General features: G+C 60.2%; 44 protein-coding genes and 2 tRNA genes (2 of these 46 cut by a window edge). 22 read left to right on the top strand and 24 right to left on the bottom strand.

Going from position 1 to position 57,671, the window contains the following annotated elements; all coding sequences use genetic code 11:
- A protein-coding gene (locus tag BLS87_RS11495) for a hybrid sensor histidine kinase/response regulator (protein ID WP_074752614.1) crosses the window boundary here: on the bottom strand, positions 1 to 2,513 show its 5' portion. 961 nt of this gene lie to the left of the window's left edge; 2,513 of the gene's 3,474 nt are visible here — the first part of the coding sequence; the start codon lies at positions 2,511 to 2,513; its stop codon lies off the left edge, out of view.
- 380 nt (positions 2,514 to 2,893) lie between these two features.
- On the opposite strand from BLS87_RS11495, the gene BLS87_RS11490 reads away from it, so the two are divergent.
- The 4 genes from BLS87_RS11490 (at position 2,894) to BLS87_RS11475 (ending at position 7,215) form a co-directional block, all read left to right on the top strand.
- On the top strand, positions 2,894 to 4,039 hold the full coding sequence (locus tag BLS87_RS11490) for a TDT family transporter (RefSeq protein WP_074752613.1): 1,146 nt from the start codon (positions 2,894 to 2,896) through the stop codon (positions 4,037 to 4,039).
- A 225-nt stretch (positions 4,040 to 4,264) separates the two neighbouring features.
- Positions 4,265 to 6,139, top strand: a complete 1,875-nt coding sequence (locus BLS87_RS11485) for an MFS transporter (RefSeq protein WP_143024363.1) — start codon at positions 4,265 to 4,267, stop codon at positions 6,137 to 6,139.
- Between the two features lie 262 nt (positions 6,140 to 6,401).
- The gene (locus BLS87_RS11480) at positions 6,402 to 6,791 is read left to right on the top strand and encodes a polymorphic toxin type 44 domain-containing protein (RefSeq protein WP_074752611.1); all 390 of its coding nucleotides are present in this window, start codon (positions 6,402 to 6,404) and stop codon (positions 6,789 to 6,791) included.
- Entirely contained in the window at positions 6,769 to 7,215 is a 447-nt protein-coding gene (locus BLS87_RS11475) for a hypothetical protein (RefSeq protein WP_074752610.1), read from the top strand. Before BLS87_RS11480 ends, BLS87_RS11475 begins: the two co-directional genes overlap by 23 nt.
- A gap of 156 nt (positions 7,216 to 7,371) precedes the next feature.
- Here the strand turns inward: BLS87_RS11475 and BLS87_RS11470 are convergent, their stop codons facing one another.
- Both BLS87_RS11470 and rdgC read right to left on the bottom strand, forming a co-directional pair.
- Positions 7,372 to 8,337: a bile acid:sodium symporter family protein gene (locus BLS87_RS11470; RefSeq protein ID WP_074752609.1), complete on the bottom strand. Its 966-nt coding sequence runs from the start codon at positions 8,335 to 8,337 to the stop codon at positions 7,372 to 7,374.
- A 141-nt stretch (positions 8,338 to 8,478) separates the two neighbouring features.
- Positions 8,479 to 9,399 carry a recombination-associated protein RdgC gene (gene rdgC, locus BLS87_RS11465; RefSeq protein ID WP_074752608.1) on the bottom strand — a complete coding sequence of 307 codons (921 nt, stop codon included), beginning with the start codon at positions 9,397 to 9,399 and terminating at the stop codon, positions 8,479 to 8,481.
- Between the two features lie 159 nt (positions 9,400 to 9,558).
- Here rdgC and BLS87_RS11460 point away from each other — a divergent pair.
- Positions 9,559 to 9,634 (top strand) — tRNA-Val (locus BLS87_RS11460).
- A 19-nt stretch (positions 9,635 to 9,653) separates the two neighbouring features.
- Positions 9,654 to 9,730: transfer RNA gene (locus BLS87_RS11455), tRNA-Asp, on the top strand.
- 377 nt (positions 9,731 to 10,107) lie between these two features.
- On the opposite strand, the gene nirD is transcribed toward BLS87_RS11455, so the two are convergent.
- Positions 10,108 to 10,485: a nitrite reductase small subunit NirD gene (nirD, locus tag BLS87_RS11450; protein WP_074752607.1), complete on the bottom strand. Its 378-nt coding sequence runs from the start codon at positions 10,483 to 10,485 to the stop codon at positions 10,108 to 10,110.
- Positions 10,482 to 13,040 (bottom strand): nitrite reductase large subunit NirB, encoded by a 2,559-nt coding sequence (gene nirB / locus BLS87_RS11445; protein WP_074752606.1) that lies wholly within the window; start codon positions 13,038 to 13,040, stop codon positions 10,482 to 10,484. Before nirB ends, nirD begins: the two co-directional genes overlap by 4 nt.
- 683 nt (positions 13,041 to 13,723) lie before the next feature.
- Between nirB and BLS87_RS11440 the strand changes: the two genes are divergently transcribed.
- Positions 13,724 to 17,500 carry a bifunctional nitrate reductase/sulfite reductase flavoprotein subunit alpha gene (locus BLS87_RS11440; RefSeq protein WP_074752605.1) on the top strand — a complete coding sequence of 1,259 codons (3,777 nt, stop codon included), beginning with the start codon at positions 13,724 to 13,726 and terminating at the stop codon, positions 17,498 to 17,500.
- Between the two features lie 48 nt (positions 17,501 to 17,548).
- Here the strand turns inward: BLS87_RS11440 and BLS87_RS11435 are convergent, their stop codons facing one another.
- Together BLS87_RS11435 and BLS87_RS11430 are read right to left on the bottom strand one after the other, a co-directional pair.
- Positions 17,549 to 18,475: a 2-hydroxyacid dehydrogenase gene (locus tag BLS87_RS11435; protein ID WP_074752604.1), complete on the bottom strand. Its 927-nt coding sequence runs from the start codon at positions 18,473 to 18,475 to the stop codon at positions 17,549 to 17,551.
- A gap of 106 nt (positions 18,476 to 18,581) precedes the next feature.
- Positions 18,582 to 19,661, bottom strand: a complete 1,080-nt coding sequence (locus BLS87_RS11430; protein WP_074752603.1) for a tartrate dehydrogenase — start codon at positions 19,659 to 19,661, stop codon at positions 18,582 to 18,584.
- 109 nt (positions 19,662 to 19,770) lie between these two features.
- Here BLS87_RS11430 and BLS87_RS11425 point away from each other — a divergent pair, with 109 nt between their 5' ends.
- The 3 genes from BLS87_RS11425 (at position 19,771) to BLS87_RS11415 (ending at position 23,715) form a co-directional block, all read left to right on the top strand.
- Positions 19,771 to 20,682 carry a LysR substrate-binding domain-containing protein gene (locus tag BLS87_RS11425; RefSeq protein WP_074752602.1) on the top strand — a complete coding sequence of 304 codons (912 nt, stop codon included), beginning with the start codon at positions 19,771 to 19,773 and terminating at the stop codon, positions 20,680 to 20,682.
- A 219-nt stretch (positions 20,683 to 20,901) separates the two neighbouring features.
- On the top strand, positions 20,902 to 21,951 hold the full coding sequence (locus BLS87_RS11420; protein WP_074752601.1) for an ABC transporter substrate-binding protein: 1,050 nt from the start codon (positions 20,902 to 20,904) through the stop codon (positions 21,949 to 21,951).
- A gap of 15 nt (positions 21,952 to 21,966) precedes the next feature.
- A complete protein-coding gene (locus BLS87_RS11415; protein ID WP_074752600.1) occupies positions 21,967 to 23,715 on the top strand; it encodes a GMC family oxidoreductase in 1,749 nt (582 codons plus the stop codon).
- Between the two features lie 73 nt (positions 23,716 to 23,788).
- On the opposite strand, the gene BLS87_RS11410 is transcribed toward BLS87_RS11415, so the two are convergent.
- Positions 23,789 to 25,216 (bottom strand): aldehyde dehydrogenase family protein, encoded by a 1,428-nt coding sequence (locus BLS87_RS11410; RefSeq protein ID WP_074752864.1) that lies wholly within the window; start codon positions 25,214 to 25,216, stop codon positions 23,789 to 23,791.
- Between the two features lie 149 nt (positions 25,217 to 25,365).
- Here BLS87_RS11410 and BLS87_RS11405 point away from each other — a divergent pair, with 149 nt between their 5' ends.
- From BLS87_RS11405 to BLS87_RS11390, 4 genes are all read left to right on the top strand, one after another.
- Positions 25,366 to 26,313, top strand: coding sequence for a LysR family transcriptional regulator (locus BLS87_RS11405; RefSeq protein WP_074752599.1), 948 nt, complete (start codon positions 25,366 to 25,368; stop codon positions 26,311 to 26,313).
- 142 nt (positions 26,314 to 26,455) lie between these two features.
- Positions 26,456 to 27,160: an HAD-IA family hydrolase gene (locus BLS87_RS11400; RefSeq protein WP_074752598.1), complete on the top strand. Its 705-nt coding sequence runs from the start codon at positions 26,456 to 26,458 to the stop codon at positions 27,158 to 27,160.
- A gap of 70 nt (positions 27,161 to 27,230) precedes the next feature.
- Positions 27,231 to 28,514 carry an NAD(P)/FAD-dependent oxidoreductase gene (locus BLS87_RS11395; RefSeq protein WP_074752597.1) on the top strand — a complete coding sequence of 428 codons (1,284 nt, stop codon included), beginning with the start codon at positions 27,231 to 27,233 and terminating at the stop codon, positions 28,512 to 28,514.
- 15 nt (positions 28,515 to 28,529) lie between these two features.
- Complete coding sequence (locus tag BLS87_RS11390) at positions 28,530 to 29,240, top strand: cupin domain-containing protein (RefSeq protein ID WP_074752596.1); 711 nt, start codon at positions 28,530 to 28,532, stop codon at positions 29,238 to 29,240.
- Between the two features lie 488 nt (positions 29,241 to 29,728).
- Here BLS87_RS11390 and BLS87_RS11385 read toward each other — a convergent pair whose 3' ends face one another.
- The 8 genes from BLS87_RS11385 to BLS87_RS11350 form a co-directional block, all read right to left on the bottom strand.
- Entirely contained in the window at positions 29,729 to 30,220 is a 492-nt protein-coding gene (locus BLS87_RS11385; RefSeq protein WP_074752595.1) for an Lrp/AsnC family transcriptional regulator, read from the bottom strand.
- Between the two features lie 38 nt (positions 30,221 to 30,258).
- Positions 30,259 to 30,945: an HAD family hydrolase gene (locus BLS87_RS11380; protein ID WP_074752863.1), complete on the bottom strand. Its 687-nt coding sequence runs from the start codon at positions 30,943 to 30,945 to the stop codon at positions 30,259 to 30,261.
- Between the two features lie 89 nt (positions 30,946 to 31,034).
- On the bottom strand, positions 31,035 to 32,324 hold the full coding sequence (gene gabT, locus BLS87_RS11375) for a 4-aminobutyrate--2-oxoglutarate transaminase (protein WP_074752594.1): 1,290 nt from the start codon (positions 32,322 to 32,324) through the stop codon (positions 31,035 to 31,037).
- 216 nt (positions 32,325 to 32,540) lie between these two features.
- Positions 32,541 to 33,629 (bottom strand): ABC transporter ATP-binding protein, encoded by a 1,089-nt coding sequence (locus BLS87_RS11370; RefSeq protein ID WP_074752593.1) that lies wholly within the window; start codon positions 33,627 to 33,629, stop codon positions 32,541 to 32,543.
- 271 nt (positions 33,630 to 33,900) lie between these two features.
- Positions 33,901 to 35,361, bottom strand: a complete 1,461-nt coding sequence (locus BLS87_RS11365; protein WP_074752592.1) for an NAD-dependent succinate-semialdehyde dehydrogenase — start codon at positions 35,359 to 35,361, stop codon at positions 33,901 to 33,903.
- A gap of 251 nt (positions 35,362 to 35,612) precedes the next feature.
- On the bottom strand, positions 35,613 to 36,410 hold the full coding sequence (locus tag BLS87_RS11360; protein WP_074752591.1) for an ABC transporter permease: 798 nt from the start codon (positions 36,408 to 36,410) through the stop codon (positions 35,613 to 35,615).
- Positions 36,411 to 37,337, bottom strand: a complete 927-nt coding sequence (locus BLS87_RS11355) for an ABC transporter permease (RefSeq protein ID WP_074752590.1) — start codon at positions 37,335 to 37,337, stop codon at positions 36,411 to 36,413. It lies immediately after the preceding gene.
- A gap of 11 nt (positions 37,338 to 37,348) precedes the next feature.
- A complete protein-coding gene (locus BLS87_RS11350) occupies positions 37,349 to 38,401 on the bottom strand; it encodes an ABC transporter substrate-binding protein (protein WP_074752589.1) in 1,053 nt (350 codons plus the stop codon).
- Between the two features lie 393 nt (positions 38,402 to 38,794).
- Here BLS87_RS11350 and bamJ point away from each other — a divergent pair, with 393 nt between their 5' ends.
- The 5 genes from bamJ (at position 38,795) to BLS87_RS11325 (ending at position 42,038) form a co-directional block, all read left to right on the top strand.
- Positions 38,795 to 39,589 (top strand): BamJ family beta-barrel-assembly machinery protein, encoded by a 795-nt coding sequence (gene bamJ / locus BLS87_RS11345; RefSeq protein ID WP_074752588.1) that lies wholly within the window; start codon positions 38,795 to 38,797, stop codon positions 39,587 to 39,589.
- Positions 39,590 to 40,002: 413 nt separating this feature from the next.
- Positions 40,003 to 40,452: a YkvA family protein gene (locus BLS87_RS11340; RefSeq protein ID WP_074752587.1), complete on the top strand. Its 450-nt coding sequence runs from the start codon at positions 40,003 to 40,005 to the stop codon at positions 40,450 to 40,452.
- Between the two features lie 142 nt (positions 40,453 to 40,594).
- Positions 40,595 to 40,945: a helix-turn-helix domain-containing protein gene (locus tag BLS87_RS11335; protein WP_074752586.1), complete on the top strand. Its 351-nt coding sequence runs from the start codon at positions 40,595 to 40,597 to the stop codon at positions 40,943 to 40,945.
- A complete protein-coding gene (locus BLS87_RS11330) occupies positions 40,942 to 41,316 on the top strand; it encodes a hypothetical protein (protein ID WP_074752585.1) in 375 nt (124 codons plus the stop codon). Before BLS87_RS11335 ends, BLS87_RS11330 begins: the two co-directional genes overlap by 4 nt.
- 263 nt (positions 41,317 to 41,579) lie before the next feature.
- Positions 41,580 to 42,038, top strand: coding sequence for an REP-associated tyrosine transposase (locus BLS87_RS11325; protein WP_074752584.1), 459 nt, complete (start codon positions 41,580 to 41,582; stop codon positions 42,036 to 42,038).
- A 139-nt stretch (positions 42,039 to 42,177) separates the two neighbouring features.
- Here the strand turns inward: BLS87_RS11325 and BLS87_RS11320 are convergent, their stop codons facing one another.
- Entirely contained in the window at positions 42,178 to 43,971 is a 1,794-nt protein-coding gene (locus BLS87_RS11320; protein WP_074752583.1) for a bifunctional diguanylate cyclase/phosphodiesterase, read from the bottom strand.
- A 132-nt stretch (positions 43,972 to 44,103) separates the two neighbouring features.
- Positions 44,104 to 46,185, bottom strand: coding sequence for a carboxy terminal-processing peptidase (locus BLS87_RS11315; RefSeq protein ID WP_208605158.1), 2,082 nt, complete (start codon positions 46,183 to 46,185; stop codon positions 44,104 to 44,106).
- A 144-nt stretch (positions 46,186 to 46,329) separates the two neighbouring features.
- Here BLS87_RS11315 and BLS87_RS11310 point away from each other — a divergent pair, with 144 nt between their 5' ends.
- The 3 genes from BLS87_RS11310 to BLS87_RS11300 all read left to right on the top strand — a co-directional run bounded on the left by BLS87_RS11310 (position 46,330) and on the right by BLS87_RS11300 (position 52,209).
- Entirely contained in the window at positions 46,330 to 47,292 is a 963-nt protein-coding gene (locus BLS87_RS11310) for a zinc-binding dehydrogenase (protein WP_074752862.1), read from the top strand.
- Between the two features lie 306 nt (positions 47,293 to 47,598).
- Positions 47,599 to 49,596, top strand: a complete 1,998-nt coding sequence (locus tag BLS87_RS11305; RefSeq protein WP_074752581.1) for a hypothetical protein — start codon at positions 47,599 to 47,601, stop codon at positions 49,594 to 49,596.
- A gap of 276 nt (positions 49,597 to 49,872) precedes the next feature.
- A complete protein-coding gene (locus tag BLS87_RS11300) occupies positions 49,873 to 52,209 on the top strand; it encodes an autotransporter outer membrane beta-barrel domain-containing protein (RefSeq protein WP_083370663.1) in 2,337 nt (778 codons plus the stop codon).
- Positions 52,210 to 52,267: 58 nt separating this feature from the next.
- Here the strand turns inward: BLS87_RS11300 and BLS87_RS11295 are convergent, their stop codons facing one another.
- The 6 genes from BLS87_RS11295 to BLS87_RS11270 all read right to left on the bottom strand — a co-directional run.
- The gene (locus BLS87_RS11295; protein WP_074752579.1) at positions 52,268 to 52,921 is read right to left on the bottom strand and encodes an HAD family hydrolase; all 654 of its coding nucleotides are present in this window, start codon (positions 52,919 to 52,921) and stop codon (positions 52,268 to 52,270) included.
- Positions 52,922 to 53,059: 138 nt separating this feature from the next.
- Positions 53,060 to 54,049 carry an ABC transporter ATP-binding protein gene (locus tag BLS87_RS11290; protein WP_074752578.1) on the bottom strand — a complete coding sequence of 330 codons (990 nt, stop codon included), beginning with the start codon at positions 54,047 to 54,049 and terminating at the stop codon, positions 53,060 to 53,062.
- A gap of 1 nt (position 54,050) precedes the next feature.
- A complete protein-coding gene (locus BLS87_RS11285; protein WP_074752577.1) occupies positions 54,051 to 54,848 on the bottom strand; it encodes an ABC transporter permease in 798 nt (265 codons plus the stop codon).
- On the bottom strand, positions 54,835 to 55,677 hold the full coding sequence (locus BLS87_RS11280; protein WP_074752576.1) for an ABC transporter permease: 843 nt from the start codon (positions 55,675 to 55,677) through the stop codon (positions 54,835 to 54,837). Before BLS87_RS11280 ends, BLS87_RS11285 begins: the two co-directional genes overlap by 14 nt.
- Positions 55,674 to 56,480: an alkaline phosphatase family protein gene (locus tag BLS87_RS11275; protein WP_074752575.1), complete on the bottom strand. Its 807-nt coding sequence runs from the start codon at positions 56,478 to 56,480 to the stop codon at positions 55,674 to 55,676. The genes BLS87_RS11280 and BLS87_RS11275 overlap by 4 nt, the downstream gene beginning before the upstream one ends.
- A 164-nt stretch (positions 56,481 to 56,644) precedes the next feature.
- Positions 56,645 to 57,671 carry the 3' portion of an ABC transporter substrate-binding protein gene (locus tag BLS87_RS11270; protein ID WP_074752574.1) on the bottom strand. 38 nt of this gene lie beyond the right edge of the window, so only the last 1,027 of its 1,065 coding nucleotides appear in the window; its start codon lies beyond the right edge, outside the window — the gene reads right to left on this strand; its stop codon occupies positions 56,645 to 56,647.

Below are 57,671 nucleotides of genomic sequence, written 5' to 3'. Positions count from 1 at the left end.
TGGATCAGTGTCCTGGCTTCATCGGGCACGTTGTCGTCGGTGTGCAACAAGGCGGCGGAAAACAGGCGCGCGGCGTTCATGGGCTGCATCAAGTCATGACTGACCGCCGCCAGAAAGCGCGTTTTCGACTGGTTGGCGGCTTCGGCGTGGGCCTTGGCCTCGGTGAGTGCCAGGTTCAGTTGCGACAGTTCGCGGGTGCGTTCGGCCACCCGTTGTTCAAGGCTTTCGTTGACGCCTTTAAGCGCTTGCTCGGCTTCGCGGAAGGCCGTGATGTCGGTGAAGCTCATGACGAAACCGCCGCCGGGCATCGGGTTGCCGATCAGTTCGATCACCCGGCCATTGGGGAACAGCCGCTCGGAGGTGTGCGCGCGGCCCTGACGCATCCAGTGCAGGCGTCGTGCGATGTGCACCTCGGCTTCGCCGGGGCCAAGCAAGCCGCGTTCGGCGTTGTAGCGAATGATGTCCGCGATGGGCCTGCCGACGCTGATCAGCCCGTCCGGGTAGTTGAACAGCTCCAGGTAGCGGTCGTTCCAGGCCACCAGTTTCAGCGACTGGTCCACCACGCTGATGCCTTGGGTGATGTTCTCGATGGCGCCTTGCAGCAATGCGCGGTTGAACTGCAGGACCTCGGACGCTTCGTCGGCGATGCGCACCACGTCTTCCAGCTGCATGTCCCGGCCTTCAATGGCCGCCTTGACCACCGCGCGGGTGGACGACGTGCCGAGTACACCGGCCAGCAGCCGTTCGGTGTGGGCAATCCATTCGCCGTTGGCGTTCTGGTTCGGGTTGAAGCCTTTGCCCTGGCGATAGGCAAAGCGGATGAAGCTTTGTTGCGCGCGCTCTTCGCCGACAAAGCGCGCCGAGAGCTTGAGCAAGTCCTCGATCTGCACCGCCAGCAGCGAGCGATTGTTGGGCCGTGCCTGCAACTCCTGCCCGATGAATCGGCCCGCCTGCCAGTGCTCCGACACGCGCGTGCGCGACAGCAGCGAGACCCAGGCGAACAGGATGAAATTGCCGGCCATCGACAGCACCACGCCTTGGGTCAGCGGGCTGATCGGCAGGTTGAACGGGTTGCTGTGCAGCCAGGCCAGCAGCGGGAAACTGCTCAGCGACCAACCCATGCTGTGCGCGGTCAGGGGCAGCACGAGGGTGTAGAACCAGATAAAGACACCGGCCGCCAGGCCCGCGAACACGCCACGGCGGTTGGCCGGTTTCCAGTAAAGCGCGCCGATCATCGCGGGCGCCAGTTGAGTGATCGCGGCAAACGCGATCTGTCCGATGGTCGCCAGGCTGGCCGTCGAGCCCAGCAACCGATAGCTCACGTACGCCAGCAGCAGAATCACCACGATGCTGACCCGGCGTACCGAGAGCATCCAGTAACGGAACACTTCAAACGGACGCTCGGCGGTTTTACGACGCAGCAGCCATGGCAGCAACATGTCGTTGGACACCATGGTCGACAGGGCCACGCTGGCCACGATCACCATGCCGGTCGCGGCCGAGGCGCCGCCGATGAACGCCAGCATCGCCAAGGCCGGGTGCGCGTGAGCAAGGGGCACGCTGATCACGAAGGAGTCCGGGAGCACCGAGCCTGGCAGCAGCATTTGCCCGGCCAGTGCGATGGGCACCACGAACAGCGCGGCGAGCAACAGGTAAGCCGGGAACACCCACTTGGCCAAGCGCAAATCCTGCGGCTCGATGTTCTCCACCACCGTCACGTGGAACTGCCGTGGCAAGCAGACGATGGCCATCATCGCAACGCCGGTTTGCACCACCATCGAGGGCCAGTTGATGGTCTCCTTCCAGTATTGCTCGAGGCGCGGCGCGAGCATGGCCTGATTGAACAGATCGTCGACCCCGTCGTACAGGCCGAAGGTCACGAAGACGCCAACCGCCATAAAGGCGAACAGCTTGACCAGCGCCTCGAACGCGATAGCCAGCACCATGCCGCGGTGGTGTTCGGTGGCGTCGAGGTTGCGCGTGCCGAAGACGATGGTGAACAGGGCCAGCACCAGCGAAACGATCAGTGCGGTGTCCTGCGCCCGCGTACCCGTGGCATCCGCCCCCGCGCCGATCAGGATGTTCACGCCCAGCACGATGCCTTTGAGTTGCAGGGCGATGTAGGGCAGGACGCCGATCAGGCAGATCAAAGCGACAACGACCGCCAGCGACTGGGATTTGCCGTAGCGCGCGGCGATGAAGTCGGCAATGGACGTGATGTTTTCCTGTTTGCTGATCAGCACCATTTTCTGCAGCACCCAAGGCGCCAGCACCATCATCACGATGGGCCCAAGGTAGATCGGCAGGAACGACCATAGCTGCTCGGCCGCCTGACCGACCGCCCCGAAGAACGTCCAGCTGGTGCAATAGACTGCCAGGGACAGGCTGTACACCCACGCCCGCAATCGGGGCGGCAGGGCACCGCTGCGACGGTCGCCGTAGAAGGCGATGGCGAACATGATGGCCATATAGGCCAGGGCGACGGCAGCGATCAGCCCGCTGGACAGCGACATGGGAACTCCAGATTCAAACAGGTCACGATTCGACGGCGATCCTTCGCCGGTCAGACAGTCTCGCACGCTGCATCACGTTCGTCTGTTTCGACCAAGGTCTGAGCGGCGCGGTGTCGCAGGTGGCCGGGGCAAACCTCCGATTGGTCTCTCATATTGAACTGGATCGACCGCGCACATCCTGTAGGGGCGCGGTTGCCCGCGAATGTGGCGTGTCAAACAACACCCGTGTTTCTGACCGTCCGCCTTCGCGGGCAAGCGCGCTTCTACAGGGCATTGTGTATATCGGTTAAATCTATGAGGTATAGAGAAATTACCCGCTTAATAGATATCAGGTCGCGCCGTAACATGAGTACCACCTCACACGAGGACAGGAGCGACCCATGCAGTACACCCTTTTTATCCCGCGCAGACCTTTCAGCCAACTGAGCCATCCGCGCGAAGTCATTCGTCAATTCACCCCCAACTGGTTCGCCGCGACCATGGGCACCGGCATTTTGTCGGCTGTTCTGACGCAGCTTCCGGTTCACATTCCCGGCATGTTCCAGCTGGCCGAAGCCCTGTGGATGTTGAACATCGTCCTGTTCCTCAGCTTCAGCGTTCTCTACGCCGCGCGCTGGGTGATGTTCTTTGACGAAGCGCGGCGGATCTTCGGGCATTCAACGGTTTCGATGTTCTTCGGTACCATCCCCATGGGCATGGCGACGATCATCAACGGACTGCTCACATTCGGTATACCCCGGTGGGGTCAGGGCGTGTTGCCGCTGGCCGAAGCGCTGTGGTGGCTGGACGTGGCGATGTCGCTGGCGTGCGGCGTGGTAATCCCGTTCATGATGTTCACCCGTCAGGAACACCGCATCGATCAGATGACGGCGGTCTGGCTGCTGCCGGTGGTGGCGGCGGAAGTGGCGGCGGCCAGCGGAGGGTTGCTGGCGCCGCACCTGGCGGACAGCCACAGCCCGTTCAGTGTGCTGATCACCAGCTACGTGCTGTGGGCGATGTCGGTGCCGGTGGCGTTCAGCATGCTCACCATCCTGTTATTGCGCATGGCCCTGCACAAACTGCCGCACGAAAGCATGGCGGCCTCAAGCTGGCTGGCGCTGGGCCCGATCAGCACCGGGGCCTTTGGCATGATAATGCTGGGTGCGGACTCTCCTGCAATCTTTGCCGCCCATGGTTTGGGCAGTGTGGGTGAGATCGCCTCGGGCTTGGGCCTGATCGCCGGGATCATTCTGTGGGGCGTCGGTGTGTGGTGGCTGCTGATGGCGGTGCTGATCACCGTTCGCTATTTGCGCAACGGCATCCCGTTCAACCTCGGCTGGTGGGGCTTCACGTTTCCACTGGGGGTGTTTGCCTTGACCACGCTGAAGCTCGGGGCTGTCTTGCAGCTGGGGTTCTTCTCGGTACTGGGAAGCCTGCTGGTGGCAAGCCTGGCGATGCTATGGCTGGTGATCATGCGCCGGACCGTGGTGGGGGCTTATAAAGGAGAGCTGTTTGTTTCGCCGTGTATAGCCGGTTTGAAGAAATGAACGGTTTTCCTGCTCGCGCGATATGAAGCGGTGGGAGCGAATTCATTCGCGAAAAATGTTCCGGAGTATGGAGATGTATTGACTGTACCTGCCCTTCGCGAATGAATTCGCTCCCACAGGGTGTGCGCCTATCGACAGAAATGCCGGTTACGTCTTCAATGTGGCTCGGACTGGAATCCCGTCTTCCAATCCAAAAGCCGACCCCGGCGTCATTCAGGATGAAGTTTGATGAGTCAGTCGCAGTTCAATCTGTTGGGCAAACGGCGGTTCCTGCCGTTCTTCGTGACGCAGTCCCTCGGGGCGTTCAACGACAACATCTTCAAGCAATCGCTGATCCTCGCCATTCTCTACAAGTTGACCATCGACGGTGACCGTTCGATCTACGTGAACCTGTGCGCGCTGCTGTTCATTCTGCCGTTCTTCCTGTTCTCGGCGCTGGCCGGGCAGTTCGGTGAGAAGTACCCCAAGGACAAGCTGATCCGCATGATCAAGGTGCTGGAGATCGGGATCATGGTGGTCGGCGCCGTCGGGTTTCTCTTCGATCACCTGTCCTTGATGCTCGCCGCACTGTTCGCCATGGGCACGCACTCCGCGCTGTTCGGCCCGGTGAAATATTCGATCCTGCCGCAGCACCTGCATGAGAACGAACTGGTGGGCGGCAATGGCCTGGTAGAGATGGGCACCTTCCTGGCCATCCTTGCCGGGACGATTGGCGCAGGGATCATGATGTCGGCCGCTCATTACGCGCCGATCGTCTCCACCGCCATGGTGCTGGTCGCCTGTCTGGGCTATCTCGCCAGCCGAGGCATCCCGCCCGCGGCAGCCGCGAGCCCGGAAATGCGCCTGAACTGGAACATCTTCAGCGAGTCCTGGGCGACGCTGAAACTGGGCCTGGGCCAGACTAAAGCCGTCTCGCGCTCCATCGTCGGCAACTCCTGGTTCTGGTTCGTCGGCGCGATTTACCTGACGCAGATCCCGGCCTACGCGAAAGAATTCCTGTACGGCGATGAAACCGTCGTCACCCTGATCCTCACGGTGTTTTCCATCGGCATCGCGGCAGGCTCCATGCTGTGCGAACGACTGTCGGGGCGAAAAGTGGAGATCGGCCTCGTGCCGTTCGGCTCGATGGGCCTGACGGTGTTCGGCCTGTTGTTGTGGTGGCATTCGGGTGAATTTCCGCAGAACGTCCAGGCCAATAACTGGCTGGCGGTGCTGGGTTACGGGCAAGCGTGGTGGGTGCTGTTCGACATCCTTGGCATCGGTGTCTTCGGCGGCTTTTATATCGTGCCGCTGTATGCGCTGATCCAGTCGCGCACGCCCGAGAAAGAGCGCTCGCGGGTCATCGCCTCGAACAACATTCTCAACGCACTGTTCATGGTGGTGTCGGCGATTGTGTCGATCATCTTCCTGAGCGTGGTGAAACTCTCGATTCCACAGCTGTTCCTGGTGGTCTCGCTGATGAACATCGCGGTGAACACCTACATCTTCAAGATCGTCCCGGAATTCACCATGCGGTTCATGATCTGGCTGCTCAGCCACTCCATGTACCGCGTAGAGCATCGCGACCTGGAACAGATTCCTGACGAAGGCGCCGCGTTGCTGGTGTGCAATCACGTGTCATTCGTAGACGCCTTGTTGATCGCCGGCTCGGTGCGCAGACCGATCCGCTTCGTCATGTACTACAAGATCTTCAACCTGCCGGTGCTCAACTTCATCTTCCGCACCGCCGGCGCGATTCCCATCGCCGGACGCAGCGAGGACCTGATGATCTACGACCAGGCCTTCAAGCGGATCGCCGACTACCTGAAAGACGGGGAGCTGGTGTGCATCTTCCCGGAAGGCAAACTGACCACCACCGGCGAGATCGACGAATTCAAAGGCGGCATGACCCGCGTGCTGCAAGAAACCGACGTACCGGTGATCCCCTTGGCGTTGCAAGGCTTGTGGGGCAGCTTCTTCAGCCGCGATCCCGACAAGGGCGTGTTTCGCCGGTTGTGGTCACGGGTGACATTGGTGGCGGGGCCCGCGATGCCCGGTGATGAGTCCGAACCGGCCCTTGTGCGCGAGCGGGTGGCGGCGTTGCGCGGGAATGTTCGGTAGATGACCTGCTGATAACGGTAGGAGCCGGCTTGCTGGCGATCTGCAGGTGGTCAGTAACAGAAGTTGACTGGACCACCGCTACTGCCATCCAGCCGGGTTTATAAGGCGGTAACTGCCGCTGAGCTCGGAGATATCCGTGGGTCGTTTCTCATGAGTGATGTAGGACTCTTCTGATTTTTTTTGATGGCCTCCGTTAACCTTTATTTCGTTTTACTCGGCCAATAAATTCATCCGCTTCTCTATCGAGCCGGATGAATACCCTATGATCGTTCCACCTGCCCCAGAAGGGGTTTCGCTCCACGCAAACATGGGTGTCGCTCGCCATATGAGATGGGTTGCCACACTCCCTCAAGAAGCGCAGCTTTGGGTTTGGTTTTATACCAAAGTTAAAAATGGCGGTCCTTGGGATTTCAAAAAGAGGGGAAGGCAGTTTGAGAAATTCGGAAATTTTCATTATGGGGCAGTTGGGACCTGTGCGGGATTTTCAGAGTTTGTTCTCCACCGAGCAGCCGGGGCTGCCCAGTTCAGGGCAGGAACCATTGCCCCAGAAGTAACATGGATTAACTGGTTTGTTTACCCTTTCGGAGACGATAAAAATGATCAGGAAATGATTGCGGAGGGCATTAAATATGCAAACTCGCGCTCCTGGTAAATGGGTGTTCAGATTCTTGCTCTTGCTCTGTGTTTTACAGGGGGGATGGATTTTGCTCAGTTATAAGTTTACAGCTGATTTATCAGAAATCATTCGGCGTTACCCCGTCGGAGATAAGGCAATGGTTTATGTGGTAGTCAGCGATTCAGGAGGCGCAACGGTCCCATTCACCTATCATTATTTTGTGCATCGCGCTATAGAGGATGACAGTTTGGCGCTAGAGTCGCTTCGGGATAATGCGACGGCGTTTCTTATTACCCGCGATCATGATGCCCAAACGTCAGTCTTTGGCAATCAGATTAAGATAGCGGTTAAAAGGCAAGTGTTTCACTTCCACAATCCAGCGATGGTTAGACTCGACGACGACTATTTGGCGGTCGATGTCTGGCTGGATGCGCAAATTGACTACGAAAATGATGGCTAGATAGCTCATTCAAATAGGATCAGTTTCGTTGCATCTTCGAATTCATTACCAAAGCTACAGGCTAATTTTTCAACCTTACCGGGAAATGATGGTGGATCAGCAGGAGTCCTGAGCTTATCCCACCATCATCACAATGCACCTTGCCTTTCTATAGTGTTAATGCGCAGCGGGCTTCCTCTTCGTGCCACTTTCCCCATCCGGCGCCATCTTCCTGAAATACGTCGACAGCAACGCCCCCGAGATGTTGTGCCAGACGCTGAACAGCGCGCTGGGCACCGCCGCCAGTGGCGAGAAATGGGCGCTGGCCAGGGCGGCGCCGAGGCCGGAGTTCTGCATGCCGACTTCCAGCGACAGCGACTTGCGTTGGGCCAGTGGCAGTTTGAACACTTTCCCGGTGAAGTAACCCAGCAGGAAACCGAAGCTGTTGTGCAGCATGACAACGGCCATGATCAGCAGGCCGGACTCGGCGATTTTTGCCTGGCTGGCGGCCACGACGGCGCAGACGATCATGACGATGCTCACCACCGAGATCAGCGGCAGCACGTCGACCGCGAACTGCACACGGGCGCCGAGCAGGCGTTGAGCGATGACGCCCAGCACGATCGGCAGCATCACCAGTTGCAGGATCGACCAGAACATTTCCATGAAGGACACAGGCAACCATGCCGACGCCAGCAGCCAGATCAGGGCCGGGGTCAGCAACGGGGCGAGGAGGGTGGTGACGGCCGCGATGGCGACCGACAGCGCCAGATCGCCTTTCGCCAACCAGGTCATGACGTTGGACGACGTGCCGCTCGGGCAGCAACCGACCAGAATCACGCCGACGGCGATTTCCGGCGGCAGGTGAAACGCCTGGCACAGCAACCAGGCCACGCCCGGCATGATCACGAAATGCGCGACCACACCCAGGGCCACGCGCCAGGGATGACGCACGACCTCGGAAAAATCATCAAGCTTGAGGGTCAGGCCCATGCCGAACATGACCAGCCCCAACAGCGGCACGATCAATGTTTTCAGGCCGATGAACCAGGTGGGGAACAGGAACGCCAGCACGGCGAACAGCAGCACCCAGTACGCGAAGGTATTGCCGACAAAACGACTCAATGCAGCCAGGGCACGCATGGCTTGCTCCTTTTATTGTGGGGTGAATCAGGTACGCATAACTGTAGGAGCCGGCTTGCTGGCGAAAGCGGTGGGTCATTCAACATCAACGTGTCTGAAATGACGCTTTCGCCAGCAAGCCGGCTCCTACAGGACCGAGGGTTAGATCCCCTGCGGAATCTCTTCGCCACCCAGTGCGTCGAACAGCTGCGGCAGGAACTCGCCGAAGGTCAGCATCATCAGGGTGAAGCTGGCGTCCTGCTGGCCCAGTGCGTCGTCGCCACCGTCCTGCTCCGCCTGATCCTGCAGCAGGTCCTCGAACTTCAGGCGTTTGACGCCCAGTTTGTCGTCGAGCACGAAGGACAATTTGTCCTGCCAGGCCAGCGACAGTTGGGTCACGACTTTACCGGTGCTCAAGTGCAGCTGGATTTCGTCGCTGGTCAGGTCCTGACGCTTGCACTTCACAATGCCGCCGTCTTCGTGGGTGTCGCGCAGTTCGCATTCGTCGAGGACGAAGAAGCTTTCGGCGGTCTGACCGGTCTTGACCCATTCGGTCATCACGGCGGTCGGCGCGGTTTTCACGGTCACCGGACGGACCGGCAGCGAGCCGACCACTTCACGGAGCGTCGACAGCAGGTCTTCGGCGCGTTTCGGGCTGGACGCGTTGACCAGAATGACGCCTTGCTTGGGCGCGATGGCTGCAAACGTCATGGAGCGACGGATAAAGGCACGCGGCAGGAATGCCTGGATGATTTCATCCTTGAGCTGGTCGCGTTCCTTTTTATAGACCTTGCGCATCTGCTCGGTCTCGATTTCTTCGACTTTCTCTTTCAGTGCGTCGTTGACCACGCTGCCCGGCAGGATGCGTTCTTCCTTGCGCGCCGACACCAGCATGAAATCGCCGCTGACATGCACCAGCGGCGCGTCTTCACCTTTGCCGAACGGGGCGATGAAACCGTAAGTGGTCAACTCCTGGCTGGCACAAGCGCGTGCAGGCTTGGTCGCCAATGCGGTTTCCAGCGCCTCGGCATCAAATGGCAGGTCCTGGGTCAGGCGATAGACAAGCAGGTTTTTGAACCACATGGGGTACGTCTCTCCTTTATACAAAGGGGGGCATTATTCGCTGCCGCGACCCTGCGGCCAACCCTGACGTAAGCCTTTGGCGGGAATATAAAAATTATTTAAAAAAGTGCTTGCCAGAGGTGGGATCGCTCCGTAGAATGCGCGCCACACCGAAGCGAAGGGTGATTAGCTCAGCTGGGAGAGCGTCTGCCTTACAAGCAGAATGTCGGCGGTTCGATCCCGTCATCACCCACCATTCGTTTCAAGTGTTACGCGCAGCGGTAGTTCAGTCGGTTAGAATACCGGCCTGTCACGCCGGGGGTCGCGGGTTCGAGTCCCGTCCGCTGCGCCATATTGAGTTACGAGGCCCTTGAACTCCTCGTAACGACGAAAAGAGCGACCCTAGGGTCGCTTTTTTTGTGCCTGTGATTTGATGCGTGGGCGACGCAATCTGCTGTTGATTCTGGCCATAGGCCGTAGGAGCGTGGCTTGTCCCGCGATCGGTTGCGCAGCATCCGTGAAATCTGACGGCTTGTTTTTCACCTGACACACCGCATTCAACCGTCCTGCTGCCGCTTCGCGCCAGATCGCGGGACAAGCCACGCTCCTACCGTTCTCCGTCGTGCCGTGCGCAGATGTTGCGTCATACGGCCCCTACAGATCCGTGGGGCGACTAAGTGAATGCATGTGCTTCCGATCCCGGTTCTGCCGAAAAAAACTCTCCGCGCTTCAACCCACATCAATCTCCACCACATCGCCCGCCAACCGGGCGGGCCAAGTGCGCAATTTCAAGGCCGGATCCTCAAGGCAGGTCCCGTCCTCCAGCCGATAATGCTGCTTATACAGTGGCGAGGCGATCACCAGATCGCCCGCCAGGCTGCCGACCAAACCGCGACCGATCACGTTCACACCCGACACCGGATCGCGGTTCTCGACCGCGAACAGTTGCGGCGTACCGCTGATCGAGGCGACATGAAACAGAGCCACCTGCGTATTGCCCACCAGCGCCACAACGCCGGAGTTGAGGACCAGGTCCTGACGGGCGCACACCACGCGCCAGGCTTGGGTTTGAGGCATGTCCATCGTCAGCGCATTGGCCTGGCTCATCGTGCGATCTCCGCAACAGGAATAAGGTTGAGTTCATTAGCCCGCGCCGGGCGGCGTTGGCTGCGTTCCTTGACGAAATGAATGTCCGGGTCGGCGCCCTTGTCGTTGACGAAGGTGCGGAAGCGCTTGAGCTTTTCCGGGCTCTTCAGCGCGTTGGCCCATTCGCACTCATAACGGTCCACGACCAGTTGCATTTGGTCCTCCAGCTCGGCGGCCAGCCCGAGGCTGTCATCAATGACTACGGCCTTGAGGTAGTCCAGGCCGCCTTCCAGCGATTCGCGCCAGACCGACGTACGCTGCAGCTTGTCGGCGGTGCGGATGTAGAACATCAGCACGCGGTCGATGTAGCGAATCAGCGTCTCGTCATCCAGGTCGGTGGCGAACAGCTCCGCATGGCGCGGGCGCATGCCGCCGTTGCCGCAGACGTACAGGTTCCAGCCGTTCTCCGTGGCGATGACGCCGATGTCCTTGCTTTGCGCTTCGGCGCATTCGCGGGTGCAGCCGGACACCGCGAATTTCAGCTTGTGCGGCGAACGCAGCCCCTTGTAACGGTCCTCGATGGTCAGCGCCATTTGCACGCTGTCCTGCACGCCATAACGGCACCAGGTGCTGCCGACGCAGGATTTCACCGTTCGCGTCGACTTGCCGTATGCATGCCCGGTCTCGAAACCGGCCGCGATCAGCTCGGCCCAGATGTCCGGCAATTCATGCAATTGCGCGCCGAACAGGTCGATGCGCTGGCCGCCCGTGATCTTGGTGTACAGGTCGTATTTCTTCGCCACCGCGCCGATGGCGATCAGGCCGTCCGGAGTGATTTCTCCGGCAGGAATCCGTGGCACTACCGAATACGTACCGTTCTTCTGCATGTTCGCCATGAAGGTGTCGTTGGTGTCCTGCAAAGGCACCAGCGAAGGGTCCATGATCGGCTTGTTCCAGCAGGATGCAAGGATAGAGCCGACAGTGGGTTTGCAGATGTCGCAACCGACGTGGCCTTTGCCGTGGCGGGCAATCATCTGCTCGAAACTCTCGATATTTTCCACGCGGGCGAGGGCATACAGCTCCTGACGCGTAAAGGCAAAGTGCTCGCACAGGCCCTTGTCGACGGCGACCCCGCGGGCGGTCAGCTCGTGTTCGAACACGCTTTTGAGCAGGGCCGAGCAGCCGCCGCAACCCGTTGCCGCTTTGGTGCAGGCCTTGATTCCGGCAAGATCGGTACAACCGCTGTCGATGGCCGAGCAGATCGCCCCTTTGCTGACGTTGTGGCAGGAGCAGACGGTGGCTGTCGCCGGCAATGCGTCGACGCCCAGTGTCGGCGCGCCTTCGCTGTGGGGCAGGATCAGGCTGGACGGATCGGCTGGGAGCTTGATGCCGTTCTGCGCGTATTGCAGCAGCGTGTCGTAATAGCTGTTGTCTCCGACCAGCACCGCGCCCAGCACTTGCTTGCCGTCGGCGGACACCACCAGACGCCGATAGGTGGCAGTGGCCTCATCAATGAAGCGATAGCTGCGCGCGCCGGTCAGTGCGCCATGGGCATCGCCGATGGAACCGACGTCGACGCCGAGCAGCTTCAGCTTGGTCGACATGTCCGCGCCGAAGAACGGCTCGGCATCCTGATCACACAATTGTGCCGCGACGTTACGCGCCATCTGATAACCCGGAGCGACCAGACCGAAGACGCTGCCGTTCCAGGCCGCGCACTCGCCGATGGCAAAGATGTCGGCGTCGCTGGTGCGGCAGTGTTCGTCAATGGCGATACCGCCGCGAGGACCGAGCGCCAGCTCGCACTGGCGGGCGAGGGCGTCCTGTGGCCGAATCCCGGCCGAGAACACGATCAGGTCGGTCTCAAGGCATTCGTCGCCCGCGAAATTCATGCGATAGCGGTATTCCTCACCTGCGCTGATCGACTGGGTGGCGCGAGAGAGATGCACGCCGACACCCAAAGCCTCGATGCGGGCCTTGAGGGCCGCGCCGCCAAAATCGTCCAGCTGCACGGGCATCAGGCGCGGGGCGAATTCCACCACGTGCGCTTCCAGGCCAAGTGACTTCAATGCATTGGCCGCTTCCAGTCCGAGCAAACCGCCACCGACCACGACACCGCGTCTGGCCTGATGGGCAGCGGCGCGAATGGTGTCCAGATCGTCCAGCGTGCGGTACACCAGCCGAGAATGGCCTTCGGCGCCTTCTATGGGCGGCACGAACGGGTAAGAGCCGGTCGCCAGCACCAGTTTGTCGTAGGCAAAACAGCCTTTGGACGTGATGACTTCGCGGCGGTTGCGGTCGATTTCCAGCACCGGTACGCCCAGGTGCAGCGTCAGGCCGGGGTGTTCATATAAAGAAGCATCGCTGAGGGCCAGTGACTCGGCATCGCGACCGCCGAAGTACTCGGACAGGTGGACACGGTCGTAGGCGCGCTGGCCTTCTTCACCGAACACATGGATGCGATAGCGTTCGAGGGCACCGGCGGCGATCAGTTGTTCGACGCAGTGGTGACCGACCATCCCGTTGCCAACGACGATCAGTGTTTGCACATCATGAAGTGCGGCTGTGGTGTTCATATCGAGTCCCGGCCAAGGCCAATCAGGTTTTTTGAAAGCAAAAAAAAAGGCGCCCGGAACCTTTCGGTTCCAGGCGCCTTTGCCTGTTCTTTTAAGGGTTGTCACTCGACCACAGTGTCGGCACAACCTGTAGCCCATCGCCGTGTGAGGCGGACGATCATCGTTGACCGACCAGGGCTGCCCACCGCGCATTCGGGTTGGGTTTGAAAGGGATGAAGCAACGGGTGTGCCAATAGCGGACGCACCGCGATGAGTGTAGGAGCGTGGCTTGTCCCGCGATCTGCCGCGAAGCGGCAGTCAATCTGATGAATAGGGTGCATCGGGCTGACCGCATCCACAGGTTTTACGACGGGTTCCCCGCCGATCGCGGGACAAGCCACGCTCCTACAAGGGATAGCGCATGGCACGCAAACGGTGCGATTTCGTCCGCTTTGCCCCATTGCGAGGCTCAAATGCGAGCGTCCGTGGCCGCTTTGCGCTTCAGCCGCAGCGGGTATGAACGCGCCACCGCCAGCCAGTCGCGTCGCCTACAGGCATCCCCATCAGGCTGGCCTGTCCTTTGCAATCATCCTTCTATAGGCAGTCAACGCCGATTGCCCTCTTCACGACAAAGGCGCCGTGTGCTCCCCGTTTTTCGACGGAGGAGAACAGGGCGTCTTTTTTTTGGGTTCGGGAAACGGGTTATGGCGAGCAACAGCGTACGAAGCGTGTGTCCTTATTGCGGTGTCGGTTGTGGCATCGTCATGCAGGTCGACAATAACCGTGTGATCAAGGTCAGCGGCGACAAGGCGCATCCAACCAATGCCGGGCGTCTGTGTACCAAAGGCACCACCTGTGGCCAGGCGATCGCCGACGCTGGCCGCATGACGTCCGCCTACCTGCGGCATCAGCGCAGTCAGGACCCGGTGCGCACTGATATCGACGCGGCGATCTCGGAAACGGCCCGCCGCCTGCGCGGCATTCTTGATCGTGACGGGCCCGATGCACTGGCGTTTTACGTCTCGGGCCAGATGTCCCTGGAAGCGCAGTACCTGGCCAACAAACTCGCTAAAGGGTTCGTGCGCACGAACAACATCGAATCCAACTCCCGGCTGTGCATGGCGAGCGCGGGCAGCGGCTATAAATTGTCGCTGGGTTCGGACGGCCCGCCGGGTTCCTATGACGATTTCGACAAGGCCGACCTGTTCTTTGTGATCGGCGCCAACATGGCCGACTGTCATCCGATCCTGTTCCTGCGCATGATGGATCGGGTCAAGGCGGGCGCGAAGCTGATCGTTGTCGACCCTCGGCGCAGCGCCACCGCGGACAAGGCCAGCCTGTTCCTGCCCATCAAACCCGGCACCGATCTGGCGTTGCTCAACGGCCTGCTGCATCTGCTGCTGGAAAACGGCGATGTCGACACCGACTTCATCGACGCCTTTACGCAAGGCTGGGAGGCGATGCCTGAATTTCTGGCCGATTACACGCCCGCTTACGTCGCGCAGATCACCGGTCTGGCTGAGGCAGATATTCGTCAGGCTGCCCGGATGATTGGCCAGGCGCCGCAGTGGATGAGTTGCTGGACCATGGGGCTGAACCAGAGCACCCACGGCACCTGGAACACCAACGCATTGTGCAACTTGCACCTGGCCACAGGCGCGATTTGCCGCCCGGGCAGCGGGCCGTTTTCACTGACCGGGCAACCCAACGCCATGGGCGGCCGGGAAATGGGCTATATGGGCCCTGGCCTTCCCGGCCAGCGATCGGTGTTGGTCGAGGACGACCGTCGCTTTATAGAAGACCTCTGGTCGATTCCCCGCGGCAGTCTGGGTCAGACACTCGGCGGCGGCACCGTCGACCTGTTCGAGCAGATGCGTGACGGTCATATCAAGGCCTGCTGGATCATCTGCACCAACCCGGTGGCAAGCGTCGCCAACCGCTCGACGGTGATCCAGGCCCTGCAAAATGCCGAGCTGGTGATCACTCAGGACGCGTTTCTCGACACCGAAACCAATCGCTACGCCGACATTCTCTTGCCCGGTGCGCTTTGGGCAGAAGCGGAAGGGGTGATGATCAACTCCGAGCGAAACCTGACCCTGACGCAAAAAGCCGTCGATGCGCCTGGTGAGGCGTTACCCGATTGGCAGATCATTGCCCGGGTCGCCTGCGAAATGGGCTTTGCCGAAGGCTTCAGCTACGGATCGGCCGAGGCCGTGTTCGAAGAAATCAAACAGGCCTGGAACCCGAAAACCGGTTACGACATTCGCGGTGCCAGCTATGCGCGTCTGCGTGACCAGTCGCTGCAATGGCCGTGCGCGCCTGACGACACCGGCACGCGTCACCCGATTCGCTACCTCGATAAAAGTGGGGAGCCGTCGGAAGGTCCGGCCCTGCTTTTCGCGACCGAACACGGCAAGGCGGTTTTTCTGCCGCGTCCGCACATGCCGCCGGCCGAGATGCCAAACGACACGTTCCCGATGGTGCTCAATACCGGTCGACTGCAACACCAGTGGCACACGCTGACCAAGACCGGAAAAATCCCGACCCTGAACGCGCTCAATCCCGGTCCCTTCATCGAAATCCACCCGACCGATGCGACGGCGCTGGGCATTCGCGACAAGGACGCCGTGGAAGTCCGTTCGGTGCGCGGTCATGCGGTCCTGCCCGCTGTGGTGACCGACCGGGTGAGACCGGGCAACTGTTTTGCGCCGTTTCACTGGAACGATGCCTACGGCGAACACTTGGCGATCAACGCCGTGACCAGTGACGCCGTCGACCCGGTGTCGAAGCAGCCCGAATTCAAGTTCTGCGCGGTTGCGCTGCGCAAGGTCGAGCTGATCGGTCATCGTTTTCTTGATGTGCCACAGCCCGATGCGCACACGCTGGAAGTCTCCGAAGGTGAGCCGCTGCTCACCTTGCTCTGGGCCTCGCAAACCGGCAACGCAGAGGCGCTCGCCAAACGCTTCGGCACGCACCTGCGCTCAGCTGGCATCCCCGTGCAGGTCGCTGCGATGGACCGATTTCCGGTGGCACGTCTGAGCGATGTCAGCCATGTCGCGTTGATCAGCAGCACCTTCGGTGACGGCGATTCGCCCGACAACGGTCAGGGGTTCTGGCAGTCGCTGAGCGAACGCCAGGAGCGGCTGGAGTCGCTGCGTTACGCGGTGCTCGCTCTGGGGGATCCGAGTTACGACCGCTTCTGCCAGCACGGCAAAAATCTGGATCAGCGCTTACTGACATTGGGGGCGTCGCCGTTGATGCCCCGGGTCGATTGCGACGGCGACTTTCAGGACCACGCCGACGGCTGGTTCAAGGCGCTGCGACAGGTGCTGGATATTCCCCCCATCGAAATGGCCCCGGAAACGTCGAGCAACCAACCGTCCCGTGCGCACCCGCATCACGCCAGGCTGTCGATCAATCGCCGTCTGAACGGCGAGGGCGCGAGCAAGGACACACGCCAGTTTGCGTTGACGCTGGGCGACTCGGGTCTGGCCTATGAGGCAGGCGATGCGCTGGGCGTGTGGCCGCGCAATTGTCCGGCGTTGATCGATGAAGTGCTGACGTTGACGGGCCTGCAGGGCGACCAGCCTGTGAGTGTCGGCAAGGCGGGTGAGATGCCGTTGTCACAGGCACTGACCTCGCAATTCGAAATCGCAAGACCCACGGCAGAAGCGCTGGGTTTCATTGCCGAGCGCAGCGGCAGCAGCGAGCTTAAAACGTTGCTGACCGAGCCGTTCAACAGCGAGTTGAAGGACTGGTTATGGGGGCGACAGCTGGCGGATGTGCTTCGGGAGTTTCCGCTGAGCTGTTCAGCGCAGGAGTTGCTGGACCACCTCAAGCCGCTTCAGCCGCGGTTGTACTCCATCGCGTCCAGTGCAAAGGCGCATCCCGATGAGGTTCATCTGACGGTCTCTGCCGTGCGGTACGGCAAGCGCAAGGGCGTGTCCTCGACCTTTCTCGCCGACCGTGCGGGTGATGGCCAGGTGCCGATTTTCCTGCAACCGACCCAGCACTTTCGCGTACCGGTCGAGGGTGACGTGCCGATGATCATGATCGGTCCCGGCACTGGCGTGGCGCCGTTCAGGGCGTTTCTGCAGGAACGGCAAATGCGCGCTGATCGCGGGCGAAACTGGCTGTTCTTTGGTGAGCAGCATGCGGCCACGGATTTCTACTACCGCGATGAACTCGAAAGCCTGCACAAAGACGGGTTGCTCACGCGCCTGAGCCTGGCGTTTTCCCGCGATCAGGCCGAGAAGGTCTACGTCCAGCATCGCATCCGCGAACAGGGCGCTGAACTGTGGCGGTGGTTGCAGGACGGCGCGCGCATTTACGTCTGCGGGGATGCGACGCACATGGCCAAGGACGTCGATCAGGCACTGCGCGAGGTCATCGTTGCCCAGGGCGGGATGAGCGCAGAGCGCGCCGCCGAGCATCTGCGGGATCTGGCGGGGGAAAGGCGTTATCTGCGAGACGTCTATTAAGGACGGTCATCGGCCGGCCCGATACGCGAAAGCGGGTCGGTCGGGCGTTCAGTAGCCTTGATGCCGGGCGATCACGCCATGCATCGCTTCCCCTCGCTGATGGCGACGAAGGTTGCCGAGCAACACCTCGAATGCGGTATCGGGAGAGGTGTTTGCACCGATGTGGGGTGTGAGCCAGAGGTTGGGATGGCTCCAGAACGGATGATCGGGCGAAGGCGGTTCGTCCTCAAGCACGTCGACGACGGCATCGCTCAGTTGCCCACTGTCCAGTGCATCCAGCAGGTCGCGCTCGATCAGATGCCCACCCCGTCCCAAGTTGATCAACTGCGCGCCTTTGGGCATCGCGGCGAAGGTCTGTGCGTTCAACACGCCGCGGGTGTCGTCCGTCAGAGGGAGCAGGCAGATCAGAATGTCGCACTGGGCGAGAAAGGGCTTCAGTTGCACATCGCCGGCGAAGCATTGCACACCGTCGATGTGTTTGTGTGACCTTGCCCAACCCCGCAGTTCAAAGCCGAACGGTCGCAAGGCTTGCGTGACCGCCACCCCGAGATTGCCCAGGCCCATGACGCCGACACGACGCCGTCTGGCAGGCGTCAGTTCATGGTCTTGCCAGACCCTGGCCCGTTGCTGGCGCAGATAGAGAGGAACCTGCCGATGCAGGCTCAGCACGGCAAAACAGGCGTACTCGATGATGCCTTGGGCGATGCCGGGATCAAGCATCCGGACCACCTGGATATACCCTGGCAGTTCGCCGAGGTCGAATTGATCGACCCCGGCCGAGGTGGCGAAAATCACGTCGAGATTGGGAAAGCGGGTGTGCAAATCGTGTGGTGGCTGCCAGGCGGCGAAGTAACGCACTTGCGAGGGATCCCCTATGTCCGGCCAAAGTCGCACGTCGATGTCCGGTGCATGCTGTTCGAACAGTGATTTCCAGACACTGCCGCGTGAATCGTCAACTTTGAACAGCAGGGCCATGGGGGACTCGCACTCGCAGGGAAGGTGTTCATACGATGGCAGAGCCCGGCGCAACAATCTCCCGAATCCGGGCGAAAGAACGGGAGATTGCGCGCTATTGGCGGGATCAGACAGCAGCGGCGATGGCTTTGCCCAGCGCTTCGGTGTTCCCGGTGCCGCCGATGTCAGCCGTCAGCGGGGCGTCCGCTGGCCCCATCGCCAGCACGGTTTCGATGGCGGTCAGCACGGCTGCCCCTGCTTCCGGATGGCCCAGGTGTTCAAGCATCATCGCCCCGCACCAGATCTGTCCGATCGGGTTGGCGATGCCTTTGCCGGCGATGTCGGGCGCCGAACCGTGCACGGGCTCGAACAGGCTCGGGAAGTTGCGCTCCGGGTTGATGTTGGCAGACGGCGCGATGCCGATCGTGCCGGTGCAGGCCGGGCCCAGGTCAGACAGGATGTCGCCGAACAGGTTGCTCGCCACCACCACGTCGAACCAGTCAGGGTGCAGGACGAAGTTCGCGGTGAGGATATCGATGTGGTACTTGTCGACGTTCACCTGCGGGTATTTTTTGCCCATCTCGGCAACGCGTTCATCCCAGTACGGCATGGTGATCGCGATGCCGTTGGACTTCGTCGCTGACGTCAGGTGCTTCTTCGGCCGGCTCTGCGCCAGGTCATAAGCGAACTTCAGAATGCGGTCGACGCCAACGCGGGTCATGACCGTTTCCTGCAACACGATCTCGCGATCGGTGCCGGGGAACATCTTGCCGCCAACGCTGGAGTATTCGCCTTCGGTGTTTTCGCGCACCACCCAGAAGTCAATGTCGCCGGGCTTGCGATTGGCGAGCGGCGCCTTGACGCCTGGCATCAGGCGGCAGGGGCGCAGGTTGACGTACTGATCGAATTCGCGGCGGAACTGGAGCAACGAGTCCCACAGGGAAATATGGTCAGGCACCACGTCAGGCCAGCCGACGGCGCCGAAGTAGATGGCGTCGTACCCCTTGAGAAGGTCGAACCAGTCGTCGGGCATCATCTTGCCGTGGGCGAGGTAGTAATCGGCGCTGGCGAAGTCGAACCAGTCCCATTGCAGGTCCAGGTTGTGTCTGGCCGCCACCGCGTCCAGCACGCGAACGCCCTCGGGCATGACTTCCTTGCCGATGCCGTCGCCGGGGATCACTGCAATTTTGTACCGGGCTTTGCTCATGGGATTCGACTCCAGGGATTGTTGAGGAACGCTACGCAGTGTATGGAGTGTTGCTGGATTAATAATTAGTCTTGGTCGAAAGCCATTATTAGTTTCAAGGAAAGAATCCGTGAGCATGATCGATGACCTGAGTTTCTTTCAGCAGGTGGCAACGCGGGGCAGCCTGACGGAGGTCGCGCGTCACTTGGGTCTGTCTTTGCCTGCGGTCAGCAAGCGGCTGAGCCAACTGGAGGCGCGTCTCGGCGTGCAGTTGCTCCAGAGAACAACGCGCCGCCTGTCGCTGACCCCGGAAGGGACGTTGTACCTGGAAGGCGGGCGTCCGATCCTGCGCCAGCTGGAGGAGCTCGAAAGTGCGCTCGACAGCCGTCAACCCACGCTGAAGGGCCGATTACGGATCAACGGCACGCTGGGCTTCGGGCGGCAACATCTGGCGCCGGTGGTGTCCAGCTTCGCCCGCCTGCACCCTGAGCTTGAGATTTCCCTCGAGCTCACGAGCCAGCCGTTGAGCGTGCTGGATGACCAGTTCGACCTCGGGGTGTGCATGGGAGAGCCGCCTGACTCCCGGTTGATCGGTGTCCGCCTGCTGGAAAATCCACGCATCCTCTGCGCGTCTCCGCAATACCTTGAAGCTATGCCTGCGTTGACGCGTGTTGCCGATCTGGCGGCGCACAATTGCATCGTTCTGCGGCAGTTTGGCAGTGACTATGCCATCTGGCGGTTCAGCAAGGACGGTCAGGATTACGCCCACAAAGTCAGTGGGACGCTGTCGAGTAATGATGGTGAAGTCGCTCTGAGCCTTGCGTTGGATGGGCATGGTTTGATCCTGCGTTCGCGCTGGAACGTGCAGGCGTATCTTGAACACGGCCGTCTGCAGGCGGTATTGACCGATCATCGAGCGCCCTCGGCCGATATTTTTGCGGTGTACCAGCACCGTCGACACATACCGCAGAGGATCTCGGTGTTTGCCCGATACCTGGCGCAGGAGCTGGCCAGACGCTTGCCGTTCGCGGCCATTCAATGAGTGACAAGCCATCACCCGGAGCGACGCGACCTGGTATGACTCCAGGTTATGGTTGGCCTGACTATTGGTGCATTGCCCCCGGATGTCATGCTCTTGTAACGTCGAAATGTCCCGCTCGGTCGAATAACAAAATCAAACCTGAGCAAAGCACTGCGGTGCAGGGTGTTCAGTCGAGGTTTTTAACGCTGCCGAATTAATCTACGTCCAGGATGATTTGCCATGAAAACCTTGTCTGTCGCTGCAGCTGTCGGTTCCGTCATATCCCTGTTGAGTCTGGCCGTGGCGTGCGCTACGCCGGCCATGGCCGATGAAATCACCTTCGTCTCCCAAGGGGGCAGCTACCAGGAGGCCCAGACCAAAGCCATTCTGGACCCCGCTGCAAAGAACCTGAAAATGACCATCAAGCAGGACAGCGCCCCGGATGCCTGGCCTATGGTCAAGGCTCAGGGCGAAGCGAAGAAGCCCGTCTGGGACGTGATCGATACACCGCCTTCCAACTGTGTGCGCGGCGGTAACGAAGGGCTGATCGAGGCGCTCGACCTGAGCAAGATGCCCAACGTGCAGAGCATGCCTGCGGCCTACCGCACACCTTATTCGGTCGCGTATGAGTTCTATTCGTCAGTGATCGGGTACAACAAAAAGTCCCTGAAAAAAATTCCGCAGACCTGGGCTGAGTTCTGGGACGTGAAGAACTTCCCCGGCACCCGTGCCTTGCGCAACGATCCGATGAGCACGCTGGAAGCCGCCTTGCTGTCGGACGGTGTACCTCGCGACAAGCTGTACCCACTGGATGTCGATCGGGCCTACAAACGCCTGGAGCAGATCAAGCCCAATATCGCGGTGTGGTGGACCTCGGGTGGTCAGTCCGCGCAATTGCTTGCCGACGGCGAGGTGGACATGTTGATGATCTGGAACGGTCGCGCGAGCGCCGTGCAAAAGAGCAACCCGGACGTCGCCTTCACCTACAACGACGGCCTGCTGCAGAACACTCAGTTGTGCATCCTGAAGAACGCACCCAACTACGCGGCGGCCGTGAAGTTTGTCAACGAAGCGGTTTCGCCTGAGTTGCAGGCCAATCTGCCGCTGTACATCGATTACGGTCCGGGCAATCCAGCGGCGTTTGGCACGGGGAAAATTACCGCCGAGCGCGCCAAAGAGTTACCAAGCTCGCCGGATAACGCCGCCAAGCAGGCATTGATGTCAGAGGAATGGTGGGCCTCGGCGGCAGGCATTGCAGCCAAGGATCGCTGGCTAAAATTCGTTCAGTAACGCCAGGACGCCGACATGATCGACTACCTGATCCTGGGAGGCGGATCGGCAGGCTGCGTGCTTGCCGCCCGGCTCTCGGAGGACCCCGACAAGCAGGTGTACCTGATCGAGGCCGGCCGCGATATTTCTGCGCAGACCATGCCCTCCGCGATTCGCAGCCGCTACCCCGGCCGTGCGTATCTGGACGTCAGCAATATCTGGCAGCGGCTCACCGCGCTGATGGGCCATCGCGCCATTACACAACGGCGTTATGAGCAGGCTCGTATCCTCGGGGGAGGGTCGGCGATCAATGCGCTGATGACCAACCGTGGTGCGCCTGCCGACTATGACGAGTGGCAGGCGTTGGGCGCTGAGGGGTGGCGGTGGGATACCTGTCTGCCGTACTTTCGCAAGCTGGAAACCGACACGGACTTCAGTGGCCCGCAGGACGCTGTGTTGCATGGCCACGACGGTCCGATGAGGATTCGGCGCACGCCTGCCGCGCGACTGTCGCCTTTTGTCAAAAGCGTCATGAAGGTCTTGGGGGCAAGGGGGCTGTCGCACAAGCCCGATCAGAACGGGCCTTGGGAAGAAGGCGTGTTCGTCGGCGCGATTGGTGTCAGTGAGCAAGGCGAGCGTATCCCCACCTCGGTGGGTTACCTCACCGATGAGGTGCGACGACGCAGTAATTTGAAGATCCTGACCAACTGCCTGGTTGATCGCGTGTTGATCCATAACGGCGTGGCGATTGGCGCCCGGGTCTGGCGTGAAGGGGGCGACGTCGAGTCGCTGATGGCCGGGGATGTGATTGTGTCTGCCGGGGCCATTCACAGCCCGGCGGTGTTGATGCGCAGTGGAATCGGCCCGGCGGATGATCTGGTTTCGCTGGGGATCACGCCGGTCGTTGATCGGCCGGGTGTAGGCGCCAACCTGATGGAGCATCCGTCGATTGCGGTGTCTGCGTTGCTGACACGAAGGGGGCGGACAGCGTTTCCCGAGGAGCATCACGAGCAGGCTGTCGTGCGCTTTTCATCGGGACTGCCCGGCACGGCGCTCTGCGACATGCATGGCGCGATTCTGTCCCGTTCGGGCTGGCATTCGGTCGGGTATCGCTTGGGAACGATCTTTTTCTGGGTCAACAAATCGTATTCCAGAGGTCGCCTCCGTCTGGCGTCTGCCAACCCCCGTGATGAGCCTCAGGTGAGCTTCAACATGCTGTCCGATGAACGCGATCTCGAGCGCCTGAAACAAGCGCTGCGATTCGGCGCTCAGACGTTGTCGGCAGACGCGTTGGCAGGGGAACGGAGTGTGGTGTTTCCTTCCAGCTATTCGCCGCGGGTGGCCAAGGTCGCCATGCCTGGCGTGTTCAACGGCGTGCAGCGTGGGGTGTTGAGCCTGTTGCTGGACATTGCCGGGCCGTTGCGGGGATGGCTGGTTCATCGTCTGGTGACGCAAGGGTTGACCGTCAAAAAGCTCCTGGACGACGACACGGCGCTGACCGAGTTCGTGCAACGCAATGTCAGTGGTACCTGGCATCCTTCGGGCACCTGCCGCATGGGCCGCGCCGATGACCCATTGGCCGTGACCACGGGGGACGGTCGGGTCATCGGCGTTGAGCATTTGCGCGTGTGCGACGCATCGCTGATGCCCTCTATCCCGTGCGCCAATACCAACGTCCCGACCATCATGATCGCCGAGCGGATTGCGGACCTGATCAAGGGTGAGGCGGTTGATTCTGCCGAATCGGTAGAGGCCGGATGGCGCGTCACGCCGCCTTGCATTTGATCCTGGCCGAAGGCCGCAGGAGGCACGCACCGGTCATGCCGGTGCATGCCCAGAGTGACTCAGTCGGCGTTTCTCAAGCGCCCCATCCCACGACACCCTTGGTTTCCAGAAACGCCTCCAGGCCCCACTCGGCATATTCGCGGCCGTTGCCCGATTGCTTGTACCCGCCAAACGGCGCACCGGCATCCCAGTCCGGGTAGTTGATGTACACGCTGCCCACGCGCATTTGCAGCGCCACTTTTCGGGCTCGGTCCAGGTCTGCCGACTGTACGTAGGCGGCCAGGCCGAAGACGCTGTCGTTGGCCATGCTCACCGCATGGGCCGGGTCGTCGTAAGGCTGAATCACCAGCACCGGGCCGAAAATTTCTTCCCGCGAGATCGTCATTTCCTGAGTGACGTTGGCAAAGATCGTCGGCTGGACGTAATACCCTTTTGGCAAATGCGCCGGCCGACCGAGGCCGCCGCAGACCAGTTGCGCGCCTTCTTCGATGCCGATGCCGATCATTTTTTGAATGGCGTTGAACTGCCGTTCGCTGATGACCGGGCCCATGCGGGTGGACGCCTCTTCCGGCGCGCCGAGGGTATGGGCCAATGCCGCGAGGCGAGCGATTTCAACGGCTTGATCATGCAAGGCTGCCGGCACCAGCATGCGCGTGGGGGCATTACAGGACTGGCCGCTGTTGCCAAAGCAGCTGTCCACGCCGGATGTCACCGCTGACTCCAGGTCAACGTCGTCGAGGAGGATGTTTGCGGACTTGCCGCCCAGTTCCTGATGCACGCGCTTGACCGTCGGCGCGGCCAACCTTGCAATCTCGATACCTGCCCGAGTGGAACCTGTGAACGACACCATGTCCACCTGAGGATGAGCCGACAGGGCAGCGCCGACCAGGGGGCCGTCACCGTTGATCAGGTTGAACACCCCGGCCGGCACGCCAGCGTCGTGCATGACTTCGGCAAACAACAAGGCATTGATCGGTGCGATCTCGCTGGGCTTGAGCACCATGGTGCATCCGGCTGCCAGCGCAGGCGCGACTTTGCAGACGATCTGATTGATCGGCCAGTTCCAGGGTGTGATCAACGCGACGACACCCACCGGCTCCTGACGCACCAGGGTTGTGCCCCGGGTTTTCTCGAATTCGAAGGTCTCCAGGGTTCGCAGCAGTTGTTCCAGATGCCGCCTGCCGATGCCTGCCTGCCAATCGTGGGAAAGCGCCTTTGGCGCACCCACCTCTTGAAGGATGGCGTCGGCGATCTCATCGTAGCGGTCCATGAATGCGGCAAGAATACGTTGCAGCAGCTGTGTGCGCTGAGCCGGTGATGTCTCTGCGAAAGATGGGAACGCGCGACGAGCCGCGGTCACTGCGGCTTCCACGTCTTCCAGATTGCCCATCGCGATTTCGCCGAACGTCTGCTCGGTGGCAGGGTTGACTACCGGCAGGCGGGTATCGCTGCAGGGGTCTACCCAGCGGCCATCGATATAAAACTTCAGGGCGTTTCGGATCATCTGAGCAGTCTCGTGGGGGGAATGAGGAAGAGGACGCACAACGGCTGGCCGATGGGCGAAAGCTGCGGGCGGTCGCTCGCAAGAATAGCCCCGGTTTTTTTCACCGGACAATTTACTAATAGTTGTGGGAGGCATAAGCTCAGGTCATGTCTACTCTTCGTCGAAAGCTCCCCAGTTCCAGCTCCTTGTTCGTCTTTGAAGCCGCCGCCCGTTGTGGCAGCTTCACCCGGGCGGCGGATGAACTGTGCGTCAGCCAGCCAGCGGTCAGTCGCATGTTGTCGCGACTCGAAGAACACCTCGGCGTACAGCTTTTCGAGCGCGTTCGCGGCGGCGCGCGACTGACCGAGAGCGGCAGCATTTTGTACCGTCGGGTGCAGGAAGGGTTCAGCACCATCGAGTCGGCGATCAGTGAAATCGAAGCGAGAGCGACGGGCATCGAGACCGTCACGCTGTCGGTTTCAACCGCGTTCACCACCCACTGGCTGATGCCGCGCATGAGCCGGTTCAGTCAGCGATTCCCTACCGTCGACATGCGTTACCAGTTGATGTCTGGCCGGATCGGCGGCCCGTTGGTGGACGTTGATCTGGGCATGCGTTATCTCGATGTGGGCAGCCTGAAACCCACGGAAAGCCTGGTCATTCCTGAAATAACATTGCCCGTTTGCAACCCTCAATACCTGGCCGATGTGTTGCAGGGAAAGGGTAAGAAACGGACCCCGACCCTGATCAGCATGGACAACCAGGAACGCGAGTGGGCGTCCGCTTTTGAAACGGCGGGACGCACGGTCAACACCTTGGTGTTTTCCGATTACGCGGTGGTGGTTCAGGCTGCACTGCTTGGCCAGGGCATGGCGCTGGGGTGGCTGAACGTGATCTCGAACTCACTGTGCAAAGGCGAACTGGTGCCCGCAGTCGATGCGTGTCGGGTCACCTCCCGCCGATGCTGTCTGGTGGTGCCGGCCAACCGTCCGGTGCGGCCGATTGTGGAAAATGTGCGCGACTGGATCATCGAAGAAATGCGCGCAGACATGCTCGAAATCGACGCGCTTTACCCTCATCTGGGGTTGGCATCGATCCTGGAATCGCACCGTTGAGCACAGGTGCCGCACCCCAGGTAGAAAAACAGTAGGTTATGCCTCCAGGGCAGGGCAAAACAGAATATTGCGCGAGAGAGCGGGCAGATAATGAGTCCGTCCAGTCAGTTTCACCCACACGACTTTTCTTGCGGAGCGCCCTATGTCTTTCAAGCAGTTCAAAGCCCTGACGTTCGACGTCGTCGGTACCCTGATCGATTTCGAGGCCGGCATCCTCGCCCACGTGCGTGAAGTCGCGGGTGACGCGGGCAAAGCCTGCAGCGATGACGACATTCTCAAAGCCTACCGTGAGGCGCGTGCCTCGACCGACTCCGGCTGGTGGCCCGATGACCTGGAGCGTTGCTACCACGTGATCGCTTCCAAGCTCGGCCTGCCAGACAACGATGACTACGCCAAGGGCCTGGCCCAGTCGGTGAAAAACTTCCCGGCATTTCCTGACTCGGTCGAAGCGCTCAAACGCCTGCGCAAACACTTCAAGCTGGTGGCGACCACCAACTCGCAGATCTGGGCGCTGGATCACATGGCAGAAACCCTGGATCAACCGTTCGACGTGCGCGTGACCGTTGATGACGTGCGTTTCGAGAAGCCCGATCCGCAGTTCTTTGCCTACGCCCGTGGCATTCTGGCGACCCAGGGCATCCTCTTCGAAAACATCCTGCACGTTGCTCAGAGTCAATACCACGACATCGGCGTCGCCATGCGTCTCGGTTACCAGACCTGCTGGATCGAGCGCCGTTTCGCTCAGAAGGGGACAGGCGGCACGCTGGAGTCCGAGCGCACCGAACCGCATTACCACTTCACGTCGCTGGCGCAATTGGCCGACGCGGTCGAGAAAGAACTGGGTTGAACCCCTCGGCGCTCTGGGCCTGCTCACCCCTGGCCATGGGCGCCAGTCCTCCTTTAGCCGAGACGCTGGCATGACTGTTCAGAGCTTATGGGCGGCCACCGCCCAACCTGCACCTGCGCTGCAATCGCTGGAAGGCGAACGTCAGTGCGACGTGGTGATCATCGGCGCTGGTTACACCGGCCTCTCGGCGGCGCGTCATATTGCTGAAAGCGGTCGCGAGCCGTTGATTGTCGAAGCCAACACCCTGGCGTGGGGTGCAAGCGGGCGAAACGGCGGTGTGGTCTCACCGAAGTTTCGTGTCGGGTTTTCCACCCTCATGTCGCGCTTTGGCCGCGACACCGCCTTACAGATGTACCGCACCGGCTACGCGGCGGTGGACAGTCTGGTCGAAACGGTGGAAACCCTGAGACTGACCGGGGCGAACCTGCAGATGGGAGGGCATATCGCTGCGGCGCACAATGTCCATGCGCTCGGCGGCCTGGAGTCGACCGCTCAGTGGATCAAGCGCGAAACCGGCGGGGAGTCATCGGTGATGATTTCCGCCGACCAGGTCCGCGAGATGACCGGCGCCGCGATCTTTGCCGGTGGCCTGCTGACGCCTCGAGCGGGCGGTATCCATCCCCTGAACTACGCCCGCGGGATCGCACAGCATCTGGTTGACCGGGGCGTGAAACTGTTTATCAACAGCCCGGCGCAGCAGGTCCGTCGTGAAGGGGATCGCGTCATCGTGCAGACGCCACAGGGACGTATCAGCGCCAGGCACGTGATCTATGCCACCAACGGTTACTCGGATCAGACCCGTGTAACCGACACCTTGCACCGTCGCCTGATTCCGTTCCGCAGCGCGATCATCGCCACCGAAGCCCTGCCTGCGTCTGTCCTCGCCACGATCATGCCGGGCGGCCAGGTGTGCGGAGACACCAAGCGCATGCTGCGCTGGTTCAGGGTGATCGGGGACCGTTTGATTTTCGGGGGGCGAGGTGCGTTTGGCAAAGACGATTCACAGAGTGCCTTCGATGATCTGCAACGCAGCATGGGGGTGGTCTTTCCCGTCCTGCGTGACCAGAGAATCGCCTATCGCTGGTCAGGTCTGGTCGCCATGACCCTGGATTACCTGCCCCACGCGGGGCAGCTGGACGATCGCAGTTTCTACGCCATCGGTTACAACGGCGGCGGGGTGGCGATGTCGACCTGGATGGGCAAACAACTCTCTGCCATGACGGCGGGCGAGAAGGTCGAACTCGGTCTGCTGGCAGGCGATCACTTCAACCCGATTCCCCTGCATGCTTTCCGCGCACCAGGTGTTCGCCTGGCGGCGGGTTGGCAGCAATTTCTTGATGTCATCGGACGATGAGCGAGCGTTAAGCGTATGCCACCGATTTTGCATTACTCCCATCCTCATTCTGACCGGCAGCTGCCCTGCGCGGCGTTTGCATTGCCAGGCGACCCACTGGCGGCGGGGCGGGTGATCCACTTCCACGATCCGTTACAAGGGTATGCCGCGGGCAGCAGTGTCAGCGTGGGCGCCAACCTGTTGATCGAGCGGTTTCCATGGGTCGAGCTGGGGGTTGTCGAAGCGGGCGAGCTGCGGTTGCAGGGCGATGGTTTCGACCTGCAACTCAACGCCGGCGATTGCTTCGTGGTGCCGCGTGGCATTGACGTTCGCTGGCATCATCGGGGGCAGTTACGTCGACTGTTCATGGCCTTTCCGGGACTCGAAGCGTGCTCGGACATGCCCAAGGTGCCGATCAGGCTTGACCTGTCCCAACCGCTCAGCGAAGCCAGTCCACCGGCCGCCAGCGTGCTGCTGACCCCGACGCCAAACGCCTGGAGTGAAACGCTGTTCAGCGTTGCCAACCTGCGTATCGGCCTGTGGCAATGCGAGCCCTACGCACGCAAGCAGGTTGAACCGGCTTACTCCGAATTGATGTTCATCCTGGAAGGCGCGGTGACACTCGCCGCCGGGCAAGGCAAGACTCACGTGGTACGTGCGGGAGAAACCGTGGTGGTGCCCAAGGGCGCTACCAACGCCTGGACCAGCGAAGACACCGTGCGCAAGGTGTTTTGCATTCTTGGGTGATTGCAGGTGCGTGTGCCTGGCCTGACATTATCTCCGTTTCGGACGGTATCGGTATTCAAGACAGCTCGCGGCTTTTGATTCTGGCCGCAGACCGTAGGAGCGTGGCTAGTCCCGCGATCTGCCGCGGAGCGGCAGCAAAGTCAGGCGACCCGGTTGTATCAGGCACTCCGCATGCACCGGTTTTGCTGCCGGTTCCCGGCAGATCGCGGGACAAGCCACGCTCCTACGCCCTGCGGGCAGAAGCGGGACAAGCCACGCTCTTACGCCCTGCGGGAAGAAGCGGGACAAGCCACGCTCCTACGCTCTGCGGGCAGAAGCGGGGTCGCCAGAGACGCCGGATTGCGATCTGACGGTATGCCGCCTACGGTTGATTCTGGCCGTAGGCCGTGGGAGCAAGCTTGCTCTGGGCCGCACTCGGACGATCTGGCGCGAAGCGGCAGCAAAGTCAGGCGGCTCGGCAGTACCTGACCCTGCGCTTGCATCAGCCTTCAAACCGCCCTGACCAGACTCCTCAACGGCACGGTGCTCTTGACCACGGGCGACTTGATCACGATGTAGCTGAAGTATTTTTCGATGCCGATGTTCTTGTCCAGGATCGACTCCATCAGCTCCTGATAATGCTGAATGCTGCTGCACAGGAATCGCACCAGGTAGTCATAACCGCCGCTGATCAGATGGCACTCCAGCACCTCATCGATGTTACGGATGCTCGACTCGAACTTCACGAAGTCGGCGCGCTTGTGATCTGACAGGGTCATTTCAGTGAAAACCGTCACGGAGTTGGCAAACTTGGCCAGATTGACGTGGGCTTCGTAGCCACTGATATAGCCCGCAGATTCGAGACGTTTGACGCGCTGCAGGCAGGGACTGGGCGACAGGCCGACGGCCTCGGCGAGGCTGACGTTGGTCATGCGCCCGTCTTTCTGCAACTGCACCAGAATGTTGATATCGATACGATCGAGCTTGGTTGCAGCGTCCATTGATCAGTCCTCGCAATGTCAAATCCGGGCCGTCGGTCTCAGGCGTGCAATGCCATTTGATGGGCATGTGCAAGGTCAGCGAGGCTGGCGTATTCACAGCGCTTGCCATCCATTGCCTGAGGCGAATGGTTCCACGGCAGGTTATGGCCGCGGCGTAGCGTGCACACCGGAAAGTCCACCCGATCGGTCCACGGGTCGTCGGCTTCCGTACTGCGCACCGGTAACAACGCTGAACGCTCCAGGCCCAGGCGGTGCAGCTCGCTTTCAAGGCTGCGGTGCCAGTCGTCGTCGCAGGGTTCGATGATTGCATCGAATTCGACCGGCAGACGACGGCTGAGGGCTGTCACATCAATCCCGTGAGGTGGGGCGATCAGTATCAAACGGTAGAACTTGCTCAGGTACTGAAGGGCACCTGGAGCATCCTCGAAAATCGGCCACTGGGAGGAAGAGCTACTGAACGCCACACTTTCATCCCAGCCCGGGATGATTTGCAATTGTTGCGCCACCCGTTGGTAAAGCTGACCGTGAAAAGCCGTCGCGCTCACCGGCATCGCCCGTGCGCCAAGCTCCTCTGCCACCTGTCGATATGCGTTCAGCAATTGCGCGTCGCTGGTCACGGATTCACTTTGCACTGCCAGCGGTCGCAGGCCTTCGAGAATGCCCCGTTCACGATCAACCAGGGTGGCAAATGACAGGCCCAACGCCTTGTACTGCGTAACTCTCATGATCTGCTCCAGAGTAAGGCTTTCGCGCATCCATTAACCTTCAAGCCCAAGGCCCGACACTGCGTCACCAGATCGGGCCGACACCTCGCTCAGCAGGCGGCAGCCAATGCCTTCTCCAGCATCTGCAGCGCCTCGGTCACCTGCTCCGGCGTCGTCACCAGCGGTGCGAGGAAGCGCACGACGTTACGGTGCACACCGCACTTGATCACCAACAGACCGGCGTGGCGGGCTTCGTCGATGACCTTTTGCGCCAGCGCGGCATCAGGGGTCTGCGCCGCATCGTCAGCGACCATTTCGATGGCCTGCATGAAGCCCAGGCCACGGACATCGCCGATTCTCGGGTAGCGTTTTTGCAGGGCCTGCAAACCTTCTTTCAGTTGCGCCGCCAGTTTCTCGCCTTGTGCCAGCAGATCCTGCTCTTCGAACAGGTCGAGCACGGCCAGTGCCGCAGCACAAGCCACTGCGTTGCCGCCGTAGGTCCCGCCCAGACCGCCGGGCGTTGGAGCATCCATGATGTCTGCGCGACCGACCACGCCGGACAACGGCATACCGCCGGCCAGACTCTTGGCCACCGTGACCAGGTCAGGCTGGATGTCAGCATGCTGGAAGCCGAACATCGTGCCGGTACGCCCGAATCCTGCCTGGATTTCGTCGAGGATCAGCACGATGCCGTGTTGGGTGCAGCGTGCGCGCAGGGCTTGCAGGAAGGCCTTGGGAGCGGCCAGGAAACCGCCGTCGCCTTGAACAGGCTCGATGATGATGGCGGCCACACGGTCCGGTGCGACGTCCGTGGCGAACAGTTCATCGAGCTCGGCCAGGGCGTCGTCGCTGCTGATGCCGCGATAGGCATTCGGGTAAGTCGCGTGGTAGATCTCGGCGGGGAAGGGGCCGAAGTTCTGTTTGTAGGGTTGACTCATGCCGGTCAGCGTCACGCCGAGCAAGGTGCGTCCGTGGAAGCCTCCGCGAAAGGAAATCACCGCCGTCCGGTGGGTGTGGCCACGGGCGATTTTGACGGCATTTTCTACCGCCTCGGCCCCCGAGGTGAACAACACGCTTTTGTAGTGCGCGTCGCCGCCGATCATTTTGTTCAGCCGGGCGGCGACTTCAATGTAGTTCTCATAGGCAACCACCTGGAAACTGGCATGGGAGATCTCCCCGACCTGACGGCGCACCGCCTCAACGACTTTTGGATGATTATGACCAACGTTGAGTACGCCGATACCGCCGACGAAATCCAGATAGCGCTTGCCATCGACGTCCCACAACTCGGCGCCCTGCGCTTTTGCGGCAACGATCGGGTGAGCCGTGGCAATGCCGCGAGGCACGTGTTGCTCGCGCAGGGCCAGCAGGCGTTGGTTTTCAGTCAGTGCAGAATTCATCTCGATCTCCGTGATCGCCGAGGTTGGCGGTTGATGTGATCAGGATAAGGATTGGCCGGAACCACAAGCGCTGAACTTGGGGCGGGCAGCGCTGTGATCGACTGTTTTGAGGGGGCGTTACGAAATATTTCGCTGCGGTGACTGTTGCGGGTGAGGGGGGGGACGATCGCTCCCTCGCGCAGGGATGGAGCGATCAGCAAGACACGATGACCAGCGTCAAACCCCGGCGCGCGGCACCACGATGGTGTCTTCCGGGTGCAGTCGCATCATCATCGGGGAACCAATCGGTGGCAGCGACAGGTTGCCTTCGTGGTGGCTCGGCTGGCGCAGGCTGACGGTCGGTCCCCCTTCCAGATCCACGAACACTTTCAGGCTCTCACCCTGGAACACAATGTCCGAAACACGACCGCGCAAGCGATTCCACTCGGGGCCGCAGCTGTCGTTATCCAGCAGCAGCTTTTCTGATTGCAGCGCCAGGAAGACATCCCCTGACGGCGGTATCGGGCGAGTCGTGCGCAGCGCCGTAGCGCCCAACGTCAGACCGTTGTCGGCGCCACGTTGCAGTGGCACCAGCGTGCTTTCACCGATGAAGCTGGCCACGAAATCGTTGGCCGGATGATCGTGCAGACGACGGGGCGTATCGACCTGCACCAGCTCACCGCCGCGCATGATCGCGATGCGGTCGCTCATGGTCAGGGCTTCGCGTTGATCGTGGGTCACGTAGATCATGGTCGCGCCCAGCCGCTTGTGCAGGGCACGCAGTTCGATCTGCATGATCTCGCGCAATTGCTTGTCCAGTGCCGACAGAGGTTCATCCATCAGGATAAGTTTGGGCTCGAAGACGATCGCACGGGCCAGGGCCACGCGCTGGCGCTGGCCGCCCGAGAGCGCCGCGATATTGCGGTCTTCGTAGCCCGACAGCTCAACGGTCGCCAAGGCGCTCTTGACCCTGTCCCGGCTCTTGCTCGCGCTTTCGCCACGCGCGCGCAGCGGGAAGGCCACGTTTTCGCCGACGGTCATGTGCGGGAACAACGCGTAGTTCTGAAACACCACGCCGATTTCGCGCTTGTGCGGCGGCATCAAGGTGACGTCGCGTTCACCGAAGAAAATGCTCCCGGAGCTGACCCGGATAAACCCGCCGAGAATACTCAACAGCGTGGTCTTGCCGGACCCCGAAGGCCCCAGCAAGGACATGAATTCCCCGGCTTCCACCTTGAGATCCACATTGTTCAGCGCCTTGAGGTTGCCGTAGTGTTTGCACACCTTGTTCACGCTGACCGATTCAAAACCTTCAGTGAAATTCATTAAGCGTCCTCCTCTGCAGAGCCGGGGGTTACCCGTACCGTCTGCTAGTCATCTGAACACAGGCCCAAGCCTGGTTCGTGCCGTTTTGGGGCGTCGGACCGACAGGATCTGCTGTCCGACATAGCCGATATCTCACGCTTGTTCCAAGCGTGCTTGTCTGGGTTACATCGCGACGATGGCAGCGTGTCAGTGAATAAAATGTGCCTGAGACACCGCAATCGCGGGCAAGCGCGCTCCTACAGGTATGCGGTGCTTAAGAGAAGGGCATCCATTAACCCAACCCGCCGATGTGCCAGGCCTTCACTTCAAGGAACTCATCCAGCCCGTACTTGGAACCTTCGCGACCGGTGCCCGATTGCTTCATGCCACCGAAGGGCGCGACTTCCATTGAAATGATCCCGGTGTTCAACCCGACCATGCCGAATTCCAGGCGTTCGCCGACGCGCCAGGCGCGGCGCATGTCCTGGGTGAAGTAGTAAGCGCCGAGCCCGTAAGGCGTGGCGTTGGCCAGGGCCAGTGCCTCGTTTTCGTCCTTGAAGCGGAACAACGGCGCGACGGGGCCGAAGGTTTCTTCGGTGGCCAGCAGCATGTCGGCGTTGGCGTCGCGCAACACGGTGGGCTGCACGTAAAGCCCTTCGCCCTGAGGGACTCCGCCAATCGCGAGGGTGGCGCCTTTTTCCAGCGCATCGTTGACGTGCCGGGCCACTTTGTCGACGGCTGCCGCGTTGATCAGCGGGCCGATGGTGACGCCGCTTTCCAGGCCGTCACCCACTTTCAACTCGGCCACTGCAGCGCTCAGGCGCTCGGCGAAACGGTCGTAAATACCGTCCTGCACCAGAATCCGGTTGGCGCAGACGCAGGTCTGTCCGGCGTTGCGGAACTTGCTCTGCATGACACCGGCGATGGCCAGATCCAGGTCGGCATCGTCGAACACGATGAAAGGGGCATTGCCGCCCAGCTCAAGGCTCAGACGCTTGATGGTCGCCGCGCACTGGCTCATCAGCAGTTGACCGATGCGGGTAGAGCCAGTGAACGACAGCTTGCGCACGGCGGGGTTGGCGGTCATCTCGCCGCCGACACCTGCGGGCATGCCGGTCAGTACGTTGAACACGCCCGCTGGGATACCCGCGCGCTCGGCGAGGACGGCCAGCGCGAGGGCCGACAGCGGTGTCATGTCCGAGGGTTTGACCAGCACGGTGCAGCCTGCTGCCAGCGCCGGCGCGCATTTGCGGGTGATCATCGCGTTGGGGAAGTTCCACGGCGTGATCGCCGCGACCACACCGATCGGTTGCTTGAGCACCAGAATGCGTCGATCGGCAGCCGGCGCCGGAATGGTGTCGCCATAGATGCGTCTGGCCTCTTCGGCGAACCATTTGACGAAACTCGCGCCGTAGGCGATTTCACCGCGAGACTCGGCCAGCGGCTTTCCCTGTTCGGCGGTCATGATCAGTGCCAGGTCTTCCTGGTTTTCCATGATCAGGGCGAACCAGGTCTCCAGGTAACGCGCACGTTCTGCCGCCGGCACTTCACGCCATGACGCGAATCGCGCTTCGGCGGCTTCGATGGCGCGGCGGGTTTCGCTTGCCTGAAGCGCCGGAACGCGCGCGATGACACTGCCGTCGGCGGGGTTGGTCACGTCGAGGGTCGCGCCGTCATCGGCCTCGATCCAGGCGCCGTTGGCATAGGCGCGCTCGACAAGCAGGGAAGGGTCACGCAGTTGGCTTTTCAACATGATCGGGGGCCTTGAGGGTGCGAACGATGGCTTCATTGTAAAAACGCTCGCCCAGTGGCCGATGCCGAGATCAAGGGTTGGGCGGGTGATTGATGCTGAATTGCGAGAATTGACGGCAGGCTGTGCTGGGGCCGAAACACGACGGCCCTTGTAGGCGCGCGCGTGCCCGCGATTGCGGCGTGTCAGCGAGAAAAAAGATTGACTGACACACCGCGATCGCGGGCACGCGCGCTCCTACCGTTGCGAGGGTCTCAACCCTGCTTGTTGCGCCCGGCAATCACCACCAGGATCAACGACGCCAGGATCAGGATCGAACTGATGGCCGCGATGGTCGGGTCGATCTCGTCGCGCAGGGCCGTGAACATGCGCTTGGTCAGGGTCTGGTTGTCGCCGCCGGAGATGAACAGGGCCACCACGGTCTCATCCAGGGAGGTGATGAAGGCAAACAGCGTGGCCGAGACCACGCTCGGTTTGATCTGCGGCAGGGTCACGGCCAGGAACGCCCGAAAGCGGTTCATGCCCAGGCTGCGGGCAACCATTTCCTGAGACATGTCGAAGTTACGCAACCCCGCCAGCAGCGCAATGATCACGTAAGGCAGCGCCAGCATGATGTGCGCCAGCACCAGCCCGGTCATGGTGCTGATCAGACCTACGCGTGCGTAAACGAAGAACACCCCCGCTGCGATAAGGATGATGGGGACCATCATCGGCAGCAGCAGAATGATCTGCAGCGTGCGCACGATCTTCAGGCTCGAATTGTTGATGGCGTACGCTGCGGCCATGCCGATCGGCAGGCTGATCACCATGGTGAAAAACGCGGTGATCAGACTGACGCGTGCGGCCGACATCCACTCCACACTGTTGAAGAACGCTTCGTACCAGTGGAGTGACCACTGCTTGGGCGGGAACTGCAAGAAGCGCGCTTCGGAAAACGACATCGGGACGACGATCAGCACGGGGATGATCAGGTACAACAGGATCGCGGCCACCACCACCGTGAACAGCAGGTGCGAGACTTTGAGGTGACGCAGGTTGGCAAGCAGGTTCATTTAGCGCGCTCCCAGAATGCGTTCGATGGGGATGAAGCGGTTGATGCCCCAGAAGATCAGGAACACCACGAACAGCAGCACCAGGCCGACTGCGCTGGCCGCGCCCCAGGCGTGGTAAAGCTCGACGTTGCGTTGCACCAGCATCGACACCAGGATCGTGCGGCCACCGCCCAGCAGTTCAGGGGTGATGAAAAAGCCCAGGCAGATCACGAACACCAGAATGGAACCCGCCATGATCCCCGGGGCGGCCATCGGCAAAAACACCCTGCGGAAGGTATAGAAGGGTTTGGCGCCCAGACTCTCCGAGGCCTGCATCAGGTCTTGCGGAATCTTCTTCATGACCGAATACAGCGGCAGGACCATGAAAGGCAGCATCACATGCAACGTGCCGATCACGGTGCCGGTGGTGTTGTGCATCAGGTTGAGCGGCTGATCGATGATGCCCAGGTCGATCAGTGTCTGGTTGACCAGGCCGCGACGCTGCAGCAGCACCAGCCAGGCGTAAGAGCGCACCAGCACGCTGGTCCAGAACGGCAGGATCACGCAGATCAGCACCAGATTGGCCCAGAAGCCATGAAGTCGCGACGCCGCGTAGGCAATGGGAAAGCCCATGAAGATGGACAGAATCGTGACCATGAAACTGATCTTGAAGGTCAGCGCAAACGTGTCCCAGTAGATCGTCTCCTGAAAAATCCTGGCGTAGTTGGCCAGGGAAAATCCCTCTTCGGTCTGAACGGACTGAAACGCCAGCCAGCACAGCGGCATGATCAGCAGAACCACCACCATCACCAGCGCCGGCGTGAGCAGCAACAGCATCGAGGTGTTTTCCTTGCGCTCCTCACGTGCCAGCGCGTGTTCACTGGTCAACGGCGGCGCAAGCGGATCGCTGGAGTCAGGCAGGGATTTGGCGAGATATGCATTGGACATAGGTCCTCCCATTACTTTTTCTGAACGAAGGACAACCAGCGCTCTTCGGCTTTGACGCCCGCATCCGACGCCCACCATTGGGCGGAAAGCAGCGCCTGGCGCGACAGGTTTTCCGGAGCCGACGGCAGCTTGGCTTCACGCTCGGCCGGTATCACGCCGGTCTTGAAAGCTTCCGGATTCAGCGGACCGTAATCGATGATCATCGGCAGCGCGGCCTGTAGCTTTGCGTCGATGGCTTCATTGACGAATTTCATCGCAGCCGCCTTGTGCGGGGTGCCCTTGAGCACGCACAGCGAGTTGGTTTCCAGTACGCCCTGGTTGTAATCGAACGCCACCGGGGCGCCTGCGGCCTGTACCGCACTGATGCGACCGTTCCAGGCCTGGATCATGTCCACTTCGCCGTCGCTGATCAGTTGTGCGGACTGGCCACCCGAGGTCCACCAGGTCGCGATGTCCGGTTTGATTTGCTCAAGCTTGCGGAAGGCCCGGTCGACGTCCAGCGGATAGAGTTTATCGGCGGGCACGCCGTCGGCCATCAGCGCTATCTCCAGCGTAGGGCGAGGCAGGTTACGCAGCGAGCGTTGGCCGGGGTATTTTTTCGTATCCCAGAAATCGGCCCAGGTCTTGGGCGCTTCCTTGCCTTTGAACGCATCGGTGCGATAGGCAAGCACGGTGGAATAGCTGATGTAGCCGACGCTGTAGTCATCTTTCAGATTGGCGGGCAACTGTGCGGCATTTGGGATCAGGCTCGGGTCGAGTTTTTCGAACAGACCTTCGGCCTCACCGCGAATGCAGTCACCGGTGGGCAGGTCCACCACATCCCACGTGACCTTGCCGCTTTCAACCTGAGTCTTGATGACAGGGTATGCCTTGGGCGAGCTGTCTTGCTTGAGCGTCAGCCCCAGTCGTTTTGCCGCGGGTTCCAGGATCGCCTTGCTCTGGGCTTCTTGATAGGCGCCACCCTGGGACACGAATGTGATGTCTTCGGCAAACGCCTGAGAAGTGCCACCGATCAGCAGCGCCAGGCTCGCCAGTCTGAAAACTTTGCTACGCGTTTTATTCATGTGAAGACTCCGGATGGTTGGCAGATTTCATAAGCGAGCTGGAGGTTTTGTTATCGGTCGCTCTGCGGGACCATGCTCACTTAATGTACTGGCTTGTCCATGCGCGAAGAGGGCATAAATGCGCGGCTGAAAAGTGCTTTATTGCGAAATAGTGAACCGTGACGGCATCTCCTGCGTTTACCGCCGCCGGACGATTCCTGCGCCCGAAATGCTTTTTTCTGACAGTGGCCTGAACCAAAACTGAACGGTTTTCTCGATGGAACAAGAAAACCTTTGGTTACCTGAACTTATCTGCCTTTTCCCCCTCTCATGCCGGTAGCCATTGATCGCGGCGGCCTGATAAGCTCGCGGCTTTACTCGTTTGCCCTATTGGCGCATGAACAAGGAAACAGGATGAAACAGCATCGGTTGGCAGCGGCGATTGCCCTGGTCGGTCTGGTACTCGCGGGCTGCGATAAGCAAGCCAGCACAGTAGAGCTGAAAACCCCGGCACAAAAAGCCTCTTACGGCATCGGCTTGAACATGGGCAAAAGCCTGGCTCAAGAGGGCATGGACGATCTGGATTCCAAAGCCGTAGCGCTGGGTATCGAAGACGCCGTCGGCAAGAAAGAGCAGAAGCTCAAAGACGAAGAGCTGGTCGCAGCCTTCGGCGAGCTGCAGAAGCGTGCTGAAGAGCGCATGGCCAAAATGAGCGAAGAGTCGGCAGCTGCCGGCAAGAAATTCCTCGAAGAAAACGGCAAGCGCAAGGAAGTCACGACCACCGCTTCCGGCCTGCAATACGAAATCATCAAGAAGGCTGACGGTCCGGTACCCAAGCCTACTGACGTCGTGACCGTTCACTACGAAGGCAAGCTGACTGACGGCAAAGTGTTCGACAGCTCGGTTGAGCGCGGTAGCCCGATCGATCTGCCGGTCAGCGGTGTGATCCCGGGTTGGGTCGAAGGCCTGCAACTGATGCACGTCGGCGAGAAGATCAAGCTCTACATTCCTAGCGAACTGGCTTACGGCGCGCAAAGCCCAAGTCCAATGATTCCGGCCAACTCGGTGCTGGTATTCGATCTGGAACTGCTGGGTATCAAGGACCCGGCTGCTGCAGGTAACGACGCCGCTGGCGGCGCTGCCGGCGCGGACGAGGAAGAAGACGCTGCACCGGCTCCAGAACCTGCGAAGCCTGCAGCCAAGAAGTAATCGACACCTCGATTGCCGCTTGTACGAAATGCCCCGTCTAGACGGGGCATTTTCATTTTTGTCGAAAAGAAATCGAACCGGGCAGGGTGGCTAGAGTCCCAATACCGTTGGCGGACCGGGCAAATGTCGAGATTTTTTGTCGATACGCAGAGTCTTAAAGCAAGGCTCGGTAGCCTCGACATCCACCCAAGTCAACGGTTTTTACGTTTAGTGATATGAGTAAAAAACGCGCGATTTAAGCAAAACCCCTATGGCACGGGCGCTCCAGCGCCGAATAGCGGGTCTGTTCACAAGGTTATCCACAATTTGTGTGGATAACCTTGTTTGCGTGAGGCTCCCTGTTTGGATGAGGGGTCTTCCCACCGTAGCGATTGACCGTCAGGTCGATTTTTATCGATATCGCTGGAGTGAATATGAAAGCACCCTGGAACTTCATTCGTTACCTGCCCATGGCCAAGCGGCTGATGGCGGCAGGCCGGTTGCCCGCTTTGTTGTTCGCTGTGGCGGGCAAGGCTGCCAGTGAAGGCAACCGGTTAGGAAAGCTCAAGGACGATCTGAAACTGCTTCAGGCGCTCTGTCTGGCCTACTGGCGGGGCGAGTATCGCGCCATCAGTGGCAAGGCAATCTTGTCGGTGGTCGCGGGGCTGATGTATTTCCTCAGTCCGCTGGATGCGATTCCCGACTGGATACCCGGTCTGGGCATGCTCGATGACATCGCCGTTCTGGCTTGGGTAATGAAAAACCTCGAGGCCGAGCTCAATGCATTCCGCGCGTGGCGCGCGCGTCAGAACCCCGAGAAACTGGCGGTGGTCGAGCGGTTGCCGCCAACACCGAGGTTGCTGGAGCAAGAAAAGAAAGATTGATCCAAAAAACCTTCGGAAAAAGTCGCATCTGAGAAAGCCGTGTCGATCAGGTGCACGCAAGTTCTGCCCTTCCACTGTTAAGATGCCGCCAATACAAAGAAAAAGACTACAAGAAACAGTTTTTTGTCCTACAGGGGGTGGTATGGATCTTCAGGTTATTTCTCGCGATGGAGAGCCGGAATACGCGGTGCTGCCTTGGGCGCAGTATCAGGCGTTGTTGCAGGCGGCTGGCGGCGTCCAGTCGCAGAATCCCGCTTGCGTTGCTCAGCCTGTCGATTCAGCCGCTTCTGCTTCCAACGACTATCCCTCTTTTGATCAGTTAGGCCCGCTGCGTCAGGCCAAGGGACTGGAGCTGGCGCAACTTGCCCGCGCAGTGGGTATCAGTCCTTCCTACCTGGCGTTGATCGAGAACGGCACGCGCCAGCCGGACGCGGCTATTCTACGAAGCCTGGCCTGGGAGTTAGGCGTCCCTGGCTGGCGAGGTGAGCCGTGAGCGTGCGCATCAGCCGTCAGCATTGGGACGCGCTGTTGGCCGAGCTGGATCTGGCGCGTCGGCAACGGCATCTGGTGACTTACCGCGCGCTATTGGAACGCCTGCAACTCCCCACGCCGGCTATGCAAACCCTGACCGCAGCCCTCGAACACCTCGCTGCCATCGATGCCCGCGCCGAGCAACCGTTGCGCAGTTCGCTGGTCATCAGCCAGGGCGCCAGCCGCCTGCCACGCACCGGCTTCTTCGAATGCGCCGAACGCCTCGGGCGTTTTTCAGGCCCCTCCGACGGCGTCGCCGCAGCGTCGTGGCATGCCTCTGAAGTGGTCCGCGTGTTCGAGTTCGAGTACCCGGAAGAGGCGAAGCCGGAGTAAATCTTAAGTCGTTCACTGCCCGTAACTGCGAAATCGTGTCAGTCCAGCTGCATCGATGTTGGCTGACACACCGCGTTCGCCAGCAAGCCGGCTCCTACAGGCATCCGGCGTCAGGGACCATGAAGATACGCCGACACGATGGGTTTAACCGCCGCGATCGGGCGAGCACGGCGGGGCATTCACATCCTGAAGCAGATCGTTAACACCAGTTTGAACTCGCCGCTGTACGCTTTTTGTCTTCTCATCCGACAAAGAGCAAGCGAATGACAGAGATCTACCATGGCGCTCAACTTCGCAGCGGTCGTTACTCTCAAAACGGCCAGATCTATCTGATAACCGCCGTCACTTATAACCGTGAACCGTTCTTTAATGATCTAAGAGCGGGGCGGTTGTTGGTGCATCAATTTCGTCAGGCGCAATTGGACTGCTGGGTAGAGTCATTAGCCTGGGTCGTGATGCCGGATCATTTTCACTGGCTAATTGACCTTAGACACAGCGACCTTTCTACCCTGGCATTGGCAACCAAATCCCGTGCGGCCCGCAACATCAATGCGCACCTGAAACGATCAGGCCAATTCTGGCAAAGAGGCTTTCATGATCGGGCTCTTAGACGAGAAGAAGATGTACTGACGGTCGCTCGCTATATCCTTGCCAATCCGTTACGCGCGGGGCTGGTCAGGCGGGTTCATGACTACTCTTTGTGGGATGCAATCTGGGTTTGAATAAGGCAGCAGTCTGTAGGGGCTGGATGCCTCCGTCTTACCGATACGCGCCTGCGCTTGCGTCTGTAGGAGCCGGCTTGCTGGCGAATGCGGTGGCGCTGGAACGTATAGGGTGTCTGACACCGCGCGACGATGGGGATCAACTCCCCGAAATCGCCTGATTCAACGCAGCCATCACTTCCACCGCCAGCGTGTCGATCACATGCACGCTGGCGCCGATTACGTCTTTGGCGTGGTGTTTGGCCTGTGAGGCGAGTTCGGCCAGTTGGCTGGCGTCCAGGCTGCTGCAGACCTCTGGGTGCAGGTGCACCACGCCGACCGACAACGACAGCAGCGCAAATTCCTGGCGTTGACCCTGGCGGTTGAGGGCGACGAAGCAGCCCGCTTCCAGATGCTCGGCGCGGTAGAAGCGTCGGCACTGGTTCTGAAAATCTTCCAGCAGCAGGTTCAAACGTTTGCGCCAGTCGTCTGAGCCTAGCACCATCAGGAAATCGTCGCCCCCGATATGGCCGACGAAGTCGCGGCTGGGATCGATGCGGTCGTTCAGGCATTGCGCCAGGCACAACAACACTTCATCGCCCCGGCCGTAACCGTAGATGTCGTTGAAGGGTTTGAAGCTGTCGATGTCGACGTAGCAGATCATCGACTCGCGGCCCTGTTGCAGCAAGCGCGTCAGGCACTGCTGGATCGGCACGTTGCCCGGCAGCAGGGTCAGTGGATTGGCGTAGCGGGCTTGCTGGATCTTCAGCTCGGTGATCAGCTTAAGAACGTCGATCACCCGGCCCAGCCCCAGATACACGCCGTGCTGCATGATGATGAAATCTTCTTCGATGCGTTGCCGCGCACGGCTGGTGATCAATCGGCTGACCTGTTGCAACGACTGGCTCAACTCCACCGCTAGGAAGTCGTCGCTCATCAGTCGGCTGATGGGCTTGCGCGCGTAGATCTCGGTCGCGAACGGCTGCAGGAGAACGTCCGACAAGGTGTGCCGGTGGACGATGCCGATCGGGTGCTGTTGGTCATCCAGCACCGCCAGAGAATTAAGGTTCGCCTGCTTGCGAAAGGCCTCCAGCACCGCGGCCGTCGGCGTGGTTTGCTGCACCGCGGGCACCGAGTTGAGGAGTGCGCTCAGGTCGCTGCCTTCTTCAGTCAGCACCACGGCCGTGGGGTCGATCTTGGGCAGCAGCGCACGGGCATCGCGCGGCGGGTGTTCTTGCGGGCGGCACAGCAAATAGCCCTGGACCAGCTCGACGCCCATGTCGATCAGCACCGCCAGCTCTTCTTGCAGCTCGATGCCCTCGGCGATGACCAGTGCCCGCGAGGCTTTGGCCATCTGCAACATGGAGCCGACGAATTCGCGCTTCACGGCATCCTGATGAATACCGTCGATGAAGTGCCGATCGATCTTGACGTAATCCGGACGCAATTCGGACCACAGCCGCAGGCTCGAGTAGCCGGCGCCCAAGTCATCCAGCGCAATCGAAAACCCCATGTCGCGGTAGTGGTAAAGCGCGTTGTACAGCAGGCCAAAATCATCGGTGGGCGTCTGCTCGGTCAGCTCGATCACCACTTGGCTCGGCGGAATGCCATAGCGCTGTAAAAGCTGAAGCGTGCGCCCCGGTGGGTGCGAAGGCTCCAGAAGCGATTCGGGCGAGATGTTCAGGAACAGTTTGCCTTCCAGCTTCTGCTCGCCGAAGCGACGACAAGCGGACTCGCGACAGGCCAGTTCCAGTTCACTCAGGCGACCGGCCTGGCGGGCCACGGCGAACAGACTGACAGGGGAGTGCAGCGCGCTGTTGGACGGACCTCGGGTCAGGGCTTCGTAGCCGAGAATACGACGGTCCGACAGCGACACAATCGGTTGGAACAGACTGGACAAGTCGCGGTGAGTCAGAATCGCACTCAATGCGCTCAGCTGTTCGGTCACGGTCATGGCTATCTCGGGGCAAGAAAAAGGGGCTCGACGCCTGTAGCGCCGAGCCCCCGTATTTCACGACAGATTCATGACTGTTTGATGACGATTTGCCACCATCTCGTCATCTTTCATGACGAGCCGATCACGGTTTTACTTTTTTGCGACGGAACCACTCAGGCCCAGGTAATCGATGAGGATTCGCCCGGTTTCGGCTAGGTAAGCGTCGTCTTCCGGTTTGGTCTTGTCGTCATCCACCGGCAGCGCGTCTTCGTCTTCTTTCTTCAGCTCTTTGAGCGGCTCTTCGCCCTTGGCCTTGCGACGGGTGTTTTCCATCACCAGTTGCTTGCTCTCGACGTCGGCGTGCTCGGAGCGACGCTCGGCTTCGTTGAGGCTGACGGTTTTTTCGCTCATCAGTTTCTTGGCCAGCGCCAGCTTCTGCTCGACGAACACGAACTCGGCGTCTTTGGCCGAACGCACGTCGTGACGCGATTGCAACTGGGCCAGGAACGGTTTGAACGGGTCCACCGCCGGCTTGATGGCAGGCTTGATGGTGTCGTAGGTCATCGCTTCAGGCAGCGCGCTTTCGCCGATTTCCTTGGTGTCGATGATCGACGGGTAGGCGATGTCCGGGAGAACGCCCTGATGCTGGGTGCTCTGACCGGAAACCCGGTAGAACTTGGCCAGTGTCAGTTTGAGTTCGCCGTGGTTCAGCGGCTGGATGGTCTGCACGGTGCCTTTGCCGAAGGTCTGGCCACCGATGATCAGCGCGCGGTGATAGTCCTGCATGGCGCCGGCGAAAATCTCCGAAGCCGAGGCGGACAAGCGGTTGACCAGCAGCGCCATCGGGCCTTTGTAGAATGCGCCGCTGTTCTCGTCTTCCAGCACGTCGACCTTGCCGTCTGCGTTACGCACCAGCACGGTCGGACCTTTGTCGATGAACAGGCTGGTCAGCTCGGTGGCTTCCTGCAGCGAACCACCGCCGTTGTTGCGCAAGTCGATGACCACGCCGTCGACTTTCTCCGACTGCAACTCGGTCAGCAGTTTCTTCACGTCGCGGGTGGTGCTCTTGTACTCAGGATCGCCCGCGCGGTAGGCCTTGAAGTCCAGGTAGAACGCAGGGATCTCGATCACGCCGAGCTTGTAATCCTTGCCATCCTGGTTCAGGTGCAGGATCGACTTCTTGGCCGCTTGCTCTTCGAGCTTCACGGCTTCGCGGGTGATCGACACGATCTTGGTGGTCTGATCGTTCGGCGCGTTGCTCGCCGGGATGATTTCCAGGCGCACCACCGAGCCTTTCGGACCACGGATCAGCTTGACCACTTCGTCCAGACGCCAGCCGATCACGTCGACCATCTCTTTGTCGCCCTGGGCGACGCCGATGATCTTGTCAGCCGTCGCCACTTGTTTGGTCTTGGCGGCAGGGCCGGCCGGAACCAGACGGACGATCTTGACGTTGTCGTTGTCGCTTTGCAGGACGGCACCGATGCCTTCCAGCGACAAGCTCATGTTGATGTCGAAGTTTTCCGCGCTGTCAGGTGACAGGTAGTTGGTGTGCGGATCGTAGGACATCGCGAAGGTGTTCAGGTACGCCTGGAAGATGTCCTCGCTGCGGGTCTGACCCAGACGCGCCAGCTGGTTCTTGTAGCGCTTGGTCAGGGTTTCCTGAATCTTCGCCGGGTCTTTGCCCGCGATCTTCAGGCGCAGAACCTCGTCCTTGACGCGCTTGCGCCACAGGTCATCCAGTTCGGCTTCGTTCTTTGGCCAAGGGGCGTCCTTGCGATCAACCAGCAGGGTTTCCTGCGTGTTCAGGTCGATCTTGTCGACGCCTTTACTCAATTGGGCCAGCGCGAAATCCAGACGCGACTTGATGCGGTCCAGGTAGCGCTTGTAGATAGTGAATCCCGGGTTCAGGTCGCCGCTCTTGAGGAAGTCGTCGAACTGAAAACGCCATTTGTCGAACTCAGCGATGTCACTGGCCAGGAAATAGCTGCGAGCAGGGTCCAGCAGTTTCAGATAGCTCTGATAGATGATTTCCGAGCGCTTGTCGTCCAGCGGCGGCTTGCTGTAGTGGTGGCGTTTAAGCAGCTCCACGACGTTCAGGCTGGCGATGACCTCATCGCGATCAGGCTGAAGGTTGTCCCAGCTGTTGGCTGCAAATGAGCTGGCTGACATCGGCAAAGCGGCCAGGCCAATGAGTAATGCAAGGGTGGTGCTGGGCAATAATTGCTTCATGCTGATTCGACGCGGGGACAATTGATAACGCATATTAGGCCGTCTTAAAGATCGCCGGTTCCCATGGGCGCCGGTCGCATAATGCAAGAAAGCCAGGTCGCATCGAAGCGCGCTGGCTCAGTCAAGACTCACTATGGAGGCACCGTGAAAGCATTGCAAGGCGTTGAAGGTCACGTGGAATGGGTTGAACAGCCATCACCGACGCTCGATGTGGGGCAAGTTCGCATCAAGGTCGCTGCGGCGGGGCTTAATCGCGCCGATCTGCTGCAACGCGCGGGGCTTTATCCGCCACCGCCGGGCGTCACGGAAATCCTTGGAATGGAGTGTTCCGGTGTGATCGCTGAAGTGGGGTCCGGCACGTCATGGAAGGTCGGAGACCGCGTCTGTGCGCTGGTTGCGGGCGGTGCGATGGCCGAAGAAGTGGTCGTCGACGCACGGCATGTTTTACCCGTACCAGCGGGTATGTCGTTGCATGAAGCCGCTGGCATTCCGGAAGTCTATGCAACGGCCTGGCTAAATCTTTTTCAGTTGGCCGGTCTCAAGCCCGGCGAAAAAGTGTTGCTGCACGCAGGAGCAAGTGGGGTTGGTTCAGCCGCCATTCAGCTGTGCAAGGCGTTTGGCAACCCTTGTTGGGTCAGTGTCGGTTCGGCTGAGCGACTGGCGTACTGCGAAGCGCTCGGCGCGCAGGGCGGCGTGATTCGCGGTGAAAGTCTGGACGGCTTGAACGATTTCGCACCGTTCAATGTGATTCTCGACCCGGTGGGCGCCAATTACGCCGCGCTCAATTTGAAAGTGCTCGGCACTGACGGACGCCTGGTGTTGATCGGGTTGATGGGCGGGCGCAAGGCCGAACTGGATTTCGCGCAAGTGCTGGGCAAGCGCATCCAGATCCTGGGCTCGACCCTGCGCAGCCGTGACGATCAGTTCAAGGCCGACCTGCTTAGCGACCTGGGTCAGCACGTCTGGCCGCTGTTCACGGAAGGTCGGCTCAAGCCGCAACTGGCCCGCAGTTTCCCGATCGGCGAGGCCGAAGAGGCGTACGCCGAACTGGCGACCAATCAGGTATCGGGCAAAGTGGTGTTGGTGATCGATCCGGCGCTGAGCTAATCGTTGGGCAGCCTGCGTCATGACCAAGTAGACCGGTCAGTGACGCAGGCCTGTGAAACATCCTTGTTTTCTTGTCCTCCCCCTTCTCGTAGCCCGCAGTCCCGTGGGTTCACAGTCTGCTCTGCCTATCAGTTCTGATAGTAGGCACGTTCGGTAATTCGACGCTCAATGAGCACCTGCCCGCCCGTCAGGTTGGGGTCAGCCCTTTTCAGGGGTTGGCGATGACCTGCCAGCCAGCGTTGCGGATCAAAGGTGTTCAGTTGGTCGGATCACCTCGTCGTGACCCATATCAAGGAGCGTTTGAGCATGAATACGAATGTCTCGAAAAGGAACAGCATTGCAAGGGCCGTCGCGAAATACGTCAGGAAGGCCGGCCACCTGAGAAAGGCTGGCGCGTTGGCCGAGCTGGTGGCACCGACACTGCCTGATTGGTGGCCGGGTGAGCCTGAGTTTGCCGGGCTGGTGCCGCGAGCTCTGCAGGAAGAGGATATGACGGTGAAAATTGCCCTGTGGGATGGTTATGCGACCCGCCCAGGTGATTTCGATACGTTGTACTTCGATTGGTGCCTGGCATCGACTGACAGGTGGGAACTCTTTGACGAACAAAAAATTGCGGGTGGCAAGGACCCAAGCGAGTTTCCTATCGACATTGTTTTGAATAAAGCCATCTTCAAGGAGGAAGGCACCTTTCTGCTGCGTTATCGGGTGGTGACCGATAGTGGTGTAGGCGGCACATCGTCGGAGGCGCAATTCATCATCGATAAAACGCCACCCAACGCCAATTTAAAACCCAGAGCTTTGACGTTTGTTGACGCGAGCGTCGGAACTGAAGGTATTACTGATGACTACCTTCAAACCAACGGCGGATTGAAGGTGATGATCCCTTCTTATTCCGACACGCAGAAGGGAGATCGTATCTGGGTTTATGCGTACACGCTCGAAGAGCAGCCGGTCAATTATGTATATAACGACGAGTTGACGAGCGATCAGGTTTTGATTCCCAAGGAGGCATTTAACGGGCTGACCGATGGCAAGATCGACTTCAAATACCAGTTGGTCGACAAGGCCGGTAATGATGGCCCTGATTCTCAACTCACCGAAACAAGTCTATTGATCAAACCGCTGCCCACGGGGCTGGACAAGCCGGTGGTGCCCTTGGCGAGTGACGGGTTGCTGGACCTGGAGGATATACGGTCGATCCAGCCCCCGGTATTGCTGGCGCTTTCGGTCCCGGTGCACATCAAACGTTATGACAACTGGCAGCCCAAAGACACCGTGATTCTGACATGGGGCGGCGCGCAACCTATCAACCATACGTTGGGCCCTACACCTGGCGACCCTATCGTGGTCGAGGTTCCCTACAGCCTTATTGCAGCAGACTACGGCGATCTGACAGGCGATCAGGCAACCACCGTGTCTTATGTCGTTCAGCGCGGCAGCAGGACGTTCGACGCCCCTCCTGAAACGATCAACGTGAACCTTTTTGTACCTGGTCCTGTCAATCCGGACCGGCCCGACCCCATCAACAAGCAACTGCCACCGGTGACGGTGAAGGGTGGGAGCGGGAGCTCGCCGGACAACGTGTTGACGGCGGCTGATGTGGGCCTGGATGCCACGGTATCGGTCAAACTGTACGACCCGATCGGCCCCGGTGAACGGATGAAGCTGTATTGGAACTCGACTGATAAATCCGTGGCACGGTATAGCCCGCCCTTGGGTTCGGAGAATCAGGAATACGAGTTCACCGTGGCCTGGGCCGACATCGCGGCACAGCCCAGTGCCGCGCCGTTGCCAGTCTTCTACACAGTGGATCTGGAGTCGGGTGAGGGTAACAAGGAAATGTGCGAACCCACCCTGGTGGATGTGTCGGCGGCGGTGACCGTGCAACTGGCTGAACCGGAGTTTCCCGACGCAGGCACCGCCAGCAATGGTGACTCCATACTCAACTGTTATTCCTACAAAGGGCCCGATCAAGAGGTGACCGTCTTCATTCCCGGCAACAGCCCCCATTTGAAAGGCGGGGAAACACTGAGTTTTACCTGGCAGTGCTACACGGAGCGTGAGGGAACGCCTGACGACGAATCAGGCACTCCGCAGATGTGGTCAAAAACGGTTACACCGAGTGAAGTTGCCGACGGCTTCACTTTTACCGTGGGACCTTTCAAAGACTACATTGAGCCTGTCGAAATCAGCGGTGCGGTTCGGTTGACCTATGTCTCAGATACGACCCCTCCACTCTCGGGAGAGGTGCTCATTCGAGCATCGTCGTGGGATGCGTCGGGCTATTGCCCGGTTAACCCGTAGCGCGGCTGCGGTGTCATTGCGTTCGAGATAAACCCGCAGTTAACGGCGATACGCAGCCGGATGAAGGCCGCCCTCGGGCGGCCTTCCTTTTCTAAAGTACGCGTGCCGAACGACTCGGACGAACGGTACGGCTCCGTGATTGCAGGAAGCTACGCTCAAAATTATAGGACACGTCCTACAGAGCAGCGCGCCGGACGTGAGTAGTCTTCACGCCCCTTTCCTTCGGCGATGTCAGCAGTTCCGTGGGATTTTCCTTTAATGCCATGGAGCGTTGCGATGAGTGGATCACTTGTCTGTGTATCAAGGATTTTTAAACCTTCTAGTTTTCTGTCCCTGGCCCTGTGCGTCAGCGCCGCCCACGCGGCGAATGTGAATCCTGGGGATTCAGCCGTGGTCAGCCCGGGCGATGCCGTTGACAGCTGGTCCCTGGGTTCAGGCTCGAGCTTGACCGTCAACGGGGCTCAGACGCAGGCCATCAACGCTATAAATGGACCCGTCACCGTCACCATCAACCCGGGCAGCAGCACGCAAGCGATCATTGCGGATGAGGGCTCTGTGGTCACCATCAGCGATTCAAACGTCAGCGCTGTTCCTGGTCAGACGTTTGGTATGGCGATAACCGGCAGCTCTGTTGCGCTGACCAACACCAACGTCAGTAATGCCAACAGTATCGGAATCAGTGGGGCTCAGGACGGCACCACTAATATTGGCAGTCGCTTCAGCATCATCGGCGGGACTGTCAGCGGCGGTCTGGTCGGGATCACGCTCTCAGAGCAGAGCACCCTGGACATGGAGGGCACTCAGGTCACAGGAACAGGTGCAACCAGTTATGGCGTACGCGCGTTCGGGTCAGACATGACCCTGCGCAATAGCACCATCAGCGGTGGCCTCAACGGCATCGTGTTTCGCGGCACCGGGACCACCACACGCGTCGGTACGACGAACCTGGACGGTACTCATGTCGAGGGGCAAAGCGGTGCGGCGATTCTTCTGGATGGCAGGGGAGAGCCGGTGGAGGTCAACCTCAATCTGCTCAACGGCACCACACTGACGGGCGGCAATGGCAATGCACTGGAAGTGACTGATTCGGGCATCGCCAATGTTCGGATTGAGAACAGCGCCATCGTCGGCGATGTTCAGATCACCAATGACAGCACCGCCAATCTGGCCGTCAATCAGGGCTCCCTGACCGGCGACATCGTGGTCGATGGCACGAGCCAGGGCGCATTGGCCCTGCAAAATCAGGCAACGTTCACCGGTAATCTGATCAATGTCGACAACGTCGCCATTGGCGATCAATCCACCTGGAACATGGTGGCGTCAAACACCGTCGGTTCCCTGGCGATGAGTGGTGGTGCCGTCAAGTTCGGAGGCGCCGATCAGTTCTATCAACTGAACGTGGCGAACCTTTCCGGTAACGGCACGTTCATCATGGACGTCGATTACGCCACCAATCAGCACGACACGCTGAACGTGACCGGCACCGCAACGGGCAGCCATACCTTGTTGATTGCTGGCTCGGGCGTCGATCCGGTTTCACCGCAGCAATTGACGGTCGTCCAGACCGCCGCGGGCGATGCCACCTTCGCACTGGCCGGTGGGCGAGCGGTGGACGTGGGGACGTTTTCATATGATCTGGCGTCGGTCAGCAATGGTTCGGGCGGAACTGACTGGTTTCTGGACCCGGCCAGCAAAACCATCAGCCCCGGGACGGCCTCTGCACTGGCCTTGTTCAATACGGCGCCAACGGTCTGGTACGGTGAGCTCACCTCGTTGCGCAGCCGGATGGGCGAGCTGCGGCTCAACAAGGGCGACACAGGCGTCTGGATGCGCACATACGGCAACAAGTATGACGTGAGTCAGTCATCTGGTCTGGGCTACAAACAGACCCAATATGGCTTCTCACTGGGCGCGGATGCGCCGTTGCCGGTCGGTGACGGTCAGTGGCTGGTGGGGGTGCTGGCGGGCCAGAGCAATTCCAGTCTTGATCTCAGTCGCGGCACGTCCGGTTCTGTCAAAAGCTACTACGCGGGTGTGTACACCACCTGGCTTGATCAAGACAGTGGCTACTACTTTGATGGCGTACTCAAATTCAACCGCTTTCGCAACGATGCCAAGGTCAGCATGAGCGACGGTACCCGCGCCAAGGGCGATTACGATAACTCGGGCGCCGGCGGTTCGCTGGAGTTCGGACGCCATATCAAACTGGACGACGGCTACTTCGTTGAGCCTTTCACCCAACTGTCCGCTGTGGTCATTCAGGGCAAGAGCTTCACCCTCGATAACGACATGCAGGCCGACGGTGATCGCTCTCGCTCATTGCTGGGCAAGGCCGGTGTGACGGTAGGGCGCAATTTCGCGCTGGATAACGGGAGTGTCTTGCAGCCTTACGTCAAGGTGGCAGGTGCTCACGAGTTCGCCAAGAGCAACCGGGTGGCGGTCAACGACAACACCTTCAATAACGACCTCTCGGGATCGCGAGCCGAGCTGGGCGCTGGGGTTGCCGTGGCGTTCTCGCAGAACCTGCAGATGCATGCGGATTTCGACTATGCCAATGGCGAGAACATCGAGCAGCCGCTGGGTGCCAATCTCGGTGTGCGCTACAGCTGGTAACTAGCGTCAGCGCCACCCTCAAAAGCCCCTCACTCGTGAGGGGCTTTTGTTTTTTGACTCACGTCCAGCTGTGAATCGGCCAGCCGGCGCTCAGCGCAGCCTCCCGCAGCACCGGATCGGGGTTCACCACGTGGGGGAAATCGACCTTCTGCAACAGCGGCAGGTCGTTGCGTGAGTCTGAGTAGAAACTGGCGCCTTCGAGGTTTTCGCCTTCCTGATCCAGCCACTCCATCAAGCGGGTGATCTTGCCTTCGCGGTAGGTCAGCACGCCTTGGGTCTTGCCGCTGTACACGCCGTGGGCGATGTCCAGGTCGATGGCGAGCACTTCATCGACGCCGATGCGCTCGGCAATGGGTTTGACCAGGTGAACACCGGAGGCCGAGATGATCAGGATGCGGTCACCGGCGGCGCGGTGTTCGGCGATGGCTTTGGTGGCGTCGCTGAAAATGATCGGTTCGATGAAGTCCTCGACCCAAGGGCCCACCAGAAAATCCACTTCTTCAGGCGTGCGACCGATCATGGGTTCGAGGCTGAACGCCATATAGTCTTCCATCGCCAGATCGCCCTTGCCGTAGGCCTCCATCAACTCATGGTCTTTCTTGATGAAGGACTCTGGATCGACCCAGCCCAGACGGCCCATCTGCTCGCTCCACAGGCTGGCGCAGTCGCCATGAATCAGGGTTTCGTCCAGATCGAATATTGCTAGTGCCATTACCGCTGTCCTCTCTCGTGATACGCACGCAACCCCTGTAGGAGCGCGCTTGCCCGCGATTGCAATCCTTGGGTGATGAAGATGAACCTGCCAAACCGCAATCGCGGGCAAGCGCGCTCCTACAGGTAGGCGCTGGATTCAAGCCACTTCACACAGCGCCGAATCTTCAATGCTCAGGGTGACGCGCTGGCCGTTCGGGTGCAAGTCGTTGGCCGAACGGTTGAGCACATCGACCACCAGTTCCACACCTCGCGCTTCGACACGATAACGGATCACATTGCCCAGCAGGCTGTGGCTGCGCACTTCGCCTTCCAGCGAGCCGGTCAGGCTCAGCTGTATCGCTTCAGGCCGAATCGCCACTCGGCTGTTGATCGGCCGCTGCATCAGGCGACTGGCAGCGTCGGGTTCGAGCAGGTTGTAGTTACCGATGAAGCCTGCGGCAAACGCATCGACCGGCGCGGTGTACAGGGTTTCGGCATCGCCGCTCTGCACGATCCGGCCCTGGTTCATCAGGAAAATCCGGTCTGACATGGTCAGCGCTTCTTCCTGATCGTGGGTCACGAAAATCGTCGTCAGGCCCAGTTCCTGCTGGATCGCGCGGATCTGTTCGCGCAGGTGTTTGCGAATGCGTGCATCCAGGGCCGACAGCGGTTCGTCGAGCAGCAACAGGCGAGGGCGCGTCACCAGTGAACGGGCCAGCGCCACACGCTGGCACTGGCCGCCCGACATCTGGTGAGGGTAGCGTTTGGCGAACTCGGTCAGTTCCACCAGTTTCAGCACCTCGGCGACGCGCTGTTTCGTTTCGTCGGCGCTGACCTTCTGCATGCGCAAACCGAAGGCGACGTTCTGCTCCACATTCATGTTGGGGAACAGCGCGTAACTCTGGAACACCATGCCGATGCCGCGCTTCTGCGGCGACACCGGCACCAGGTCCTTGCCGTCGAGAAAGATCCGCCCGCTGGTGACCGAGGTCAGCCCGGCGATGCAACGCAGGAGGGTGGACTTACCGCAGCCGGACGGGCCGAGCAGGGTCACGAACTCGCCCTTGTTGATCACGCAGTTGATGTCGCTGAAGACCGCTGTGCTGCCGTAGTTCTTTTGCAGGTTTTCGACACTGACGAAGCTCATATCAGTCTTTGTCCTTGTTGAGTCGATTGGCCGCCCAGGTCAGCACCAACACGAAGAGGAAGTAGGAAATCACCAGCGCGCTGTTGAAGTGTCCGCTGCTGTTGCGCATGTTGTTCAGGTAGACCTGCAGCGTTTCGTAGCGCGTACCGACCAGCAGGTTGGCGAACACGAACTCACCGAACAGGAAGGAGAACGACAGCAGCAGGGCGATCATCAGGCCTTTGCGCAGGTTAGGCAGCACCACCAGAAACGCCGCTTGAAAGGTACTGGCGCCGAGCAATTGAGCGGCGTCCATCAGATCGACCAGGTTGATCGCCTGCAGGTTGTTGGTGATCGCCCGGTACATGAAGGGCAGGGCGATGGTGAAGTAGCAACCGATCAGAATCCACGGCGTGCCGACCATCGCCAGCGGGCCGGAACCGTAGAGCTGCAAGAGGCCGACCGACGACACCACCGGCGGCACGGCAAAGGGCAGCAGGATCAGGATATTCATCAGCGCGTCGAGTTTCGGGAAGTGGTAATGCACCACGAACAACAGGGGCAGGATCAGCACCACCGACAGGATCAGCGCACCGACGCAGACCAGCAGCGACTGAGCGAACGCCATCAAGAAGCGCGGGTCGCTCCACAGCGCCACGTACCATTTGTAGGTGAAGCCTGCGGGCAAAATCGTGGCCGACCAACTGGTCGCAATCGAGTACACGAAGGTGCCCAGCAGAGGCGCCAGCAGGATCAAAAACAGGATGTACACCACCACGCGGTGGTAGAGCCCGGCGGGGCCGCGTTCAGCGCGAGACATGGTAGCTCCTCTTCAACAGCCACTGATGAACGATGGTCACCAGGGTCATCATGCCGACCAGAATCATCGCCAGGGCGCTGGCCATGTTCGGGTCCAGCGTGATATCGCCCGCAACCATGGCCGCGATGCGGATGGGCAGAACGTTGAAGTTGCCGGTGGTCAGCGCGTAGACCGTGGCGTAGGCGCCGAGGGCGTTGGCCAGCAGGATCACGAAGGTGCCGAGCAGGGCCGGCGTCAGCACCGGAATGCCAATGTGCCGCCAGAAATCCCAAGTGCTGGCGCCCAGCAGGGAAGCCGATTCGCGCCAGTCTTCGCGCAGCGCGTCGAACGCCGGGTAAAGCAGCAGCACGCCAAGCGGAATCTGGAAGTAGGTGTAGAGGATGATCAGCCCGGTTTTCGAATACAGGTTGAAGTCATCGATGATGCCCGCCTGCTTCAGAATCAACGTCAGCGCGCCGTTGAAGCCCAGCAGAATGATGAACGCGAACGCCAGTGGTACGCCGGAAAAGTTGCTGGTCATGTTGGCGAAGGCGCTGACGAAGTCACGCAGCCGTGACGGCACCTTGCGCAGCGAATAACTGCCAAGGATGGCGATGAGGATGCCGATCAGACTCGACCAGAAACTGATCTCCAGGCTGTATTGCATGGCCTGTCGGTAGAAGCGCGAGTTGAAGGCCTTGATGAAGTTGTCCACCCCCCAGCCGGCGTCCGTATACAGGCTGTTGATGGCGACCCAGGCGAGCGGGGCGATCTGGAACGCGATGAAAAAAAGCGCAAAGGGCACCAGGCACAAGAGCCCCAGCCGTTTGCCGCGACGCTGTGAGCTCACTTGAGCACCTCTCTGCAGACAGGTTTGTCGTGGGGCACGCCGAGCAGCTCGCAGACTGTCCCGCAGATCTCGGTCTGTCTGGGCGACGCCTGGGGATCGAGGCTGAACGCATCGCCGATCACGAACAGCGGGACTTCACGCTCTTCAGGCAGGATGCCGTTGTGGGAGCGGTCGTTGTTCATGCCATGGTCGGCGGTCACCAGTACCTGATACCCGGCGTCCAGCCAGCGCTGCAGGTATTCGGCGAGGATGATGTCGGCCGAGCGCGCGCTGTTGCGGTATTGCGGGGTATCGAGGCCGTGTTTGTGCCCGGCGTCATCGATGTTCATCGGGTGGATGAACAGGAAATTCGGTTGATGCGCCGTTCGCAGATGCTCGGCATCGTCGAACAGGTGGGAATCGGGGTAGTGATCGACGTAGTAGAAATGACCGTGCTGGATCGGCAGGTCAGCGTCGTCGGTGTGGCGGTCGCGGCTGGCAATGAACGGGCTGCGGTTGTACAGCTCGCTGACCCAGTGATACGCGGCGGCGGACGTGGTCAATCCCGCTGCGGTGGCATAGTGAAACACGCTGCGCTGTTTGGACAGGCGTGAAACATGGTTGTGCACGATACCGCTGTCGATGGGCGCGACGCCCGTCAGGATGCATTCGTACAACGGTCGGGAAAGCGCCGGCAGTTCGCATTCGAGCTTATACAACGCGGCGCGGCCTGCGTTTCGATACGCCAGCAAATGCCCCATTGCATGCTGCGCCACGCTGTAACTCAGGCCGTCCAGCAGGATCAGAATGACGTTGTGTTTCATGGCCTCTCCGGGAGGTTGACAGCACAACCTGTAGGAGCGCGCTTGGTCTGGGCCGCATCCGGACGATTGCGGTGTGTCAGTCAAAATGGCTGTCACAGTCATATCGAAATCGTCCGGATGCGGCCCAGACCAAGCGCGCTCCTACAAAAGGGCGCGCGGTTTGTTTATTGCATCTCGACGATGACCTGCTCGTTCCACTGCTGAGGCAGGGCTTTCGAGGTTTTTTCCCAGGCAGCGGCGTTTTTGATCGGCGTCACGTTTTTGTACTGCTCGTTAGGCAGCAGCTTGGCTTGCACTTCCGCTGGCAGTTTCAAGTGATCGGCACGGATCGGACGGGCGTTGCCGTTGGCCAGGTTGATCTGACCGGCGTCGCTGAAGATGTACTCACGCGCCAGCTTGGCCGCGTTCGGGTGTTTGGCGTATTTGTTGATGATGGTGGTGTAGCCCGAGATCACCGAGCCGTCAGACGGGATCAGCACGACGTAGTCGTCCGGGTTGGCCATCTTGGCTTTGTAGCTCAGGCCGTTGAAGTCCCATACCACGCCGACTTCCACTTCGCCTTTTTCCATGGTCTGGATGGTCGGGTTGTTGATGCCCAGACGCTTCTGCTTGGCCAGTTCGGTGAACAGCGCAAGGCCTGGCGCGATGTTGGTTTCGTCACCTTTCATTGCGATCGATGCCGCCAGCACGCCGTTGGCCGCTTGAGCCGCGGTGCTCACGTCGCCGATGGTGACTTTGTACTTACCGGTCTTCAGGTCAGCCCAGGATTTCGGCACCTCAGAGCCGTGCAGCAGCTTCTTGTTGACGATGAAGGCGATGGTCCCGGTGTAGGCCAGTGCCCAGTGACCGTCCTTGTCTTTCGCCCAGTCTGGAACCTGATCCCAGGTGGTCGGCTTGTAAGGCTGGGTCACGCCCTTTGCCACGGCGATGGGGCCGAAAGCGGCGCCCACGTCACCGATGTCGGCGCTGGCGTTGTCTTTTTCCGCATCGAACTTGGCCACTTCCTGTGCCGAACTCATGTCGGTGTCCATGTGCACCAGACCGTACTTGGCGGTGAGGTCGGTCCAGGTGCCTTTCCAGTTCGCCCAGTCATCGGGCATGCCCACGCTGTTGACCGCGCCTTCGGTTTTCGCGGCGGCTTCCAGATCTTTGATGGAGTCGGCGGCCATGGCCGAGGTGCTCAGCGCGATG

This window comes from Pseudomonas abietaniphila, from assembly GCF_900100795.1.
Lineage (GTDB): Bacteria > Pseudomonadota > Gammaproteobacteria > Pseudomonadales > Pseudomonadaceae > Aquipseudomonas > Aquipseudomonas abietaniphila.
Note: the sequence above shows the minus strand (reverse complement) of the source record. Positions and strands in the feature narration are given on the sequence as shown.

Excerpts from the sequence above, each read along its gene's own strand:
- BLS87_RS11415 (WP_074752600.1), top strand. The coding sequence starts at position 21,967 with ATGATCGACTACCTGATCCTGGGAGGCGGATCGGCAGGCTGCGTGCTT.
- BLS87_RS11480 (WP_074752611.1), top strand. The coding sequence starts at position 6,402 with ATGATCGTTCCACCTGCCCCAGAAGGGGTTTCGCTCCACGCAAACATG.
- BLS87_RS11315 (WP_208605158.1), bottom strand. The coding sequence starts at position 46,185 with ATGAAGCAATTATTGCCCAGCACCACCCTTGCATTACTCATTGGCCTG.
- BLS87_RS11405 (WP_074752599.1), top strand. The coding sequence starts at position 25,366 with ATGTCTACTCTTCGTCGAAAGCTCCCCAGTTCCAGCTCCTTGTTCGTC.
- BLS87_RS11350 (WP_074752589.1), bottom strand. The coding sequence starts at position 38,401 with ATGAATAAAACGCGTAGCAAAGTTTTCAGACTGGCGAGCCTGGCGCTG.
- nirB (WP_074752606.1), bottom strand. The coding sequence starts at position 13,040 with ATGAACACCACAGCCGCACTTCATGATGTGCAAACACTGATCGTCGTT.
- rdgC (WP_074752608.1), bottom strand. The coding sequence starts at position 9,399 with ATGTGGTTCAAAAACCTGCTTGTCTATCGCCTGACCCAGGACCTGCCA.
- BLS87_RS11420 (WP_074752601.1), top strand. The coding sequence starts at position 20,902 with ATGAAAACCTTGTCTGTCGCTGCAGCTGTCGGTTCCGTCATATCCCTG.
- bamJ (WP_074752588.1), top strand. The coding sequence starts at position 38,795 with ATGAAACAGCATCGGTTGGCAGCGGCGATTGCCCTGGTCGGTCTGGTA.
- BLS87_RS11390 (WP_074752596.1), top strand. The coding sequence starts at position 28,530 with ATGCCACCGATTTTGCATTACTCCCATCCTCATTCTGACCGGCAGCTG.
- BLS87_RS11300 (WP_083370663.1), top strand. The coding sequence starts at position 49,873 with ATGAGTGGATCACTTGTCTGTGTATCAAGGATTTTTAAACCTTCTAGT.
- BLS87_RS11370 (WP_074752593.1), bottom strand. The coding sequence starts at position 33,629 with ATGAATTTCACTGAAGGTTTTGAATCGGTCAGCGTGAACAAGGTGTGC.
- BLS87_RS11365 (WP_074752592.1), bottom strand. The coding sequence starts at position 35,361 with ATGTTGAAAAGCCAACTGCGTGACCCTTCCCTGCTTGTCGAGCGCGCC.
- BLS87_RS11490 (WP_074752613.1), top strand. The coding sequence starts at position 2,894 with ATGCAGTACACCCTTTTTATCCCGCGCAGACCTTTCAGCCAACTGAGC.
- BLS87_RS11435 (WP_074752604.1), bottom strand. The coding sequence starts at position 18,475 with ATGGCCCTGCTGTTCAAAGTTGACGATTCACGCGGCAGTGTCTGGAAA.
- BLS87_RS11360 (WP_074752591.1), bottom strand. The coding sequence starts at position 36,410 with ATGAACCTGCTTGCCAACCTGCGTCACCTCAAAGTCTCGCACCTGCTG.
- gabT (WP_074752594.1), bottom strand. The coding sequence starts at position 32,324 with ATGAATTCTGCACTGACTGAAAACCAACGCCTGCTGGCCCTGCGCGAG.
- BLS87_RS11340 (WP_074752587.1), top strand. The coding sequence starts at position 40,003 with ATGAAAGCACCCTGGAACTTCATTCGTTACCTGCCCATGGCCAAGCGG.
- BLS87_RS11275 (WP_074752575.1), bottom strand. The coding sequence starts at position 56,480 with ATGAAACACAACGTCATTCTGATCCTGCTGGACGGCCTGAGTTACAGC.
- BLS87_RS11320 (WP_074752583.1), bottom strand. The coding sequence starts at position 43,971 with ATGACCGTGACCGAACAGCTGAGCGCATTGAGTGCGATTCTGACTCAC.
- nirD (WP_074752607.1), bottom strand. The coding sequence starts at position 10,485 with ATGAGCCAGGCCAATGCGCTGACGATGGACATGCCTCAAACCCAAGCC.
- BLS87_RS11355 (WP_074752590.1), bottom strand. The coding sequence starts at position 37,337 with ATGTCCAATGCATATCTCGCCAAATCCCTGCCTGACTCCAGCGATCCG.
- BLS87_RS11395 (WP_074752597.1), top strand. The coding sequence starts at position 27,231 with ATGACTGTTCAGAGCTTATGGGCGGCCACCGCCCAACCTGCACCTGCG.
- BLS87_RS11430 (WP_074752603.1), bottom strand. The coding sequence starts at position 19,661 with ATGAGCAAAGCCCGGTACAAAATTGCAGTGATCCCCGGCGACGGCATC.
- BLS87_RS11295 (WP_074752579.1), bottom strand. The coding sequence starts at position 52,921 with ATGGCACTAGCAATATTCGATCTGGACGAAACCCTGATTCATGGCGAC.
- BLS87_RS11440 (WP_074752605.1), top strand. The coding sequence starts at position 13,724 with ATGGCGAGCAACAGCGTACGAAGCGTGTGTCCTTATTGCGGTGTCGGT.
- BLS87_RS11470 (WP_074752609.1), bottom strand. The coding sequence starts at position 8,337 with ATGCGTGCCCTGGCTGCATTGAGTCGTTTTGTCGGCAATACCTTCGCG.
- BLS87_RS11400 (WP_074752598.1), top strand. The coding sequence starts at position 26,456 with ATGTCTTTCAAGCAGTTCAAAGCCCTGACGTTCGACGTCGTCGGTACC.
- BLS87_RS11380 (WP_074752863.1), bottom strand. The coding sequence starts at position 30,945 with ATGAGAGTTACGCAGTACAAGGCGTTGGGCCTGTCATTTGCCACCCTG.
- BLS87_RS11285 (WP_074752577.1), bottom strand. The coding sequence starts at position 54,848 with ATGTCTCGCGCTGAACGCGGCCCCGCCGGGCTCTACCACCGCGTGGTG.
- BLS87_RS11325 (WP_074752584.1), top strand. The coding sequence starts at position 41,580 with ATGACAGAGATCTACCATGGCGCTCAACTTCGCAGCGGTCGTTACTCT.
- BLS87_RS11385 (WP_074752595.1), bottom strand. The coding sequence starts at position 30,220 with ATGGACGCTGCAACCAAGCTCGATCGTATCGATATCAACATTCTGGTG.
- BLS87_RS11335 (WP_074752586.1), top strand. The coding sequence starts at position 40,595 with ATGGATCTTCAGGTTATTTCTCGCGATGGAGAGCCGGAATACGCGGTG.
- BLS87_RS11290 (WP_074752578.1), bottom strand. The coding sequence starts at position 54,049 with ATGAGCTTCGTCAGTGTCGAAAACCTGCAAAAGAACTACGGCAGCACA.
- BLS87_RS11475 (WP_074752610.1), top strand. The coding sequence starts at position 6,769 with ATGCAAACTCGCGCTCCTGGTAAATGGGTGTTCAGATTCTTGCTCTTG.
- BLS87_RS11305 (WP_074752581.1), top strand. The coding sequence starts at position 47,599 with ATGAATACGAATGTCTCGAAAAGGAACAGCATTGCAAGGGCCGTCGCG.